Annotated in this window: 55 protein-coding genes (2 of these 55 cut by a window edge); 22 read left to right on the forward strand and 33 right to left on the reverse strand. The window is 74.1% G+C overall.

Annotation, left to right across the window (positions count from 1 at the left end; genetic code table 11):
• Positions 1-136: the 5' end (the start) of a PRC-barrel domain-containing protein gene (locus tag ACIBAI_RS08380; protein ID WP_399032094.1), read on the reverse strand. The gene continues 449 nt to the left of window position 1, outside the view; the window shows 136 of its 585 coding nt (coding positions 1-136); the start codon lies at positions 134-136; its stop codon lies beyond the left edge, outside the window.
• 191 nt (positions 137-327) lie between these two features.
• Here ACIBAI_RS08380 and ACIBAI_RS08385 point away from each other — a divergent pair, with 191 nt between their 5' ends.
• Positions 328-783: an ATP-binding protein gene (locus ACIBAI_RS08385; protein ID WP_344606683.1), complete on the forward strand. Its 456-nt coding sequence runs from the start codon at positions 328-330 to the stop codon at positions 781-783.
• A 123-nt stretch (positions 784-906) separates the two neighbouring features.
• Here ACIBAI_RS08385 and ACIBAI_RS08390 read toward each other — a convergent pair whose 3' ends face one another.
• Positions 907-1,794: an RNA polymerase sigma factor SigF gene (locus tag ACIBAI_RS08390; RefSeq protein WP_344606749.1), complete on the reverse strand. Its 888-nt coding sequence runs from the start codon at positions 1,792-1,794 to the stop codon at positions 907-909.
• Positions 1,795-2,244: 450 nt separating this feature from the next.
• Here ACIBAI_RS08390 and ACIBAI_RS08395 point away from each other — a divergent pair, with 450 nt between their 5' ends.
• A complete protein-coding gene (locus ACIBAI_RS08395; RefSeq protein WP_399032097.1) occupies positions 2,245-2,649 on the forward strand; it encodes a helix-turn-helix domain-containing protein in 405 nt (134 codons plus the stop codon).
• Between the two features lie 11 nt (positions 2,650-2,660).
• On the opposite strand, the gene ACIBAI_RS08400 is transcribed toward ACIBAI_RS08395, so the two are convergent.
• Both ACIBAI_RS08400 and ACIBAI_RS08405 read right to left on the reverse strand, forming a co-directional pair.
• On the reverse strand, positions 2,661-3,263 hold the full coding sequence (locus ACIBAI_RS08400; RefSeq protein ID WP_399032098.1) for a ClpP family protease: 603 nt from the start codon (positions 3,261-3,263) through the stop codon (positions 2,661-2,663).
• 2 nt (positions 3,264-3,265) lie between these two features.
• A complete protein-coding gene (locus tag ACIBAI_RS08405) occupies positions 3,266-3,919 on the reverse strand; it encodes an ATP-dependent Clp protease proteolytic subunit (RefSeq protein ID WP_399032100.1) in 654 nt (217 codons plus the stop codon).
• A 426-nt stretch (positions 3,920-4,345) separates the two neighbouring features.
• On the opposite strand from ACIBAI_RS08405, the gene ACIBAI_RS08410 reads away from it, so the two are divergent.
• The 3 genes from ACIBAI_RS08410 (at position 4,346) to ACIBAI_RS08420 (ending at position 7,248) form a co-directional block, all read left to right on the forward strand.
• On the forward strand, positions 4,346-4,828 hold the full coding sequence (locus tag ACIBAI_RS08410) for a VOC family protein (protein WP_399032102.1): 483 nt from the start codon (positions 4,346-4,348) through the stop codon (positions 4,826-4,828).
• Between the two features lie 442 nt (positions 4,829-5,270).
• A complete protein-coding gene (locus ACIBAI_RS08415) occupies positions 5,271-6,470 on the forward strand; it encodes an esterase-like activity of phytase family protein (protein ID WP_399032104.1) in 1,200 nt (399 codons plus the stop codon).
• 79 nt (positions 6,471-6,549) lie between these two features.
• Positions 6,550-7,248 (forward strand): ribonuclease H, encoded by a 699-nt coding sequence (locus ACIBAI_RS08420; RefSeq protein WP_399032106.1) that lies wholly within the window; start codon positions 6,550-6,552, stop codon positions 7,246-7,248.
• A 74-nt stretch (positions 7,249-7,322) separates the two neighbouring features.
• On the opposite strand, the gene ACIBAI_RS08425 is transcribed toward ACIBAI_RS08420, so the two are convergent.
• Positions 7,323-7,775: an SRPBCC family protein gene (locus ACIBAI_RS08425; RefSeq protein WP_344606697.1), complete on the reverse strand. Its 453-nt coding sequence runs from the start codon at positions 7,773-7,775 to the stop codon at positions 7,323-7,325.
• A gap of 365 nt (positions 7,776-8,140) precedes the next feature.
• Here ACIBAI_RS08425 and ACIBAI_RS08430 point away from each other — a divergent pair, with 365 nt between their 5' ends.
• Positions 8,141-9,124 carry an aldo/keto reductase gene (locus tag ACIBAI_RS08430; protein WP_399032108.1) on the forward strand — a complete coding sequence of 328 codons (984 nt, stop codon included), beginning with the start codon at positions 8,141-8,143 and terminating at the stop codon, positions 9,122-9,124.
• Between the two features lie 15 nt (positions 9,125-9,139).
• Here ACIBAI_RS08430 and ACIBAI_RS08435 read toward each other — a convergent pair whose 3' ends face one another.
• Complete coding sequence (locus ACIBAI_RS08435) at positions 9,140-9,487, reverse strand: hypothetical protein (RefSeq protein WP_399032110.1); 348 nt, start codon at positions 9,485-9,487, stop codon at positions 9,140-9,142.
• A gap of 164 nt (positions 9,488-9,651) precedes the next feature.
• Between ACIBAI_RS08435 and ACIBAI_RS08440 the strand changes: the two genes are divergently transcribed.
• A complete protein-coding gene (locus ACIBAI_RS08440) occupies positions 9,652-10,125 on the forward strand; it encodes a DUF6328 family protein (RefSeq protein WP_399032111.1) in 474 nt (157 codons plus the stop codon).
• Positions 10,126-10,147: 22 nt separating this feature from the next.
• Here the strand turns inward: ACIBAI_RS08440 and ACIBAI_RS08445 are convergent, their stop codons facing one another.
• The 7 genes from ACIBAI_RS08445 to ACIBAI_RS08475 form a co-directional block, all read right to left on the reverse strand.
• On the reverse strand, positions 10,148-10,576 hold the full coding sequence (locus tag ACIBAI_RS08445; protein WP_399032113.1) for an SsgA family sporulation/cell division regulator: 429 nt from the start codon (positions 10,574-10,576) through the stop codon (positions 10,148-10,150).
• Positions 10,577-10,715: 139 nt separating this feature from the next.
• On the reverse strand, positions 10,716-11,687 hold the full coding sequence (locus tag ACIBAI_RS08450) for an LLM class F420-dependent oxidoreductase (protein ID WP_399032115.1): 972 nt from the start codon (positions 11,685-11,687) through the stop codon (positions 10,716-10,718).
• A gap of 243 nt (positions 11,688-11,930) precedes the next feature.
• Positions 11,931-12,890: a threonine/serine dehydratase gene (locus ACIBAI_RS08455; RefSeq protein WP_399032117.1), complete on the reverse strand. Its 960-nt coding sequence runs from the start codon at positions 12,888-12,890 to the stop codon at positions 11,931-11,933.
• Positions 12,891-13,208: 318 nt separating this feature from the next.
• Complete coding sequence (locus ACIBAI_RS08460; RefSeq protein ID WP_344606711.1) at positions 13,209-13,886, reverse strand: AIM24 family protein; 678 nt, start codon at positions 13,884-13,886, stop codon at positions 13,209-13,211.
• Positions 13,887-14,036: 150 nt separating this feature from the next.
• Positions 14,037-14,390: a UBP-type zinc finger domain-containing protein gene (locus ACIBAI_RS08465; RefSeq protein ID WP_399032119.1), complete on the reverse strand. Its 354-nt coding sequence runs from the start codon at positions 14,388-14,390 to the stop codon at positions 14,037-14,039.
• A complete protein-coding gene (locus ACIBAI_RS08470; protein ID WP_399032121.1) occupies positions 14,387-15,841 on the reverse strand; it encodes an ATP-binding protein in 1,455 nt (484 codons plus the stop codon). The genes ACIBAI_RS08465 and ACIBAI_RS08470 overlap by 4 nt, the downstream gene beginning before the upstream one ends.
• The gene (locus tag ACIBAI_RS08475) at positions 15,838-17,514 is read right to left on the reverse strand and encodes an FAD-dependent oxidoreductase (RefSeq protein WP_399032123.1); all 1,677 of its coding nucleotides are present in this window, start codon (positions 17,512-17,514) and stop codon (positions 15,838-15,840) included. The genes ACIBAI_RS08470 and ACIBAI_RS08475 overlap by 4 nt, the downstream gene beginning before the upstream one ends.
• A gap of 246 nt (positions 17,515-17,760) precedes the next feature.
• Here ACIBAI_RS08475 and ACIBAI_RS08480 point away from each other — a divergent pair, with 246 nt between their 5' ends.
• Complete coding sequence (locus ACIBAI_RS08480; RefSeq protein WP_399032125.1) at positions 17,761-18,633, forward strand: universal stress protein; 873 nt, start codon at positions 17,761-17,763, stop codon at positions 18,631-18,633.
• A 13-nt stretch (positions 18,634-18,646) separates the two neighbouring features.
• Here ACIBAI_RS08480 and ACIBAI_RS08485 read toward each other — a convergent pair whose 3' ends face one another.
• Entirely contained in the window at positions 18,647-19,879 is a 1,233-nt protein-coding gene (locus ACIBAI_RS08485) for a DUF4032 domain-containing protein (protein WP_399032127.1), read from the reverse strand.
• 460 nt (positions 19,880-20,339) lie between these two features.
• Between ACIBAI_RS08485 and ACIBAI_RS08490 the strand changes: the two genes are divergently transcribed.
• Positions 20,340-22,013, forward strand: coding sequence for an FAD-binding dehydrogenase (locus ACIBAI_RS08490; RefSeq protein ID WP_399032129.1), 1,674 nt, complete (start codon positions 20,340-20,342; stop codon positions 22,011-22,013).
• 22 nt (positions 22,014-22,035) lie between these two features.
• Here ACIBAI_RS08490 and ACIBAI_RS08495 read toward each other — a convergent pair whose 3' ends face one another.
• Entirely contained in the window at positions 22,036-22,386 is a 351-nt protein-coding gene (locus ACIBAI_RS08495) for a DUF488 domain-containing protein (protein WP_399032131.1), read from the reverse strand.
• A gap of 185 nt (positions 22,387-22,571) precedes the next feature.
• Between ACIBAI_RS08495 and ACIBAI_RS08500 the strand changes: the two genes are divergently transcribed.
• Entirely contained in the window at positions 22,572-23,021 is a 450-nt protein-coding gene (locus tag ACIBAI_RS08500) for a DUF6098 family protein (protein ID WP_399032132.1), read from the forward strand.
• A 67-nt stretch (positions 23,022-23,088) separates the two neighbouring features.
• Here ACIBAI_RS08500 and ACIBAI_RS08505 read toward each other — a convergent pair whose 3' ends face one another.
• A complete protein-coding gene (locus tag ACIBAI_RS08505; RefSeq protein ID WP_399032134.1) occupies positions 23,089-23,340 on the reverse strand; it encodes a WhiB family transcriptional regulator in 252 nt (83 codons plus the stop codon).
• Between the two features lie 331 nt (positions 23,341-23,671).
• Entirely contained in the window at positions 23,672-24,613 is a 942-nt protein-coding gene (locus ACIBAI_RS08510) for a LysR family transcriptional regulator ArgP (protein WP_399032136.1), read from the reverse strand.
• Positions 24,614-24,679: 66 nt separating this feature from the next.
• Here ACIBAI_RS08510 and ACIBAI_RS08515 point away from each other — a divergent pair, with 66 nt between their 5' ends.
• The gene (locus ACIBAI_RS08515; protein ID WP_399032138.1) at positions 24,680-25,297 is read left to right on the forward strand and encodes a LysE/ArgO family amino acid transporter; all 618 of its coding nucleotides are present in this window, start codon (positions 24,680-24,682) and stop codon (positions 25,295-25,297) included.
• A 99-nt stretch (positions 25,298-25,396) separates the two neighbouring features.
• Positions 25,397-26,740: an MFS transporter gene (locus tag ACIBAI_RS08520; RefSeq protein ID WP_399032140.1), complete on the forward strand. Its 1,344-nt coding sequence runs from the start codon at positions 25,397-25,399 to the stop codon at positions 26,738-26,740.
• 3 nt (positions 26,741-26,743) lie between these two features.
• Here ACIBAI_RS08520 and ACIBAI_RS08525 read toward each other — a convergent pair whose 3' ends face one another.
• From ACIBAI_RS08525 to ACIBAI_RS08535, 3 genes are all read right to left on the reverse strand, one after another.
• Positions 26,744-27,199 (reverse strand): cyclic nucleotide-binding domain-containing protein, encoded by a 456-nt coding sequence (locus ACIBAI_RS08525; protein ID WP_344606737.1) that lies wholly within the window; start codon positions 27,197-27,199, stop codon positions 26,744-26,746.
• A 314-nt stretch (positions 27,200-27,513) separates the two neighbouring features.
• The gene (locus ACIBAI_RS08530; RefSeq protein WP_399032142.1) at positions 27,514-28,989 is read right to left on the reverse strand and encodes an aminotransferase class I/II-fold pyridoxal phosphate-dependent enzyme; all 1,476 of its coding nucleotides are present in this window, start codon (positions 28,987-28,989) and stop codon (positions 27,514-27,516) included.
• 179 nt (positions 28,990-29,168) lie between these two features.
• The gene (locus ACIBAI_RS08535) at positions 29,169-29,396 is read right to left on the reverse strand and encodes a hypothetical protein (RefSeq protein WP_399032144.1); all 228 of its coding nucleotides are present in this window, start codon (positions 29,394-29,396) and stop codon (positions 29,169-29,171) included.
• Between the two features lie 215 nt (positions 29,397-29,611).
• On the opposite strand from ACIBAI_RS08535, the gene ACIBAI_RS08540 reads away from it, so the two are divergent.
• The 5 genes from ACIBAI_RS08540 to ACIBAI_RS08560 all read left to right on the forward strand — a co-directional run bounded on the left by ACIBAI_RS08540 (position 29,612) and on the right by ACIBAI_RS08560 (position 32,942).
• Positions 29,612-30,055 carry an ATP-binding protein gene (locus ACIBAI_RS08540; RefSeq protein WP_399032146.1) on the forward strand — a complete coding sequence of 148 codons (444 nt, stop codon included), beginning with the start codon at positions 29,612-29,614 and terminating at the stop codon, positions 30,053-30,055.
• A gap of 175 nt (positions 30,056-30,230) precedes the next feature.
• Positions 30,231-31,088 carry a SigB/SigF/SigG family RNA polymerase sigma factor gene (locus ACIBAI_RS08545; RefSeq protein ID WP_399032148.1) on the forward strand — a complete coding sequence of 286 codons (858 nt, stop codon included), beginning with the start codon at positions 30,231-30,233 and terminating at the stop codon, positions 31,086-31,088.
• 17 nt (positions 31,089-31,105) lie between these two features.
• Positions 31,106-31,249, forward strand: a complete 144-nt coding sequence (locus ACIBAI_RS08550) for a hypothetical protein (RefSeq protein WP_399032150.1) — start codon at positions 31,106-31,108, stop codon at positions 31,247-31,249.
• Positions 31,250-31,645: 396 nt separating this feature from the next.
• Positions 31,646-32,482 carry a DUF1206 domain-containing protein gene (locus ACIBAI_RS08555; RefSeq protein WP_399032152.1) on the forward strand — a complete coding sequence of 279 codons (837 nt, stop codon included), beginning with the start codon at positions 31,646-31,648 and terminating at the stop codon, positions 32,480-32,482.
• A 28-nt stretch (positions 32,483-32,510) separates the two neighbouring features.
• The gene (locus ACIBAI_RS08560; protein ID WP_399032154.1) at positions 32,511-32,942 is read left to right on the forward strand and encodes a hypothetical protein; all 432 of its coding nucleotides are present in this window, start codon (positions 32,511-32,513) and stop codon (positions 32,940-32,942) included.
• A 32-nt stretch (positions 32,943-32,974) separates the two neighbouring features.
• Here the strand turns inward: ACIBAI_RS08560 and ACIBAI_RS08565 are convergent, their stop codons facing one another.
• The 10 genes from ACIBAI_RS08565 to ACIBAI_RS08610 form a co-directional block, all read right to left on the reverse strand.
• Positions 32,975-35,221, reverse strand: coding sequence for an FUSC family protein (locus ACIBAI_RS08565; protein ID WP_399032156.1), 2,247 nt, complete (start codon positions 35,219-35,221; stop codon positions 32,975-32,977).
• Between the two features lie 88 nt (positions 35,222-35,309).
• Complete coding sequence (locus ACIBAI_RS08570; RefSeq protein ID WP_399032158.1) at positions 35,310-36,686, reverse strand: NAD(P)/FAD-dependent oxidoreductase; 1,377 nt, start codon at positions 36,684-36,686, stop codon at positions 35,310-35,312.
• A 425-nt stretch (positions 36,687-37,111) separates the two neighbouring features.
• A complete protein-coding gene (locus ACIBAI_RS08575; protein ID WP_399032160.1) occupies positions 37,112-38,830 on the reverse strand; it encodes a PP2C family protein-serine/threonine phosphatase in 1,719 nt (572 codons plus the stop codon).
• Positions 38,827-39,891, reverse strand: coding sequence for an ATP-binding SpoIIE family protein phosphatase (locus tag ACIBAI_RS08580; protein ID WP_399032162.1), 1,065 nt, complete (start codon positions 39,889-39,891; stop codon positions 38,827-38,829). Before ACIBAI_RS08580 ends, ACIBAI_RS08575 begins: the two co-directional genes overlap by 4 nt.
• Positions 39,891-40,331 carry an anti-sigma regulatory factor gene (locus ACIBAI_RS08585; protein WP_399032227.1) on the reverse strand — a complete coding sequence of 147 codons (441 nt, stop codon included), beginning with the start codon at positions 40,329-40,331 and terminating at the stop codon, positions 39,891-39,893. The genes ACIBAI_RS08580 and ACIBAI_RS08585 overlap by 1 nt, the downstream gene beginning before the upstream one ends.
• Positions 40,331-40,747, reverse strand: coding sequence for an STAS domain-containing protein (locus ACIBAI_RS08590; protein ID WP_399032164.1), 417 nt, complete (start codon positions 40,745-40,747; stop codon positions 40,331-40,333). The genes ACIBAI_RS08585 and ACIBAI_RS08590 overlap by 1 nt, the downstream gene beginning before the upstream one ends.
• Positions 40,744-41,643 (reverse strand): STAS domain-containing protein, encoded by a 900-nt coding sequence (locus ACIBAI_RS08595; RefSeq protein WP_399032166.1) that lies wholly within the window; start codon positions 41,641-41,643, stop codon positions 40,744-40,746. Before ACIBAI_RS08595 ends, ACIBAI_RS08590 begins: the two co-directional genes overlap by 4 nt.
• A gap of 270 nt (positions 41,644-41,913) precedes the next feature.
• Positions 41,914-42,309, reverse strand: a complete 396-nt coding sequence (locus ACIBAI_RS08600; RefSeq protein WP_344609511.1) for an STAS domain-containing protein — start codon at positions 42,307-42,309, stop codon at positions 41,914-41,916.
• A 261-nt stretch (positions 42,310-42,570) separates the two neighbouring features.
• A complete protein-coding gene (locus ACIBAI_RS08605; protein WP_399032168.1) occupies positions 42,571-45,012 on the reverse strand; it encodes a SpoIIE family protein phosphatase in 2,442 nt (813 codons plus the stop codon).
• 73 nt (positions 45,013-45,085) lie between these two features.
• On the reverse strand, positions 45,086-49,351 hold the full coding sequence (locus tag ACIBAI_RS08610; RefSeq protein WP_399032170.1) for a HAMP domain-containing protein: 4,266 nt from the start codon (positions 49,349-49,351) through the stop codon (positions 45,086-45,088).
• A 348-nt stretch (positions 49,352-49,699) separates the two neighbouring features.
• Between ACIBAI_RS08610 and ACIBAI_RS08615 the strand changes: the two genes are divergently transcribed.
• The 3 genes from ACIBAI_RS08615 (at position 49,700) to ACIBAI_RS08625 (ending at position 51,400) form a co-directional block, all read left to right on the forward strand.
• Complete coding sequence (locus tag ACIBAI_RS08615) at positions 49,700-50,203, forward strand: anti-sigma factor antagonist (RefSeq protein ID WP_399032172.1); 504 nt, start codon at positions 49,700-49,702, stop codon at positions 50,201-50,203.
• The gene (locus ACIBAI_RS08620; RefSeq protein ID WP_399032174.1) at positions 50,193-50,564 is read left to right on the forward strand and encodes a PRC-barrel domain-containing protein; all 372 of its coding nucleotides are present in this window, start codon (positions 50,193-50,195) and stop codon (positions 50,562-50,564) included. Before ACIBAI_RS08615 ends, ACIBAI_RS08620 begins: the two co-directional genes overlap by 11 nt.
• Positions 50,565-50,992: 428 nt before the next feature.
• A complete protein-coding gene (locus tag ACIBAI_RS08625) occupies positions 50,993-51,400 on the forward strand; it encodes an ATP-binding protein (protein WP_399032176.1) in 408 nt (135 codons plus the stop codon).
• 24 nt (positions 51,401-51,424) lie between these two features.
• Here the strand turns inward: ACIBAI_RS08625 and ACIBAI_RS08630 are convergent, their stop codons facing one another.
• Entirely contained in the window at positions 51,425-51,859 is a 435-nt protein-coding gene (locus tag ACIBAI_RS08630; RefSeq protein ID WP_399032178.1) for an ATP-binding protein, read from the reverse strand.
• A 315-nt stretch (positions 51,860-52,174) separates the two neighbouring features.
• Between ACIBAI_RS08630 and ACIBAI_RS08635 the strand changes: the two genes are divergently transcribed.
• On the forward strand, positions 52,175-52,462 hold the full coding sequence (locus ACIBAI_RS08635; RefSeq protein WP_399032180.1) for a DUF4190 domain-containing protein: 288 nt from the start codon (positions 52,175-52,177) through the stop codon (positions 52,460-52,462).
• Positions 52,463-52,577: 115 nt separating this feature from the next.
• On the opposite strand, the gene ACIBAI_RS08640 is transcribed toward ACIBAI_RS08635, so the two are convergent.
• Complete coding sequence (locus ACIBAI_RS08640) at positions 52,578-54,482, reverse strand: AMP-dependent synthetase/ligase (RefSeq protein ID WP_399032182.1); 1,905 nt, start codon at positions 54,480-54,482, stop codon at positions 52,578-52,580.
• A 151-nt stretch (positions 54,483-54,633) separates the two neighbouring features.
• On the opposite strand from ACIBAI_RS08640, the gene ACIBAI_RS08645 reads away from it, so the two are divergent.
• Positions 54,634-54,867, forward strand: a complete 234-nt coding sequence (locus tag ACIBAI_RS08645; RefSeq protein ID WP_399032184.1) for a DUF6480 family protein — start codon at positions 54,634-54,636, stop codon at positions 54,865-54,867.
• A 69-nt stretch (positions 54,868-54,936) separates the two neighbouring features.
• On the opposite strand, the gene ACIBAI_RS08650 is transcribed toward ACIBAI_RS08645, so the two are convergent.
• Positions 54,937-55,207, reverse strand: partial view of a glutamate--cysteine ligase gene (locus tag ACIBAI_RS08650; RefSeq protein WP_399032229.1) — the 3' portion only. It continues 818 nt past the right edge of the window; only the last 271 of its 1,089 coding nucleotides appear in the window; the start codon falls outside the window, past its right edge; it ends in the stop codon at positions 54,937-54,939.

The raw sequence follows: 55,207 nt of genomic DNA on the forward strand, positions 1-55,207 counted from the left end.
GGCCACTGAGGGTGAAACCGGTGATGCGCCCGGCCCGCGCGTCGAAGACGGTGTCCTTGACGTGGGCGACGGCGTCGCCGCCCAGCGTGACCACGGGCAGGGTCGTCAGGCTCCGCGCGGACATCGGCTCGTTCATCGCACGCCGCCCTTCCGCCGGACCGGCGGAAGCCCTGGCCGGGCCGCTCAGCCGGTCGCACACCTTCCGGGTGCCCCGCCGGGCTGCGACGATGCCCACAGTGCGGGCCCCGGGGGACTGCCGGGCCCGGCTCGGGGTACCAGGACTGGTGCGGCAGCGTCCGGCCAGTCCGGCGCCCGAGAGAGAGACGCATGATCGAGCACCTGGACGGGGCAGTGATACCGACTGGTTTCGACGTGCCCGTGGAACCGCTGCGGCGGACGGCGCACTACACCGGCGAGCCGGGATGCATCGCCGAGGCACGGTCCTTCGCCGCGCAGTTCCTGGAGCAGCTCAGGACCGAGTGGTGCGCCCCGGTCGACGACCGGGCCGACGGCGCGGTCCTGCTGGTCGTCAGCGAGCTGGTCACCAACGCCGACCGGCACAGCGACGGGCCGTACATCCTGGAGCTGGAGGGCACGGGCGCCTCCGTGAAGGTCTCCGTCTACGACAGCAGCGCCGCCCTGCCCCGGGCGTTTCCCCGCGACCCCGAGCGCATCGGCCGGCACGGCCTGGAGATCGTCAAGGCGCTGGCGCGGGAGGTCACCGTGGAACGGGTGCCGGTCGGCAAGCGGGTGTGCGCCGTGGTGCCGTTGAACGGCGGATGAGCCGCTCGCCCGGTTCTTCGGGGGGACACCGGCTTCGGGCCACCGGGACGCTGATGCCGCCCCACGTACGCGGTGGGGCGGCATCAGCGTCCCGGTGCGGGGCGGCCGGCGCCGCCGGGCCGCTCAGGCGCAGCCCAGCTCGCCCAGCATCCCCTCGCGCAGCCGAGTGATGATCTTCTTGATCAGACGGGACACGTGCATCTGCGAGCAGCCGAGCTGTTCGCCGATCTCCGCCTGGGTGGCCTCCTCCACGAACCGCATGTGGATGATCCGCCGGTCGCGTTCGCTGAGTTCGGCCATGAGCGGGGCGAGCGAGTGGAAGTCCTCGACGAGCCGCAGCCCTTCCTCCTCCACGCCGATGAAGTCGGCGAGCACGGCCTCGCCGTTCTCCGGCCCGTCACCGGTGAGCGCGGCGTCCAGCGACGAGGAGTTGTACCCGTTGGCGGCGATCTGCGCCTCGACCACCTCGCTCTCGCTGATGTTCATCAGCGTGGCGAGCTCGGCGACCGTCGGCTCCCGGTCCAGGCGGCTCGCCAGCTCCTCGCGGGCCTTGGCCAGCTCCACGCGCAGCTCCTGCAGCCGCCGCGGCACGTGCACCGCCCAGGTGGTGTCACGGAAGAAACGCTTGATCTCGCCGACGATGTACGGCAGCGCGAAGGAGGTGAACTCGACCTCGCGGGACAGCTCGAACCGGTCGATGGCCTTGATCAGGCCGATCATGCCGGTCTGGACGATGTCCTCCATGTCGTCGCCGCGGCCCCGGAACCGTCCGGCCGCGAACCGCACGAGCGACATGTTCATCTCGATCAGGGTGTTGCGCGCGTACTGGTACTCGTGGGTGCCTTCCTCGAGCTCCGTCAGGCGCTGGAAGAACTGGCGGGACAGCTCCCGTGCGTCACGCGGGGCCACGCTCCGCGGGTCCACGACTCCCGGCAGTGGCCCGTCTGCCGTCCGGGTGCCGGCGGTCTCCTCGACGACCTGTGCCTCCGACCGGATCACGGCGGTGTCCATTACCTCTCCCACGAAAGTCACGGTACTCGACGTCCTCCCTGATGTCCTTCCCAGTCGCGCCTACCCGGGGAGCGGCCGTGCATTCCTGCCGTTTTCGCGGGAGGCGGAAAATCGGCGGCGGCCCCGTCCGCGGCCGCGGCCGCTTCCCGCGGCGACCGCCGCCGAGGGACCGGGGCCCACCCGGCCCGAGCGACGTTTCCGCTGGTGGGAGACGGTACGGCGGTCCGGGGCGGCGGGCCCGCGCAGCGGCGGCGGTCCCGCAAGGCCCCGGCCGGGCCGGCGGGACCGCGGCCCGGGACGGGGTGCGCCGGACCGCCGAGGGGCCGCCGCCCCGCCGCCCCGCCGCCCCGCCGCGCCGGCCCCGCCGTCTCCGTCGTCCCCGCCCTGATTCTCCTCAGGGCAGAACACTTGTCCCTTCCCCTGGAGCCCGGGACTTCTAGGCTGAGGGCCGTGACCAACCAAGCGCCGAACGAAGCCCGCGTCATCCCCCTGCGCCCGCCGGCCACGCGTCCGCGGCCCGGTTCGGGGCCCCGGCCCGCCCCCGCCCCCAGGGAGCCCCTGTGGCGGGACCTGGTCGGCGACGTCCTGCGCCGTGAGCGTCTCGCCCAGGAACGCACGTTGAAGGACGTGGCGGAGGCGGCCCGGATCTCCATGCCGTACCTGTCGGAGGTGGAGCGCGGCCGCAAGGAGGCCTCCTCGGAGGTCCTCGCGGCCGCCGCCCACGCCCTCGGCCTGGGCCTGGGCGACCTGCTGTCGCGGGCCCAGGACGAACTCGTCCGCGTCACCGCACGGCACACGGGCCGCGGCCGGGGCGCCCCGACGCCGTCGTACGACGGACTGTGCCTGGTGGCCTGACGGCCGGCGCCTCAGACGCCGACGAGGCGCCGGGTGAGCACCTCGTCGGCCAGGCCGTACGCCACGGCCTCCCCGGCGGTGAACACCTTGTCGCGGTCCATGTCCGCGCGCAGCGTGGCGACGTCGTGGTGCGTGTGCCGCGACAGCACCTCCTCGACCTGGGAGCGGATCCGCACCATCTCCTTGGCCTGGAGCGTCAGGTCGGAGACCGTGCCCCGGGCGCCGCCGGTGGCCGGCTGCCCCAGCAGCACCCGCGCGTGCTCCAGCACGAACCGCCGCCCGGGGTCCCCGCCGGCCAGCAGCACGGCCGCCGTGGACGCCGCCTGCCCGACGCAGAACGTCGAGATCGGGGCCTGCACGAACGTCATCGTGTCGTAGATCGCCATCAGCGAGGTGAACGAGCCGCCGGGGGAGTTGATGTAGATCGCGATCTCGTTCTCCGGCGCCGCCGACTCCAGATGGAGCAGTTGCGCGATGACGACGTTGGCGACGCCGTCGTCGATCTCGGTGCCGAGAAAGATGATCCGCTCGTTCAGCAGCCGGCTGAACACGTCGAAGGACCGCTCGCCCCGCGGGGTGCGCTCGATGACGTTCGGAATCGTGTACGTGCCCATGCCTACAGTCCCATCCGTCGCCGGGTCGCGGCCGGGCGGACGTCCGCGAGGGACTCCACGACCCGGTCCACCATGCCGTACTCCCTGGCCTGTTCGGCCGTGAACCAGCGGTCGCGGTCGCCGTCGCGGGAGATGGTCTCCGGACTCTGCCCGGTGTGCTCGGCGGTGATCCGCTCGATGGTCCGCTTGGTGAACTCCAGGTTCTGCGCCTGGATCTCGATGTCCGCGGTGGTGCCGCCGATGCCCGCCGACGGCTGGTGCATCATGATCCGCGCGTGGGGCAGGGCGTAGCGCTTGCCGGGCGTGCCGACGCTGAGCAGGAACTGCCCCATGCTGGCGGCGAACCCCATGGCGAGCGTGGAGACGTCGTTGGGGATCAGCCGCATCGTGTCGTAGATGGCCAGGCCCGCGTGCACCGAGCCGCCGGGGCTGTTGATGTACAGGCCGATGTCGGTGCGGGGGTCCTCCGCGGACAGGATCAGCAGCTGGGCGCAGACCCGGTTCGCGGAGACCTCGTCGACCTGGGTGCCCAGCAGCACGATCCGCTGCGCGAGCAGCTGGGCGGCCAGGTGGTCGTCGAACCGGGTCGGAGGGGTGTCGCCCTCCTCGGCGCGGGGCAGCGGTACCGGCCCCGGACCGGCGGTGAATGGAGACATCGGCGCTCCCTGTGGTCGTGTCGTCCGTCGACGCGTGCGGCGTCGTCGGCGCGGCGCGGGCCGCCGCGGTCTCCACTGTCGGCCGGGCACCGGGGCCGTGGGGGATTTCCCGGCTCACAGCAGATTCGCCACGGGCAGAGCGGTCACCCGGTCCGCTGCTCGCGCACCCGCCGGAGGAACGCCCGTACGCCGCCGGCCGGCGGGCCCCGGCCGGCGGGTGCGGCCCGGGCGGACCGTGGAGGCCGTCGGGGCCGCGCCGCGGGAGGTCGACGCGGAAGGGCCGGACGGCGTCGGCGGGCGGGGACGTCATGACCGGACGCCGGGGACGGGAAGGGGGCCCGCGGGACGATCCGGCTCCCCGCCGATGAGTTCCGCGGCGCGGGCCGGTCGACAGGGGTGACCGCGTTCCACACCCAGGAGGCAGCCATGACCACCGACGGATTCACCACGTGTCTCTGGTTCGACGACCGGGCCGAGGAGGCCGCCCACCACTACGTCTCGATCTTCGAGAACTCCCGCATCGGACGGATCGGCCGCCGCACCGAGGCCGGTCCCGGCCCCGCGGGCTCCGTCCTGACCGTCGAGTTCACGGCCAACGGGCAGAAGTTCGTCGCGCTGAACGGCGGCCCGGAGTTCACGTTCAACGAGGCGATCTCCTTCCAGATCCTCTGCGCGGACCAGGCGGAGGTCGACCACTACTGGACCAGGCTCACCGAGGGCGGCGGCGAGGAGGGCCCCTGCGGCTGGCTCAAGGACAGGTACGGGGTGTCCTGGCAGGTCGTCCCGGAGCGGCTCATCGAGATGACCACCGACCCGGACCAGGAGAAGGCGGGGCGCGCCACCCGGGCGATGCTGTCGATGGGCAAGCTCGACATCGCCGCCCTGGAGAAGGCCTACGCGGGCGAGTGACCCCGCCCGCCCCGCGGGGCGGGCCCGCCCGGGGCGAGCGGCTCGGGCACGGCGCACGGCAGCAGCGGTCCCGGCCGGGGTGGCCGGCGCTGCCCGTGGGCCGCGCTCTCCACCGCCCCGGGACGGCGGGGGAGCCGCACCACCAGGTCCGCGCCCAGGCGGAGCCCGGCGTTCTCCGTCCCGGAGGACACCGGGCGCTCCACGGGCGGGTCCGCCCGCGCGGGAACCGTCCGGCGATCAGCCGGCGGACGAGCGGAGCGTCGACGACCGCCTCGTCCGCGTGCGTCCTCCCCGGCTCACACGTCCGTCCCGTCCCAGCCGCCCGCGCGCGGTGCGCCGAACGGTTTCCCACCGCCGGGCGCACGGTGGACGTCATCCGCCGGCGCGGGCTCGTCGACTGGTGTTCGGACGGCGGTCATCCGGCGTCCCTACGGTGCGCGCCATGAGAAGAACTTCGATCATGCTCGGCGCCGCCGCCCTCACCGTCGCGCTGGCCCTCCCCGCGGCGGCCCACGGCGGCCACGGGGGCGGCGGCTTCGGACGCGCCACCCTCACCGGGTTCGCCTCGCTCCCGGCCGAGACCTTCGTCCCGGACAGCGAGCCGTCCGGCGCGCTCATCGGCGCCGGACCGTTCAACGGCATCGCCGCGCCCTTCGCCGACCAGCCCGTGCAGGGCTTCAGCGGCATCGTCGACCGGCACGACGGCACCTTCGACGTGCTGTCCGACAACGGATACGGCAACAAGGCCAACAGCGCCGACTACCTGCTGCGCGTCCACCGGATCAAGCCGGACACGAAGACGGGGAAGATCAGGGTGCTGGGCGGCTTCCACCTCAGCGACCCCCGCCACAAGGTCCCCTTCGCGCTCACCCGCGCCGACCGGGTGCTGACCGGTGCCGACTTCGACGTCGAGTCGATCGTGCGGGCGGCCGACGGCACCTACTGGATGGGCGACGAGTTCGGCCCGTTCCTGCTGCACTTCGACACCGGGGGGCGGCTCCTCGAAGCCCCGATCGCGCTGGACGGCGTGCGGGCGCCGGAGAACCCCCACCTGGACGGCGCCCAGCCGACCATCGGCAGCAGCAAGGGCTTCGAAGGGCTGGCCCGCTCCGTCGACGGCCGCCGCCTCTACCCGCTGCTGGAGGGCACGGTCACCGGCGACACGCCCGGCGACCTGCGGTTCAGCGAGTTCGACCTGCGCAGGCGCGCCTACACCGGTAAGCGGTACGTCTACCGCCTGGAGTCGCCCTCCCACGCCATCGGCGACGCCGTCGCCGTCGACCGCCACCGCTTCCTGGTCATCGAACGCGACGGCGGGCAGGGCGACACGGCCGGGTTCAAGCGGATCTACCTCGCCGACACGCGCGACCGCGACGGCGACGGGCTGATGGACAAGACCCTGGTGGCCGACCTGCTGGACATCGCCAACCCCAAGGGCGTCGGCGGTTTCGGCGAGACCTTCCGCTTCCCGTTCCAGACGATCGAGGACGTGGTCCTCCTGGACGACCGCACCCTGGCCGTCCTGAACGACAACAACTTCCCCTTCTCGTCGGGCCGCACCCCGGGCGAGGCCGACGACAACGAGTTCATCACCATCCGGCTGGGCTCCCGCCTGCACGCGGATCCGCGCGCGTTCCGCTGACCCGTCCGACGGGGCCCCGCCGCACCCGGGCGGACGGTTCCGGCCGGGCTCCGCGACGGGCGCCCCGTCCGGCCGTGGCATGATCGGATCCATGCGTGAACGTGTTGTGGCCGCGTGCGACGGGGCTTCGAAGGGAAACCCCGGGCCGGCGGGCTGGGCCTGGGTGGTCGCCGACGGGACGGAGACGCCGGCCCGCTGGGAGGCGGGGCCGCTCGGCCGGGCCACCAACAACGTCGCCGAGCTCACCGCGCTGGAACGCCTGCTGGCGGCGACCGACCCGGACGTACCGCTGGAGATCCGCATGGACTCGCAGTACGCCATGAAGGCGGTCACCACCTGGCTGCCCGGCTGGAAGCGCAACGGCTGGAAAACGGCCGCCGGCAAGCCGGTCGCCAACCAGGACCTGGTCGTGCGCATCGACGAACTGCTCGACGGCCGCACGGTGGAGTTCCGCTACGTGCCCGCCCACCAGGTCGACGGCGACCCGCTCAACGACTTCGCCGACCGCGCCGCCAGCCAGGCGGCCACCGTCCAGCAGCCCGCGGGCAGCGACCTGGGTTCGCCGGAGCCGCCGCCCGCACCGGATACCCCGCAGGCCAGGGCCCCGCGCCGCCGGACCGGCGCGTCCCGGCCGCGGGGCGGCGGCTCCGCGCGCACCCTCAAGGCGAAGTTCCCCGGCCGCTGCCGGTGCGGACGCTCCTACGCGGCCGGGGAACCCATCGCCAGGAACGACCAGGGCTGGGGCCACCCGGAGTGCCGCACGGCGACGGCCGGCTGACCGGGGGCCGGAGCCCCGCCGGTCAGCCGGCCGTCGGAAGCGATGCGGTCACGTGACCGCCCGGGGCGAGCCGGTCACACGACCGCGCCGCGCCAGCCACCGGTCTCCTGGCCGCGCTCCTCGATGAACTCCTTGAAGCGCTTGAGGTCGCCCTTGGTCTGGCGCTTCACCACCCCCAGCTTGTCGCCGACGGTCTCGGTGATGCCCTCGGGGCTGTAGTCCATCTGCAGCATCACCTTGGTGTGCTGGTCGTCCAGCCGGTGGAAGGTGACGACACCGGCCTGCCGGGACTCGCCGCCGATGGTGGTCCAGGCGACCCGCTCGTCCGGGATCTGCTCGGTGATCTCCGCGTCGAACTCCCGGCGGACGCCGTCCACGTTCGTCACCCAGTGGGTGAGGGTGTCCGTGCGCTGCTCGATGCGCTCCACACCGCCCATGAACTCCGGGAACGTCTCGAACTGCGTCCACTGGTTGTAGGCGGTGTGCACCGGGACGCCGACCTCGATGGATTCCTCTATCTGCGACACGTGGATCTCCTTCGGTCTTCCGTCTTCGGGTTCGCCGCGCGAGTACCCCCGACGCGCCCGGTGAACCGTTATCTTCCCGGCGAACCGTCACTTTCCCGGCCGTCGCCCGGTGTCGGAGGCACGAGGCGGCGCGGCCGGCCGGAGCCTTCGGGGCCATGCCGGTCACGGCTTCACCGCCCCGCTCCGGGGGCCGCCTCCGGCCGTGCCGCCACCCGGCGGACGACCGCGGGCGGGAGGGGAACGCCCTCCCCGGGGCGGACCGTTCCCGGCGGTGCTCCCGCGGACCGGCCCGCCGGACCGGCGCGCCGCGTGCCGCGGAACCCTCCCGGAGGGAAGCCGCCGGAGCGGGATGACAGACTGACGCCATGGAAGAACGCGCATTCGACAGGTTGGGCCGGTCCGCGTCCGTGGTCGGTCTGGGCACATGGCAACTGGGTGCCGACTGGGGAGACGTCGACGACAAGGAAGCCCTGGCGGTGCTGGAGACGGCGGCCGAGTCGGGGGTGACCTTCTTCGACACGGCGGACGTCTACGGCGACGGACGCAGCGAGCAGACCATCGCCGCGTTCCTGCGCGGCCGGCCCGATCTGAGCGTGCTGGTCGCCACCAAGATGGGCCGCCGCGTCGACCAGATCCCCGAGAACTACGTCCTGGACAACTTCCGGGCCTGGAACGACCGTTCCCGCCGCAACCTCGGCGTGGACCGCATCGACCTGGTGCAGCTGCACTGCCCGCCGACGCCCGTCTACTCCGCGGACGAGGTGTTCGACGCCCTCGACACCCTGGTCGAGGAGGAGCGCATCGCCGCCTACGGCGTCAGCGTGGAGACCTGCCGGGAGGCGCTGACCGCGATCGCCCGGCCGAACGTGGCGAGCGTGCAGATCATCCTCAACCCGTTCCGCATGAAGCCGCTGCGCGAGGTCCTCCCGGCCGCCCGGGAGGCCGGCGTCGGCATCATCGCCCGGGTGCCGCTCGCCTCCGGCCTGCTGTCCGGCAAGTACACCAAGGACACGGTCTTCGCCGCGAACGACCACCGCGCCTTCAACCGGCACGGCGAGTCCTTCGACCAGGGCGAGACCTTCTCCGGCGTCGACTACGACACGGGCGTCGAGGCCGCCGCCGAGTTCGCGGCCCTCGCGCCCGAGGGGTACACGCCGGCCCAGCTGGCGCTGCGCTGGATCATCCAGCAGCCGGGTGTGACCACCGTGATCCCGGGCGCCCGCTCGCCCGAGCAGGCCCGCGCCAACGCGGCCGCCGCCCGGCTGCCCGAGCTGTCCGAGCGGACGCTCACCGCGATCCGCGACCTGTACGACCGGCGGATCAAGGACCAGGTGGAGCACCGCTGGTAGCGCCGCGCTCCACCGTCACGGCACCAGGCGCAGCTGCCGCTCCTGCTCCTGGTCGCCGGAGACGGACCCCTCGTCGCGGGTCGTGAAGGCGTGCGCCAGCGTCTCGCTCGCCGCCGCGACGGCCTGCGGGGTGCCCTGGACGGTGACCGTCACCGGTTCGGACAGCCGGTCCGCGCCCGTCCCGGGCTCCGTCGCCGCCGTCGGCTGCGACGGAGAGTTGAAGACGGCCGTGCGCACCGTGGCGTGCTCGTTGGACGGCGCCTCCTCCGGCGCGCCGAACACGCCCTCCAGGGTGCGGACGACCGTCCGCACGTCGTCGATGCCACCGCCGCTGAGGGTCACGGTGAGCTGCGTGTCGGACATCCTGGGCGACCTCCTCGTCCTCTGTGTCAACGCGGTCCGTGTAACCGGCCGCTGATCGCTCAAACAGCACCCGTCTGACAGGACGGCCCGCGAGGGGGAACCCGCCGCGCAGGGGACAGCCGCAGCCACCGGGAGGCACCGTGCCGAACACGGCGGACGGGACGATGAGGCGCAGAGGGCGCAACGAGACGGAGGAGGAGCGAGCGGACCGGATGTGGCAGGAGCTGATCCAGGAGGTCCGGGTCGCTCAGATGGGCGTGCAGATCCTGTTCGGCTTCCTGCTGACCGTGGTGTTCACACCGAAGTACGACGACCTGGCGGACACGGACCGGACGATCTACCTCGCGACGGTCGTCCTGGGCGCCGCCGCGACCGGCGCGCTGATCGGGCCGGTCTCCCTGCACCGGCTGGTCTCCGGGCGGCGGGTCAAGCCGCAGGCGGTGCGGTGGGCCTCCCGGCTGACCCTGCTCGGCCTGGTGCTGCTGCTCGCCACCACCACCGCCTCGCTGCTGCTGATCCTCCGGGTCGCGAGCGACGACGGCTTCGTGCCCTGGCTGGTCGTCGGCGTGGTCGGCTGGTACCTGCTGTGCTGGTTCGCGCTCCCGCTGTGGACCCGGCACCGGTACACCTCGCGGTGAGACACCTCCCGGGCCGCCCGGATCAGCCGCTGGCGAGGATCTCGGCCAGGAAGTCGTCGACCCTGACCTCCTCCCGGCCCGGCTCGACGACCGCGTGGGTCTCCCGCAGGAAGGCCGCGATCGCCGGAGCCCACGCGAACACCACGGCGTGGTGGCGGCCGCCGTCGGGCCGGACGTCGCCGAACAGCTCGATCCGCAGTTCCCCCCACACGCCCTGCGAGACGGGACGCAGCCGGACGTCGCCCACGCCGACCGGACGCGCGAGTCCGGCGGCGAGCATCTCCCGGTCCAGCCGCCACCGGGCGAGCACACGGCCGTCGTGGCTGAAGACGACGGTGACGGCGAACGGGTCCGCGGCGTCGTAGCTCAGGTGGGCGAGCACGGGGAAACGGTCCGTGTCGCCCGCCTGGAGCTGCACCACCAGGGTCTTGTGCACGAGGGAGGAGTTCACGAAAAAGCCTCCGGGGAGTACGGACGTAGAGCCCTCTAGTACCCCGTGCGCGCACAAGATGCCCGGTCGGCCGAGTGATCTTCGAAGAAGCCGCCGCGGGCGGGGCCCGGATCCGGGTGGGGCCCGGATCCGGGGCGGGTCAGCCCAGGGCCTCGCGCAGCGCGGGCAGCAGGGTCTTCCCCGCCCAGTCCAGGAACGCGGGCTGGGAGTCGCCGCCGATCTGCACGAGGGCGATCTCGGTGAACCCGGCCTCGGCGTACGGACGCACGGCCTCGACGAAGGCCTCCGGGTCGTCGCCGCACGGGATCGACCCGGCCACGTCGTCGGGGGTGACGAACTGCGTGGCGGCCTCGAACGAGTCCGGGTGGGGCAGCTCGGAGTTGACCTTCCAGCCGCTGCCGAACCAGCGGAACTGCGCGTGGGCGCGCTCGACCGCCGCGTCCCGGTCGGGGTCGTAGCACACCGGCAGCTGGCCCACGCGCGGCTTGCCCTCGCCGCCGTGCCGGTCGAACGCCTCCAGGAGCCCCGGCTTGGGCTCGGTGGCGATCACCAGGTCGGCGTACTTGCCCGCGAGAGTGCAGGAGCGCTCGCCGGAGACGGCGATGCCGATGGGCGGCGGGTTGTCCGGCAGGTCCCACAGCCGGGCCGACTCCACCTCGAAGTGGGTGCCGCGGTGGTTCACGTGGCCGCCCTGGAACAGCGCCCGGATGATCTCGACGGCCTCCTCCAGCATCTCGTGCCGCACGTCCACCGACGGCCAGCCGCCGCCCACCACGTGCTCGTTGAGGTTCTCGCCCGAGCCGAGCCCCAGCCGGAACCGGCCCCCGGACAGCAACTGCATCGTCGCCGCCTTCTGGGCCACGACCGCCGGGTGGTAGCGGAACGTGGGGCACGTCACGTACGTCATCAGCGGGATCCGCGACGTGGCCTGGGCCGCGGCGCCCAGCACACTCCACGCGTACGGCGCGTGCCCCTGCGAGCGCAGCCACGGGAAGTAGTGGTCCGAGGTCACCGAGAAGTCGAAGCCCGCCTCCTCGGCCCGCACCAGATGGTCCACGAGGTCACGGGGACCGGCCTGCTCGGTCATCATCGTGTATCCGATCTGCACCATGACCGCCGGGTCCCCGGCTCGCGGCAGCCGAAAACGGTGCGGGCCCGGATACCCGCCGAAGGGACGACGAGCCGGTCCCGAAGCCCTGGCCGGCGCCCGGGCTCACTCGGCGCCGTCGGCGCCCTCGGCGAGGACGCGGCGGCCGGTGCGGCGAGCGTGCAGCCCCTCGGAACCGCTCACCTCGGCGACAGGAGCTCATCGGACAAGCCGAGGCGGCGGGGCCGTTCCCGCCGCCTCGGCTTGTCAGCGCAGACCGAAGCGGGCCGACCAGGCCATGACGTCGGCCGTGGTCGCGTTGCCCCCGCACACCACCAGCCCGAGCCGGGCCCCGTCACCCACCCGCTCCAGCACCTGCCGGGCCGCGGGCAGCAGACAGCCGGCGGCGGGCTCGGCCCACACCTTCGCGTGGTCGGCGAGGTCGAGCGTGCCGCGCACCGCCTCCCGGTCCGGCACCACGATCACCTCGTGGACCAGGGCGGACACATGGTCGTACGTCAGCTGCGACACGGCCGGGGCGCTGAGCGTGGACACGATCGACGACAGCGCGACCGGCACCGGGCCGCCCGCCGCCAGCGCCTCGGACATGGCCTGGGCGCCCTCGGTCTCCACGCCCCAGATCCGCACGCCCGGGCGGCGGGCCCGCAGCGCCGCCGCGACGCCGGCGATCAGCCCGCCGCCCCCGACGCTGACGAGGACGTCGGTGAGGTCGCCGGCGTCCTCGGCGAACTCCAGCCCCACGGTGCCCTGCCCGGCGATCACCACCGGGTCGTCGAAGGGATGGACCAGGGTCAGCCCTTCCTCCCGCAGCCGCGTCGCCAGTGAGAACGCGCTGCTCATGTCGTCGGTGAGCTGCACCGACGCGCCGGCTTCCCGGGCGGTCTCCACGGCACGGGCGGGCGCCGAGCGCGGCATGACCACCGTGGCCTTCACCTCGAGGGCGGCGGCCATCACCGCGACGGAGATGCCGTGGTTGCCGCCGCTGACCGCCGCGACCCCGGCGGCCCGCTCGGCCTCGCTCAACGACAGCAGCTTCAGCGCCGCCCCGCGCGCCTTGAACGAGCCGGTGCGCTGCAACAGCTCCAGCTTCGTGGTGACCGGGGCCCCGAGCAGCGCGGACAGGCCGGGGCTCGGCACGGTCGGGGTGCGCACGACGTAGGAGGAGATCCGCTCGGCCGCGGCTTCGATCTCCGTGATCTCGATCAAGGCAGTCATCCTTCCGGCGTGGGGCGGGATCCACGCGCCCTGGAACCCTGACGTCCCGGAGCGGTACGGGTCAACCCGGTTGCGCGGAGCCCGCGGAAGGCCCGCGGCGGGCCCGCGGGAGGGGCCTCGCGACCGGGCCGCGCGGCCCGGTCGCGAGCCGCGTGCCGAAGGGCTCGGGCGTGGGCGGCGTGCCGGACGGCTCCGGGGCGTGCCGTGCGGTGGACGGCCCGGCCGTGGCCAGGGCGTCGACTGCCGCTGGTCAAGGGGTCGGGGGAGTGGGCCGGGCCGCCTGTGCGACGCGGATCACATGACGGGACGTCAGTGCTGCTGCCCCTTCTGCGGCGTCACCTCGCTCGGCCGCACGACGACGTACCCCTCGCCCTGGAGCATCAGCTGCACGGCCTCCCCGGAGCCGCCGCGCAGCATCGAGCCGAGCGACTGGGAGCGGTGCAGCGAGGTCTGCAGGTGCGCGGTCCAGCCGACGACCGCGTCCGTGTCGACGTACACCGGGTACTGCGGGGAGACCGGGATGACCAGCGGACTGCCGTCGCACACCAGACCCAGCCGGCCGTGCCCGCTGAAGACGCTGTTGAACAGGCCGCCGCCGGTGATCCCGGCGCCCTTCACGGTGGCGATGCGGTACGACAGCGTGGCGTCGAAGCACAGGACGTTGCGGCCGTTGACGGTGAACTCGTCACCCGGGTCGACCTCGACGACGAAGACGTTCTGCGCCTCGTGCGCGAACCAGGCCTCGCCCTGCCCGCGCACCGCCATCAGCGGCAGCCCCTCACCGGTGACCGCGCGCTTGAGCATGCCGCCCACGCCCTGGCCCTTGCGCTCGAACTGGAGATTGCCGCGGTAGGCGACCATCGCGCCCTGCCGGGCGAGCATCTCGCCGTCGACGGCGTACCGGATGCACTTGGCGTTCTCGACCGTCATGCCCGGCGCCTGGGCCGGCTGCACGACGTGCTGGCTGGAAAAGAGGTCACCCTTCATGCGGGCATCCTCACCCGGAGAGGCGTGTTCCGCCAAGATCGCGTGCGGGCGGCGCGCGGCCGGGCGGAGCGCGGCGCGGTCAGCCGCCGAGGAGCCGCGCCCGGCCCGGTGCGTGCCCGCCCGGCCGCCGCCGGGGGCCGGGCGGGGCGCTCAACGGTGCAGCGCCCGGGTCCAGTCCGCCGGCACCCGCCCCGCCGGTCCCGGGACCGGCTGGTCCGCGGGATGGGCGGCCGGGGGCGCCAGTTCGGGCCCCGACTCGTACAGCTCGTCGGTGTCGTAGTTCCAGAACCACTCCTCGCCCGGCTCGAAACTGCGCACCAGGGGATGGCCGGTGGCCCGGTAGTGGGCGGTGGCGTGCTGCGAGGGCGAGCTGTCGCAGCACCCCACGTGCCCGCACAGCGCGCACCTGCGCAGGTGGAACCACCATCCGCCCGCCTCGGCGCACTCGACGCACCCGGCGCCGCTCGGCGGCACGCTCGGATCGATCACGGTGTCGTTGCTCATGCCGGCTCCTCGAAGACGTCGGGGTCCGCGGTCAGCGGAAGGAAGACCTGGAAGCGGGTGTCGCCCGGCTCGGACTCGACCTGGATGCCGCCGTGGTGCTTGTTCACCACGATCCGCCAGGAGATGTCCAGACCGAGGCCGGTGCCCTCGCCCACCGGCTTGGTGGTGAAGAACGGGTCGAAGATGCGCCCCCGGATCTCCGGCGGGACGCCGGCACCCGTGTCGCGGAACTCCACCAGCAGCCGGTCGTGGTGGAGGGCCGTGCGCACGGTCAGCGTGCCCTCCCCGCCCGCGCCGTCGATGGCGGCGACCGCGTTGTCGATCAGGTTGGTCCACACCTGGTTGAGCTCCGCCGGGTACGCCGGGATCCGCGGCACCGCGGGGTCGTACTCCTTGACGACCTTGATCCGCGGGCCGATCTTGCCCGACAGCATCAGCAGGGTGCTGTCGAGGAGTTCGTGGACGTCGGCCACCCGGTAGGGGGCGCGGTCGAGCTGCGCGTACTGCTTGGCCGCGTCGACGAGGTGGGAGATGCGGGCGGTGGAGTCCTCGATCTCGTCCATCAGCAGCTCGGTCTCGACCGTGTAGTTGAGCCACCCGATCGCCCCGGGCAGGATCTCCTCGTCCACGGCCGCGGCGACCTGGTCCAGCCAGTCGGTGTCCAGTCCCGCCTGCACGAACGTCGGGGCGAGGCTCCAGCCCTCCGCGACGCCGTGGTCGTCGAGCCAGTCGGCGAGGGCGTCCTCCCGGTCCGCCGCCTCCAGCGGACTGAGCGAGGGCGCCTTCGCGACGCGCTCGGCGGTGCGTTCCTGGATCTCGATCAGGTTCGCCAGCGCCTCCCGCGAGTAGGGGCCCGACGAGATCACGCGCAGCTTGTGCCGCATCTTCCCGACCCGCTCCCGCAGCGTCGCCGTGGCCCGCACGGCCGCCGCCGCGGGGTTGTTCAGCTCGTGCGTGAGACCGGCGGACAGCGAGCCGAGCGCGAGGAGCCGTTCGCGCTGCCCGATGGCCCGCTGGGTGTTCTTGGACCCGAAGAACAGCCCCTCCAGCAGGTGGACCGCCATGGGGAACCATTCCTGCATGATGTCCGCGAAGGTGTCCGCGGGCAGCACGAAGAACCGCGTCGGCTCCGTCACGCGCAGGGAGTTGGTGTAGACCTGCGGCACCCGGTCCCCGAGGTAGGCCTGCATGGCGCCGGCGTACACCCCGCGCTGGGAGGTCCGGCTCACCTCCACGTCGTCCCCGCCGACCCGGCGGGACAGCACGACCGTGCCGTCGAGCATCACGTAGAAGCAGGTGGCGGGCTCGCCCTCGGCGTACACCGGACCGGGGTCGAACCGCTCCACCCGGCCCTCGCGGCACAGCCGGTCCCGCTGTTCGGGCGTCAGCTTCTCGAACAGGAACAGCGATCCGATCTCCGCCGGGCTGCACGGCATCGGCCGGCCGCTCACGACTGCTCCAGATACCGGTGGACGAGCATCACGGCCATGGCTCCCTCTCCGACGGCGGACGCGACCCGCTTGGCGGACTCGGCGCGCGCGTCGCCCGCCACGAACACGCCCGGCACGCTGGTCTCCAGGTGGTACGGCGGCCGGTCCAGCTCCCAGCCCGCCGGCGGCCGCCCGTCGGGGGTGAGGTCGGGGCCGGCGAGGATGAAGCCGCCCCGGTCGCGCAGCACCGTGCCGTCCAGCCAGTCGGTGCGCGGGGCCGCGCCGATGAACACGAACAGCCACTGCGCGTCGACGCGTTCGGTGTGCCCGCTTTGGGTGTCGCGCAGCGTCAGCTGCTCCAGGTGGCCGTCGCCGTGCGCGGCCTCGACGACCGTGCCGCAGCGCACCGAGATGTTGGGGGCCTCCTCGACCTGCTGGATCAGGTAGTGCGACATCGACGCCGTGAGGGACGGCCCGCGCACCAGCAGCGTGACCGACTTCGCGCCCCGCGCGAGGTGCATCGCCGCCTGCCCGGCGGAGTTGGCGCCGCCGACGATGTACACGTTGTGGTCCTGGCAGGCGGGCGCCTCCGTCAGCGCCGAGCCGTAGAACACCCCGCAGCCGGTCAGCCCGTCCGCGCCCGGCGCGTCGAGCTGCCGGTAGGACACGCCGGTCGCGAGGATCACGCTGTGCGCGGAGACCGCGGAGCCGTCGGAGAACCGCACGGTCCGCGCGGCGCCGCTGACCTCCAGGCCGGTCACCTCGCGCGCGGTGAGGATCTCGGCGCCGAACTTCGCCGCCTGCCGCCGGGCCCGGTCGGTCAGCTGCGCGCCCGAGACGCCGTCGGGGAAGCCGAGGTAGTTCTCGATCCGGGAGCTCTGTCCGGCCTGCCCGCCGGTCGCCGACCGCTCCACGAGCACCGTGCGCAGCCCCTCGGAGGCCCCGTACACGGCCGCGCCGAGCCCGGCCGGGCCGCCGCCGACCACCACCAGGTCGTAGAAGTCGGCCGCCGGTGTGGTCGCCAGTCCCACGCGGGCGGCCAGCTCGGGCGCCTCCGGCTCGACCAGCGGCGTGCCGTCCGGGGCGATCACCAGCGGCAGCCGCCGCCCGTCCGCGCCCGCCGCGGCCAGCAGCCGCCGCCCCTCGGGCTCGTCGGAGGAGTACCAGCGGTACGGCACCTGGTTGCGGGCCAGGAACTCCCGTACCTCCGACGAGCGCGCCGACCAGCGGTGCCCGACGACCTTGGTGCTGGGGACCGGCCGGTGGTCACTGCTCCGCCACGCCTGCAGCAGGTCGTCCAGGACGGGGTAGAGCTTCTCCTCCGGCGGGTCCCAGGGCTTGAGCAGGTAGTGGTCCAGGTCGACCACGTTGATCGCGTCGATCGCCGCGTTGGTGTCCGCGTACGCCGTCAGCAGCACCCGCCGCGCACCCGGGTACACGTCCAGGGCCTGCTCGAGGAACTCGATGCCGTTCATCCGCGGCATCCGGTAGTCGGCCAGGATCACGGCCACGAGGTCGCCGCGCAGCTTCAGCTCGCGCAGCGCCTGGAGCGCCGACTCGCCGGACTCCGCGCGCACGATCCGGTACGACGCGCCATAGCGCCGTCTGAGGTCCCGGGCGACCGCCCGGGAGACCCCGGGGTCGTCGTCGACGGTCATGATGACGGTGCGCGCCGCCTCGTCGGCCTGTGCCATGCGTCCCCCACTCGGGCGGTCGGATCCACGGCACGGCGTCGTTCGTCGTCACCGCACCGACCTCCGCCCATCGTAGGGTGGATCACCCCGGTGCGCTCGTCCGTCCGGGTGAACCGCCGTGCCCGGCCCGGCGCGCGGCGCCCGTCGCCCGCGGGGCCGCCGGCGCGCCCCGCGCCCGCGGCCGGGGAAGGGGAGTGGTGAAGACTGACCTCGACGGACATGGCCGCGACACTAGGAGGCACCCGCATGACGCGCCCGATCACGGCAGGGGTGGACGGTTCGCAGGAGAGCCTGGCCGGGCTGGCCTGGGCGGCGCGGGAGGCGGTCCGCCGCGGGCTCGCGCTGCGCGTGGTGCAGGCGTGGCGGTACGAGCCGCAGGAGGGCGTCGACGCGGGCGACCGGGACACCCAGGCGCGCTGGGTGCACGACGCCGTCACCGAGGCCGCCCGCACCGTCACCGGCCTCCATCCCGGGCTGGAGGTGTCCACCGGGACGCCGGAGGGCGACACCGTCGGCACGCTGGTCGACGCGGCGGCCGGCTCCGAGATGCTGGTCCTCGGTTCCCGCGGCCACGGGGCGGTCGTCGGCTTCCTGCTCGGCTCCGTCGGCCAGCAGGTGATCGCCGAGGCGGCGCGGCCCGTCGTCCTGGTGCGCGCCGGGGACGAGCCCGCCGCCGAGGCCGCCGGCCGGGAGATCGTCGTCGGCCAGCACGGCGGGCCGGAGGACAGCGCCGGCGCGCTGCGGTTCGCGTTCGAGACGGCCGCGGCCCGGGGCGCCACCGTGCGGGCCGTGCGGGCCTGGACCCTGCCGCCGGTGTTCGCCTACAGCCCGGGCTCCCTCAGGCTCCTCGACGAGGCCGGGGGCCTGGAGCCCTACGAGAAGAAGGCGCTGGCGGAGGCGCTGCGGCCGTGGCGGGAGCGCTTCCCGGACGTCCCGGTGGTCGAACACGTGGAGATCGGCAGCGCGGGGCAGGTGCTGCTGTCGGTGGCCGGCCGGGCCCAGCTGATGGTCGTCGGCCGCCGTGCCCGCCGTACGGCCGTCGGCGCGCGCATCGGCTCGGTCGCGCACGGCGTGCTGCACCACGCGAGGTGCCCGGTGGCGGTGATCCCCCCGAAGTGAGGGGCGCGGCGGCTCACTCCGCCGGGGGCCGAGGCGTCCGGCGGACCCCGGGCAGGATGTTCGCGACGTAGTCCTCGATCGCCGTGTCCAGCCCGATGTCGTGCTGGGCCCGCTCGGACAGGTACCAGCGGTGCTCCAGCACCTGGTGGTACAGCTCGGCCGGGTCCATGTCGCCGCGCAGCTCGGGCGGCACCGCGCGCACGGTCGGCCGGAACACCTCCCGCACCCAGCGGTGGGCGAGCACCTCGGGGCGGGCGCCGCGGGGGTCGCCGGGGGCGTGGTCCTCCTGGGTGGCCATCCAGCTCTCCAGGTCGTTCAGCAGCCGCCTGGCCTGGTTCTCCTCGGTGTCCAGCCCGGTCAGGCGCAGCAGCTGGCGCTGGTGGTGGCCCGCGTCGACGACCTTGGGCACGAAGGTGACCGTGTCGCCGTTGGAGGCGCGCTCGATCTGCATCTCGGCCACGTCGAAGCCGAGGTCGTTCAGGCGGCGTATCCGGCGCTCTATGTAGTGGTACTTGCCCGCCGGGTAGACGGAGGTGCGGGTCAGCTCCTCCCACAGGCCGCGGTAGCGGGCGCAGATCTCCCTGCCGAAGTCGACCGGGTCCACCGACGGGTGCAGCGCCCCGGACGCCTCCAGGTCCAGCAACTCGCCGCTGATGTTGACGCGGGCGAGGTCGAGGTCGTACTCGCGCTGTCCGGTGCTCAGCCGCGGGTGCAGCTCGCCGGTCTCGGCGTCCACCAGGTACGCGGCGTACGCGCCCGCGTCGCGCCGGAAGAGCGTGTTGGACAGCGAGCAGTCGCCCCACGCGAACCCGGCCAGGTGCAGGCGCACCAGCAGCACCGCCAGCGCGTCCATCAGACGGTGCATGGTCGCGGGACGCATCGTCGTCTCGAACATCGAGCGGTACGGCATCGAGCCGCGCAGGTGCCGGGTGACCAGGACGCTCTCCAGCGGCGCGCCGTGCGCGTCGGTGCGTCCGGTGACCACGGCGAGCGGGTCCACCGCGGGGATGCCGAGCCGGTCGAGGTCGCGCAGCAGCTCGTACTCGCGCAGGGCGGGCCGCTCGGCGAGCTCCTTGACGGCGATCACCTCGGTGCCGGCGCGGGCGTAGCGCACGACGTGCCGGGAGATGCCGCGCGGCAGCGGCACCAGGTACTCCTCGGGCCACTCCTCCAGGGGCGACTGCCACGGCAGTTCGAGCAGGAGCGCCGGATGCTCCGGGTTGGTCGCGCTGATCTGCAGAGCCATGGGCCAGGTGTCCTCGGGTCGCCGATGATCGGGACCACCTTAAAGGGCGCCCGCCCCGGCCGGGGAGGGCACTGCGCGGGGCACGCCCCCGGGTTCCGGCAGGCCGCGCCCCGGAGCCCGGGGCGCCCGGCGCCGGGCCGGTGCCCGCGCGGTCCGGGCACCGGTTCCCGGTCCCGTGCGGACCCGTCGTGCCCGGGGCCTTCGGATGCGCCGGTGCACCGGATACATTCGCCTGGCGAACGAAGGGGGCACAGGGGGGCGCGGGGCACGGCCGGACGTGCGGCCGGGCGCCGGCTCCGCCCGCCTCCTGCCGGGGGCCGCGTGCAGGGCGCCCGCGGCCAGGGGGGGCCGGCCCCGTGCCGGCGGAGGAGGCCCGCGCGGCGGCCGGTCCGGGCGGGTCGCGCACCGCGCCGCTCGCCGACGGCAGCGGCACCCCGCACGAGAGAAGGGAACGGTCGTCATGGACGCCGACGTCATCGTCGTCGGAGCGGGCCTCGCCGGCCTGGTCGCGGCGCACGAACTGACCAGCCGGGGCCGCCGGGTCGCCCTCGTCGACCAGGAGAACGCCGCCAACCTCGGCGGCCAGGCCTTCTGGTCCTTCGGCGGGCTGTTCCTGGCGGGCACCCCGGAGCAGCGGCGGCTGGGCGTCAAGGACTCCTTCGACCTGGCCTGGAGCGACTGGCAGGGCAGCGCGCAGTTCGACCGGCTCGACGACGAGGACTCCTGGGCCGTGCGCTGGGCGCGCGCCTACGTGGAGTTCGCGGCGGGGGAGAAGCGGTCCTGGCTGGGCGGCCACGGCATCGAGCTGCTGCCGACCGTCGGCTGGGCCGAGCGCGGCGACCTCACCGCCCACGGGCACGGCAACTCCGTGCCCCGCTTCCACATCGCCTGGGGGGCGGGCACGGGGGTGGTGGAGCCGTTCGCCCGCTACGCCGGGCAGGCCGCCCGGGACGGGCTGCTCGCCTTCCACCACCGGCACCGGGTCGACGAGCTGGTCGTCGAGCGGGGGGCCGCACGGGGCGTGCGCGGCACGGTCCTCGCCGAGGACCACGCGCCGCGCGGCGTCGCCTCCGGCCGCGACCGCGTCGGCGACTTCGAACTCACCGCGCAGGCCGTCGTCCTCACCACCGGCGGCATCGGGGGCGACCACGACCTGGTGCGCCGCCACTGGCCCGAACGCCTCGGCACGCCGCCGGCCCGGATGGTGACGGGCGTGCCCGCCTACGTCGACGGGCGGATGCTCGACATCAGCGCCGAGGCGGGCGTACGGCTGGTCAACCGCGACCGCATGTGGCACTACACCGAGGGCCTGCACAACTGGGACCCGGTCTGGCCCGGCCACGGCATCCGCGTCCTGCCCGGCCCGTCCTCCCTGTGGCTCGACGCCCTCGGCCGCCGCCTGCCCGAGCCCTGCCTGCCCGGCTACGACACCCTCGCCACCCTGCGGCACCTGCGCACCACCGAGGACATCGCCGGGTACGACCACTCGTGGTTCGTCCTCACCCGGAAGATCGTCGAGAAGGAGTTCGCGCTGTCCGGCTCCGAGCAGAACCCCGACATCACCGCCGGGGACCGGGCCGCGTTCCTGCGCGAGCGGGTGCTCGGCAAGGGGGCGCCGGGGCCCGTGAACGCCTTCCTGCGCAAGGGCGCGGACTTCGTGACCGCCCCCGACCTGGAACGGCTCGTCGACAGGATGAACCGGCTGACGGACGAGCCGCTGCTGGACGCCGCCGTGATCCGCCGCCAGGTGGAGGCCCGCGACCTGCAGATCGCCCACGCGTACAGCAAGGACGCCCAGGTGCAGGGCATCCGCAACGCCCGCCGCTACCTCGGCGACCGCCTCGGCCGCGTCGCCGCCCCGCACCGCCTCCTGGACCCGGACGCCGGGCCGCTGATCGGCGTCAAGCTGCACATCCTCACCCGCAAGACCCTCGGCGGCATCCAGACCGACCTGGACTCCCGCGCCCTGGGCGTCGACGGCAGGCCCGTCGACGGCCTGTACGCGGCCGGGGAGGTCGCCGGGTTCGGCGGCGGCGGTGTCCACGGCTACAACGCGCTGGAGGGCACCTTCCTCGGCGGCTGCCTCTTCTCGGGCCGGGCGGCGGGGCGGGCGGCGGCCCGGCAGACCGCCTGAGCGCGCGCAGCGGCCCGTCCCCTCACGGCTGGAGGAGGCGGGCCAGCACCGCGGCGTGGCTCCGCCCGGGCTCCTTGGCGGCGGTCAGCAGCGTCACCGGACCCCGGCCCGCCGACTCCCGCACGCGGTCGAGAAGGCCGGCCGTCTCGGGAGCGGTGAGCTCCGCCTCGTACCGGGCGCGGAACTCCTCGTGCGAGCCCCCGCCCGCGTGGTACCAGCGGCGCAGTCCGGTCGACGGGGCGAGCGCCCTGGGCCACTCGTCGACGTGCGCCGCGTCCTTGGCGAGGCCGCGCGGCCACAGCCGGTCCACCAGGACACGCACGCCGTCGTCCGGTTCGGGCGGTTCGTACACACGGCGGACGCGTACGCTCACGGCCGGGCCTCCCGGGGCGGTGGACGATGCCGCGAGCGTACCGCCGGGCCGGCGCCGCCGCCCGCGGAGCCCGCGCCACCGGCGTCACGGCCGGGGAGGCGACGGAAGGGGAAGCCCGGCGTCCGGTTCTCTCCCCGTCCGTGCGGGTACTCCGTCCGCCTGACGGCGACGAGGGAGGCCACGACATGAGCGCATCGGACGACCTGCCGGTCGTGCGGACACTCGCGGAACTCACCGCCCTGGTCGAGAAGCACCGGGGGCTGTACGTCCGCTGGTCGCGCGGCCCCGGGACCGACCTCGCCGACGTGTCCAGCACCGACGACCTCACGGGCGCGCCGATGCCGGGACTGTCCGCCAACCCGCTCGACGTGGAGGACTGGTGGCGGGACCGGCCCGTGCAGGTGTGGGTGGCCCGTCGGCTGCACGACTACGCGCATCTGCCGCACGAGAAGGGCCCCGGCGTACGGCCCTGGGTCCTGTCCGGCCGGGAGACGGGCCGCGGCCCCGACAACGAGCCGCTGGTCGCCGACGCCCGGCCGCTGTGCTGGATCGACTCCGGGGTCATCGAGGAGGCGCGGACCGAGGTGGAACGGCAGGAGCGCCCCTGGGGCCCGCTGCGCCGCACCGGCCGCTGAGCCCCCGGTGTCCGCACGGCGGAGCCCCGGACCCCCTCGCGGGGTCCGGGGCTCCGCCGTGCGGGCCTCATCCGGCCCGCCTGCGCGCGGCCGCGCGCCGCTTGATCGCCCGGCGCTCGGTCTCGCTCGTCCCTCCCCAGACACCGATGGACTGGTCCGTGTCGAGCGCCCACTGCAGGCACGGTTCCCGGACGGGACAGCGCCGGCAGACCGCCTTCGCCTGCTCGGTCTGCAACAGGGCCGGGCCGGAGGTGCCGATCGGGAAGAAGAGTTCGGGATCCTCGTGGCGGCACGCGGCATGGTTTCGCCAGTTGTCCATCAAAGTCACCTGCGATCGAAGTCGTTCGTGCCCTCGTCGATGCGTTGCTCGTCTCCGGGTCACCGGCCGGTGCGGGGTGAAACAGCGGTGATGCGAGGATTCCGTGACGGACCGGGACAGCGCGTCCCGGCGTGCGGGATCCGCCCGCCGGGGGCGTGGCGTCCGGTGCGTGCTCCCGGCGCGCCGGCCGGAAGCCCCGTGTCGCGCGTGCTGCTCGCACGCGGGTGCGGAGCGTGCTCGGGCCCCCGGCCGGCGCGGCGCGCGGGGCGGGGGCCCGCCCGGGGCGAGTGCGCCGGGCGGGGAGGCGCCGCGGGGATCCGCCGGAAGGGCCTCAGCTCCGCAGCGCCCCGGCGGCAGCCGTCAGCACGGCCTCGGTCACCGTCGCCAGCGCGGGGAAGTCCAGCCGCCACTGCTGCCAGTACAGCGGTACGTCGACCGCGCGCCCCGGGGCGAGGTGCACGAGCCGGCCGGCCCGCAGCAGGGGACCGGCCTGCGCCTCGGGCACCAGGCCCCATCCCAGGCCGGCGGCCACGGCCTCGGCGAACGCCTCCGACGACGGCACGAAGTGCCGCCCGGTCCGCGAGGCGCCGGCCTCGTTCCCGAGACCGCGGACGAACCCGTCCTGGAGGTCGTCCCGCCGGTCGAAGGTCACCACGGGCGCCACAGCGAGCGCGTCCCGCAGGTCGCCGGTCAGATGCCGTGCGGCGAACTCCCCGCTCGCCACCGGCAGGTACCGCATCCGGCCGAGGGCCCGCACGGAGCAGCCCGGCACGGGATCGGACGACGAGGTCACCGCGGCCGTCACCAGGCCGCCCCGCAGCAGCGCCGCCGTGTGGTCCTCGTCCTCGCAGCGCAGTTCGAAGAAGAGCCGCAGCTCCTCGGGCACCCGGGTGAGCGCGGCGAGGAACCAGGTCGCCAGCGAGTCCGCGTTCACCGCCACCGGCACCCGGGTCGCCTCCCCGGCCGCGGTCAGTCCCAGCTCGGCGTACGCGTCCCGCTCCAGCTGCGCCACCTGGCGGGCGAGCCGCACCAGCACCTCGCCCGACTCCGTCGCCCGCACCGGTTTGGTGCGCAGCAGCAGCACCCGGCCCGTGCGCTGCTCCAGCGCCTTCACCCGCTGGCTGACCGCCGACGGCGTCAGATGCAGCGCGGCGGCGGCCGCGTCGAACGTGCCCTCGTCCACCACGGCCAGCAGGGTCCGCACCTGGTCCAGGGGGAGGTCCGCCGGCCCGTCCGCGGGGCCGCTCGCCCGGCCCGTCGTCCTGTTCTTCACGAACGCTGAGGATACGTAAGAATCTTTAGCTGTACGCACGGTGATCGGCCGCCTAGCGTCGAGGGCATGACCAGCGCCCTGTCCGCCGCGGCCGCCGGGTTCGGCACCGGCCTCTCGCTCATCGTCGCCATCGGCGCCCAGAACGCCTTCGTCCTGCGCCAGGGGATCCGCCGCGACGCGGTTCTCGCCGTCGTCGGCATCTGCGCCCTGTCCGACGCCGTCCTCATCGCCCTCGGCGTCGCCGGGGTCGGCGCCGTGGTGGTCGCCTGGCCGGACGCGCTGACGGTGGTCGGCTGGATCGGCGGCGCGTTCCTGCTCGGCTACGGAGCCCTCGCCGCCCGGCGGGTGGTGCGGCCGGACGGCGGCGCCCTGCGGACGGACGGCGAGGCCGTGGGCTCGCGCCGGCGGGCGGTGCTCACCTGCCTGGCGCTGACGTGGCTCAACCCGCACGTCTACCTCGACACCGTGTTCCTGCTGGGCTCCGTCGCCGCCGACCGCGGCCCGCTGCGCTGGACGTTCGGCCTGGGCGCCACGCTCGCCAGTCTGTGCTGGTTCGCCGCGCTCGGCTTCGGCGCCCGCTTCCTCGGCCGTTTCCTGGCCAGGCCCGCGGCCTGGCGGGTCCTGGACGGCCTGGTCGCCGCCACCATGGTCGTCCTCGGCGTCACGCTCATCGCCGGGAGCTGAGCGGGGCCCGCCGGGCCCCGCCCGCCGGCTCCCGCGTGACGGCGCCCGCGGATCCGGGACGCTCGGCCGGTGCTGCGATAGTGAACCCCGGCCCGAAGGATGTACCGACCAACCAGGAAACCCGTGAACGCCAGAGAGAGCAGCACCGAACCGCACGCGTCGGCCCCGGAACCGGGGCCGACGCGTGCGGACGAGCCCGGACCGGCCCGCCGCGGATGGCGCCGGTGGGCGATGGACACCCGCCCCCTGCGCCGCCCGGCCTACCGGCGGCTGTGGGCGTCGACCGTCGTCACGGCCGTCGGCAGCCAGCTGACCGCCGTCGCCGTGCCCAAGCAGATCTACGACATCACGGGCTCCTCCGCGTGGGTCGGCGCCGCCGGCCTCGCCGGCCTGCTGCCCCTGATCGTGTTCGCGCTGTGGGGCGGGGCGGTCGCCGACAGCATGGACCGCCGCAAGCTGCTGCTGATCACCAACAGCGGCATCGCCGTCACCTCGCTGCTGTTCTGGCTGCAGGCCGTGACCGGGCTGGAGTCGGTGGCCGCGCTGATGGTCCTGCTCGCGCTGCAGCAGGCCTTCTGGGGGCTGAACGCGCCCGCCCGCAACGCCTCCATCGCCCGGCTGGTGCCCGAGGACGAGCTGCCCGCCGCGAACGCCCTCGGCTCCACCGTCATGCAGACCGGCCAGGTCGCCGGCCCGCTGCTCGCGGGCGCCCTCATCCCGGTCGTCGGCCTGCCCGAGCTGTACCTCATCGACGCCCTCGCCCTGTGCGTCACCGTCTGGGCGGTCCACCGGCTGCCCGCCCTGCCGCCCCTGGCCGGCCCGGCGGCGCGCCGCGCCGGGATACGCGAGATCGTGGCCGGGTTCCGCTACATCGCCGGGCACACGGTGCTGCTGCTGTCCTTCCTCGCCGACATCGTCGCCATGGTCCTCGGCATGCCCCGGGCCCTGTTCCCGCAGCTCGCCGCGGAGACCTACGGGTCGTACGGCGAGGGGCTCGCGCTCGGCCTGCTGTTCGCGGCGATCCCCCTCGGAGCGGTGGCCGGCGGCCTGTTCTCCGGCACGTTCTCCCGGGCCCGCCGGCACGGCTGGATGGTCATCGGCGCGGTCGTCGTCTGGGGCGCCGCCATCACCGGCTTCGGGCTGAGCGGCAGCCTGTGGCTCGCGGTGGCGTTCCTGGCCGTCGCCGGGGTCGCCGACATGGTCTCGATGGTCTTCCGCGGGGCGATCCTGCTGTCCGCCGCGACCGACGAGATGCGCGGCCGTATGCAGGGCGTCTTCACGGTCGTCGTCGCGGGCGGCCCGCGCCTGGCCGACGTGCTGCACGGCACCGCGGGCTCCGCCTTCGGCGCCCGGACGGCCACCGCGGGCGGCGGCCTGCTCGTCGTCGCCGTGATGCTGGTCCTGGCCCTCGCGGTGCCGGCGCTGCGCCGCTACCGCGTCTGACGTCTACAGCGCGCCCCGCCGGGGGAGCGTGTACTGCTCCAGCAGCTGGCCCCGGGTCGTCTCCAGCCGGTGCGCGAGGATCTCGGCGACCGAGCGCACCAGTGTCAGGCCCAGCCGCGGGTCCTCCTCGCACAGCGCGAGCACCGCCGCCGCGTCGAACTCGTAGGCACGCACCGGGCTGAACGCCTCGGCGCCGAAGTCCCACCGGTACGGCGGGAACAGCCAGGACCAGCCGAGCAGATCGCCCGCGCCGAGGCCGGCGACCGTGATCCGCTGCAGCGAGGACACCCGCTGGTCGAGGGAGACCGCGCCGGAGCGGATGACCCAGAAGCGGTCGGCCGTGCCTCCCGTCTCGAAGATCCGGGTGTCCTCGGGGAAGGAGACCTCCCGGGCGAGCTCCATCAGGCGTGCGCGCTGCGGCGGCGGAAGGGCGGTCAGCAGCTTGATCGCTTTGGTCATGGCGCGGCTCCTCGCCGGCGACTGGCTTCCGGGTGCTTTCCCTACGCCCATTTCAGCCGCTGCCGACGCCGCGAGCACCTCGGCGGACGGCACATCCGCACCCGGCCGGGCACCGGTGGCGCGGCCGGGTGCACGCGGCACACCGCCGGACAGGAGAAAGCCCTGGCTGGACGGGGGAAACCAGCCAGGGCGGCAAAGGGGGCGTACGGGGGCCGGATCGGTCGACCCCGTCACCACGTGGATGAACGGTAAACCACCCGGGGGAGTTCCGCGAACCGGAAAGCAGGTTAAGTGACCTGTTTCACGTTTCGCCGTCAGGCGCCCTCGGCCAGGACCCGGATCGTGTTCAGCTCCGGGTCGCTGGGATCGGGCAGGTACATGCCGGCGGCGAGCCCGGTGCGCAGGTACTCCACGACGGGCCGGGTGAGCAGCTCCCCGGGCAGGACGGCCGGGATGCCGGGCGGGTACGGCGTGATCATCTCGGCCGCGATCCGGCCGGCCGCCCGGCTCACCGGCACGTTCTCGGTCGGCCCGAAGAACGCGTCCCGCGGCAGCCGCACCTGCTCCGTCCTCAGCTCGTCCGGGGACGGCACCGCCACGCGCGGAGCCGGTCCCAGGTCTGCGGCGGCCCCCGCGAGGTCCTTGAGGGCGGCGAGCAGCTCGCCGGTGGTCTCCTCGTCGTCGCCGTAGGTGATCTGCGCGCCGATGCGGCGGTGGTCGGTCAGGTGGGCGTCGATGCCCCGGTGCTCGCGCAGCCAGTCCGAGGCCTGGAAGCCGGTGATGCCGAGCCCGGTGATGTCGATCACGACGGGCAGCGGGTCGAAGTCGTCGGCCAGGCGCGGCCCGCAGAAGTCGGAGCGGTCGTTGACGTGCATGCCGTCGATCTGCTCGACGGCCGCGCGCACGCCGGCCGCGAGCTCCAGCGTGGCGCCGAGGAGTTCCTCGCCCCGCAGGGCCATCTGCCGGCGCCAGCCGTCGAGGCCGGCGTAGATCAGCACCGACGGGCTGGTGGTGCTCAGCAGGTCCGCGCGCATGCCCAGCAGCTCCGGCGGGACCAGATCGCCCTGGAGGTGGAAGACGGAGCCCTGCTCCAGTCCGCTGCCCATCTTGTGGATGCTGGTGACGCAGATGTCGGCGCCCGCGTCCATCGCCCAGGACGGCAGATCGGGGTGGAAGGGCAGGTGGGCGCCCCACGCCTCGTCCACGATCAGCGGTACCGAGCGCCGGTGGCAGACCTCGGCGACGGCCCGCAGGTCCGCGCAGGTGCCGTACGGGGTGGGGCTGGTGATCAGGGCGCCCCTGGCGTCGGGGTGCGCGGCGAACGCCGCCTCGTACTCCGCGGCGGACGGGGGGTGGGCGAGGTGCCGCTCGGCGTCCCACCGCGGCTCGACCCAGACGGGTTCGATGCCGGACAGGATCAGGCCGGACACGACGGACTTGTGGGCGTCCCGGCCGACCAGCAATTTCTCGTGCGGCCCGGCGACGGCCAGCATCGCCGCCTTCACGGACAGGGAGCTGCCGCACGTGGAGAAGAAGGTGTGGTCGGCGTGCACGGCGTCGGCCATCAGCTCCTGGGCGCGTTCCAGCACCCGGCCGCGCTTGAGCCGGTCGTCGAGCCCGCCCGAGGCCAGTACGTCGCCCAGGAACACGGCGTCGCCGAGTACCTCCCGCACCGCCGGGTCGGCGCCGCGGGCCTGCTTGTGCCCGGGCGGCGTGAAGGACAATCGCCCCTTGCCGCGGTACTCGGCCAGAGCTTGGAGAACCGGTGCTTGCGTGTGATCGGCTGCCATGAGGCTCCGGATGCCCGGCCCCGGCTCCGCCAATCAACGCGTACCGGCCACCCGGCCGATCGGCACGGCCCCGGCCGTCCGGCCGTCGGCGCCCCTTCGGCGGCCCGGGTCACGGCGTCTTCCCGGCGGTTCCCGCTCGTCACCGCCCCGCAGGCTCCTTCCGCCCGCGGCCCGGCCCGTCAGGTGCCGTCGGCGTCCGGGTGCCGTCCCGGGGTCAGGATCTCGTCCAGCACCCGCAGGACCACCTCGTACGCCGTCGTGCGCACCGCGGCCTCGCGGGCCGCGTCCGGATCCGTCCGCCTCAGTTCCTCGCCGCGTGCCCGCCACGCCCGCTCCTCCCGCATCGCACGGTCCCTGGCGCGCCGCATCCGCCGCAGCAGTTCGTCGGAGTCCACCACATCGGTCATGCACTGCGCATACCCGCACCACCGCGCCCGACGACCCGCGCCGCGGGAAGAGCGGGAGGTTTGGCCCCCCGGGGAGAGGTGAGCCGGAAGAAGGGACCCGCGAAATCCGCTTTGCGACGGCGGCCCCCACCGTGCCCCGGCGGACCAGGGCGAGTACGCGACCGCCGCGGATGCGGCACGGATCCGGATCACTTCTGCACCCAGGGAGCTGACGGATGTGCGACAAGCACACGACGGACTTCGCCACCGGGCGGACCAGCGCCGACCGGGCCCGGCAGCCGCGACCGTGCAAGCCCGCCGAGGCGCGCCAGGCGGTGGAACGCGCGGTCGCCGAACGCTGCCGGACCACCCACACCCCCTGTGACGCCGACGCACTGTCGGACGCCCTGCTCGTCGCCTCGGAGCTGACCACCAACGCGATGCTGCACGGCGGCGGCGTCACGGACTTCCAGGTCGACCTCGTCGGCCCGGGCCTGCGCGTCTCGGTGAGCGACCGCAGCGACGAACTGCCCGTGGTGGTGCCGCCGACCGATCCGCAGGGGCGCCGGCGGGTCGGCGGGCGCGGCTGGCCCATCGTGTGCCGGCTCGCGCGTGACGTCAGGGTGTCGGACTTGCCGTCGGGCGGCAAGTGCATCACGGTCGTAGTGCCCCTGTCCTGACGGATTTCGCGAAAGCGGAGTTTGTTCCCCAAGGGCCAGGGCAGACGCAGTTTCGTGCTTCGGACCGGAGGCGCGCCCAGCGGGAGCGGTACGGCTGCTCCGGGCCCCTTTCGGCGCACCGGACAGCGACCTTCCCGCGGCAGTCCCTGAAACGACCGTTCAGGAGCGATTCCGCATGCTGATCGAAACGCCGACAGATTCCGGCACGTCCGAGACGCCCACCCCGTCCGCCCGCCGACGCCACGAGGACGCCCCCGACACCGCGGCCCTCTTCGCCAAGCTGGCGACCCTGGAGGAGGGGCCCGAGCGTGACGCCGTGCGCGACGAGCTCGTCACGGCCTGGCTGCCCATGGCCCATCGGATCGCCGGCCGGTTCCGCGACCGCGGAGAGTCCGTCGAGGACCTGCGCCAGGTGGCGGCCCTCGGCCTGGTGAAGGCCATCGACCGCTTCGACCCGGAGCGGGGCGCCTTCGAGAGCTACGCCGTGCCGACCATCACCGGCGAGATCAAGCGGCACTTCCGCGACCGCATGTGGGCCCTGCGGGTGCCGCGCCGGGTGCAGGAGCTGCGCAACAAGGTACGGGTGGCGCGGCGCGAACTCACCCAGAACCCGGGCAGTCCCGAACCGTCCGTGGCCGACATCGCCGCGCACACCGGGCTGACCGAGGAGGAGGTCAGCGCCGGGATGGAGGCCCTGGAGAGCTTCAGCACCCTGTCGCTGGACGCCGAGCTGTCGGCCGGCGACGACGGCTACAGCCTCGCGGACACCCTCGGCGCGGCGGACTCCTCGTACGACGTCGTGATCGACCGGGAGTCCGCCAAGGAAGGCCTGCGCCGCCTGCCCGAGCGCGAGCGCGCCATTCTCTACATGCGTTTCTTCGAGGACATGACGCAGAGCCGTATCGCCGACCGGCTGGGCATCTCCCAGATGCACGTCTCCCGGCTCATCAGCCGCAGCTGCGCCCGCGTGCGCGACGAGGTGCTGGGCCAGCGGGCGACCCGCCGGGGCCCGGGCGGATCCGCGGCGAGCTGAGGGAGGACGGCCGGCAGATGCCGAAGCCCCGTCCCGCCGTGCTGCGCAGGCTCGTCGACGAGTACGGGACGGTGTCCGCCGCCGACGCGCCGGACGCCCCCGCCGGGCCGGTCCCGCGCCCGGGAGGCACGGCGGCCGGACCGGTCCCCGTGCCCGAGTGACGTGCCGGCCGGGCCGCCGGCCGCCCCGGACGACACACGGGAGTGACACATGTCCACGATCCGGGGGCGGCCGGCAGCGCCCGGGGCGGGCCCCGGACCACGCCGCCCGCCCGGTCCACGGGCCCGCCCGCACGGCGGGCGGGCGACGGCTGAAGGCCCTCGGGAGGCCCGCCGCGAGTCCGCCGCCGCGCGGCCGGCGGTGCCCCGGCGTACCCGTAGCCATGCCGCGCCCCGGTGCGCCCGTACGCCCGGACGGCGCGGCGCACCGCCGTGCCGCGCCCCGGCGCGCCGCGCGTTCCCGGCCGTACCGGCCGGCCGGAGTCGCCCCGGATGACCGGCGACGCGCCGTGCGTGTGCGCCGGGGAAGCCGGGGCATCCGCACTCCGGGAGGTCGACATGAACACGGATGTCCTGGTACGGAGCGGCCGGGCGCGGGCGCGCCGGGCGGCGAGGGGATCGGCGGTCGAGGGCGCCGCACGGGCCGGCTTCACCGCGCGCGGCGTGATCTATCTGCTGGTGGGGATGCTGGCGCTGCAGATCGCCTTCGGCGACGGACGCCGGCAGGCGGACCGCGGCGGCGCCCTGGCCGAACTGTCGGACCGGCCGTTCGGCTCCGTCCTGCTGTGGGCGCTGGGCGTCGGACTCGTCGGCATGGCCCTGTGGCGGCTGTCGGAGGCGCTCTTCGGCTCCGTGGGACGCAACGGCCGTACGGCGAGGAAGCGGCTGCTGGCGGCCGCCCGGTGCGTGTTCTACTCGTTCGTCGCCTATTCGGTGCTGGCCTTCGCGGCGAGCCCGGGCGGCGGGAGCGGGTCGAGCGACCAGCAGTCCCGGGACGTCACCGCCCGGGTGATGGAGGTGCCCGCGGGGCGCTGGCTGGTGGGCGCCGCCGGGGTGGCGATCGTCGCCGTCGGGGTGGGGATCGGCGTCCAGGCCCTACGCCGCAAGTACCACGACAAGCTGAAGCTCGGACAGCTGCGGCCCTGGGTCCGGCGGCTGGTGGACGTGACGGGCGTGGCCGGCGGCGTGGCGCGCGGCCTGGTGTTCGTGGCGGCCGGAGTCTTCGCCGTACGGGCCGCGGTCGCCTACCGGCCCGACGAGGCCAAGGGGCTCGACGACACGCTGCGCTCCTTCGCCGGCACCCCGCTCGGCCCGTGGCTGCTGGTGTGCGTCGCGGCCGGGCTGGTGCTGTTCGGCGTGTTCTCCTTCGCGATGGCCCGCTGGCGGCGGGTCTGACGAGCGCCGCACAGGGAACACGGACGGGATGAACGAATCCGAGATTCCGCCGGACGGACGTCCCGTGGACGTCTATCTCGACCTGCTGCGCCTCCGGATGGACACGGAGGACTTCCACCGCCTGCTCAGCGTGGTGGAACCGGTTCTGCGGGCGATCGACGAGGAGCGGCTGCCCACCCTCGACTTCGCGCTGGACGGCGAGGACGCCGCGGAGCTGCCCCAGGAGATCCGGGACGAGGCCGCCCTGGTCATCGCCACCGCCGTCACCGGCCGGCTGGACAACGAGGTCATCGAGATCCACATCGACGACAGCGGGCCGGTCCGGGTGGTCACCGACGCGGCCACCGCGAGCGACCCGGCCCGTCTCGGCGAGATCGCCGACTACCTGAGGGAACGGCACCGCCAGAACGAGGAGCTGCGCGGCATAGCCGAGGCCAGCGGACTGCCCACCGACTTCTGACCCGGGCCCGGGCCGCCGTGGTGGGGGACCCCTCACCGCTTCGGCGCGGCGAGGGGCACGCCCAGCGGGCGGCCGAGGCCGGTCACCGCCTCGTCCAGGCGCTCCAGATGCCGCAGCACACGGCCGGTGATCCGGCCGTAGCGCGGGCCGCCCGCGGTGCCGGGCTCCAGGAGCGAGGCGATGCTCGGCCCGGTCTCGATCGCGGCGTCGGGCCGCTCGCCCGCGACGCGCCCGGCGATCGCCTCGATGTTGCGCACGGTGCGCCGCATCGCGCCGCGCAGCCGCGGGTCCGCCGCGATCGAGGGATGGGTGGGCAGCAGCTCCGCGGTCGCGGCCAGGGAGCGCGCGTGATAGGCGCAGGTCTCCAGCAGCGCGACCACGTACCGGGCGGTGTCCCGCCGGGCCCGCAGCGGCGTGATCGGGTGGGTGAGCGGCTGGGTGGCCGCCCGCAGGTCGCCCAGGGCCTGGTCCAGGTCGCGGGCCTGGTCGAGGAGGTCCGCCGCGGGCCCGCCGCTGAGCTGGCCGACGGCGCTCTCGGTGACGTCGCAGAGCCGCTGGAGCACCGTGACCAGGAGCTCGTCGGTGCGCCGGTCGGTCCGCACCGGCAGCACCAGCGCGGCGGCCACGATCCCGCAGAGCGCGCCGAGCGCCGTCTCCTCCACCCGCAGCACCAGCACCGACGGGCTGTAGGTGTGCAGCAGCATGTACAGCAGCCCCAGCGCCGCGGTGACGAAGAAGGACATCAGGGTGTAGGACAGCGGCGCGGTGTAGAACATCGCGAAGACGAACAGCAGCACCAGCGCGAACGCCGTCCACGTGTGGTGCCCGACCAGCCCGGCCAGCACCAGGCCCGCCGCGACCCCGAGCACCGTGCCCAGCAGCCGCCGGTAGCCCTTGACGAGGATCTCGCCGGTGGAGGCGGTGTTGATGAACACGATCCAGCAGGTGAGCACCGCCCAGTACCAGCGCTGGCTGGACAGGAACTCACCGCCGACGATGGCGAGCGACGAGCCCACCGTGACCTGGATCGCGGCGCGCGTGGTGGGCCGGCGCAGCCCGGTCGGCCGCTCCTCGTCCCCGTCCTGCTCGCCGGCGTCGATGGCCGCGTCCTCGGCGTCCAGCTCCTCCCGGGACCGGGCGGTGGCGGGGGTGTCGTCCGACTCGTCCTGCGGCCCGCCCAGGGCGAGCCGCAGCCCCAGGACGGCGCGGGCGGCCTCGCCGACGCCCCGGAAGACGTCCTGCACGGCCGGGGACGCGGCCGGCAGGCGCTCCTCGTCCCGGTACCCGAGGAGCCGGTTGCGCACATGGGCCACCGCGGTCCCCGTCACCTCGTCCCCGGTCCGCTCGACGAGCGTGCGCAGCGCCTGGAGATCACGGCGCAGGGTGGCGACGGCCTCGTCCGGCCCGGGCAGCCGGCCCATCGAGGGGACGGGCGCGCCCGGCAGGTGCAGGGTGAGGGTGTCCGCCCGCTCGGCGCTGCGCGCGGACAGCAGGAGCAGCCCCAGCCGTTCGGCGGCGATCTCGGCGTCCGCGACACGGCGCTGCACCAGCCGCGCCGCGGCCTCGTCCGGGGTGCCCTCCTCCAGCCGGGCCTGGATCATCAGAGCCGTCTCGTGCAGCCGCGCGGTGCCCTCCCGGACGGCCTCCAGGGCCTTGTCGACGTCCTCGGGCCCGGCGTCGAGCAGCTCGATCTGCGCCGAGACCAGCTGGGCCAGACGGGCGCGGAAGGCCTCCCGCAGCCGCTGGAGGACGCCGGCGGGCGTCGCCGGCACCACCGCGAACCGCACCACGGCACTGCACAGGAACGCCACGGCGATCACACCGCACAGCTCGGGCAGCTCGGGCACGGTCGCGCCGACGAACAGCGACAGGAAGTAGACCTGGAAGGCGATGAGCCCCAGCGCGGTGCCGCGGTCGCCGAACCGGCGGCCGTAGACGGCGCAGAAGATGAGGACGACGAAGAAGACGTCGCCGAGCACGATCCGGGTGTGCAGCAGCGCGGCCAGCGCCACCATGGCCAGCGCCACCGGCAGGCCGACGGCCAGCGTGACGGCCTGCCGGCGGCGCTGCTTCTCCCGGATGGCGAAGGTGGCCGCCATCGCCGCCATCGCCCCCGTCACCAGATGGGTGACGTCCGCCCCCAGCAGGCCGAGCACGGCCAGCGCCAGGGCGATGGCGCCCACCGTGCGCAGCCCGGCCGTCAGCCGCATCAGCCCGGGGTCGGACGCCGCCACGCGGTCCCGCAGTCGCGTCCGCACCGAGCGTCCCGCTGCCCTCACGCCGCTGTACTCTCTCCCGTTCCACGTCACGACAGGCCGAGGTCCGTGTCCCGGCGGATCATGCCGGGACCCGGCTCCTCCGGACGGGTCACCGGTCCAGCCGCGCGGTCCCCGCGACGTGCGCCCGCACCTGTTCCGGCGCCAGGTACGCGTCGGTGTACTCGAAGTCCTTCAGCTTGGCGGGCTTGCGGGCCTGGAAGCCGGTGCGCACGAAGTCGTCGCCGGCGACCGCGTTGAGCAGCCAGTTCGTCATCACGCGCGTCTTGGCGACGTTGGTGCGCAGCGCCGACCAGTGGTAGCCGCGGGCGACGGCCTGGGCGGGCAGGCCCCGCAGCTCCACGCCCAGCGGCTTGGAGACCGCGTCCCTGCCGCCGAGGTCGACGACGAGCCCGAGGTCCTTGTGGACGTACGGCCGCATCGCCTGGCCGCGCAGCGTCGCGATGACGTTGTCGGCGACGTGCCGGCCCTGCCGCATGGCGTGCTGGGCGGTGGGCGGGCAGACGGCACCCTCCTGGCCCTTGGCCAGGTCGGGCACCGCGGCCGAGTCGCCGAGCGCGAACACCCCGTCGTGGCCGGGCAGGCACATCTCGGCGGTGACCGCGAGCCGCCCCTTGACGGTCTCCGCGTCGAGGGTGGCGATCAGCGGGCTCGCCACCACGCCCGCGGTCCAGATCAGCGTGCGGGTGGGGATCACCCGCCCGTCGGTGAAGGTGACCTCCTCCGGACCGGCCTTGGCGATGGAGACGCCCAGGGAGACCTCGATGCCGCGCCGGCGCAGGATCTCCTGCGCGCTGCGCCCGAGCTTCTCGCCCAGCTCGGGCATCAGCTTGGGCGCGATGTCGATCAGGTGCCACTTGATCAGGCCCGGGTCCAGGCGGGGGTAGCGCTTGACGGCGGCGTGCGTCAGGCGCTGCAGGCACGCGGCGGTCTCGGTGCCCGCGTACCCGCCGCCGACCACCACGAACTGCAGCCGCGAGGCCCGCTCGGCCGGGTCCTGGCTGGCGTCGGCGAGGTCGAGCTGGGCGATGACGTGGTCGCGGATGTAGGCGGCCTCGGCGAGCGTCTTCATACCGAACGCGTGGTCCGTGAGCCCGGGGATGTCGAAGGTCCGGGTGATGCTGCCGGGGGCCAGCACGATGTAGTCGTACGGTTCGTCGAGGATCCGGTCGGTGATGGTACGGATGACGCAGACCTTCGACTTCAGGTCCACGCCGATCGCTCCGCCCGGGATGATCCGGGTGCGGTACCTCCTGCTGCGGCGCAGGGACACGGCGATGGACTGGGGCGTCAGCACCCCGGAGGCGACCTGGGGCAGCAGCGGCAGATAGAGCTGGTAGGCGAACGGCGTCACCAGCGTGACGTCGGCCTCGTCGGGGGAGAGCTTCCGTTCCAGGCGGCGGACGCACTCCACCCCGGCGAAACCTGCGCCAACCACCAGGATCCTGGGTCGTGTCACGGTGTTCATCCCTTTCTGCGGCTCCAGGCGGTCCGACTCGAACGCCTTTCGCCTGCCCCTGGATCGCGGCTTCGCACCTCATCGATCCCATCGTGTCGCCGGCCGTCGCGCCAGCCGGGAGCGGCGGGGAGACGAACGCGTCGACAACCACCATGCCCGCGCCGGGGCAGCGGCGCACCGGCGGAGGGGGCGGCGGGCGCCGTGCCGCGCCGTCCTGACGGCCGAAAGGCCTGGTCCCGGAGGCCGAGGCGCCTGCCCGGCGCGGGGACCGGAGCGCATTCAGGTGAACGGCCCCGCGCCGTCCCCGGCCCGTACGCCGGCGACGGGCCGGTCGCCCCGTCCGGGGGAGGAGCACGCGCCCGGCCGGATCCGCGTCCTCCGCCCCGGCGCACCGGACGCCGTCCTTCCGGCGACGGGGGAGCAGCGGCGGGCGGTCACCCCGCGCCGTCGAGGTGGCACAGCAGCAGACACACGTCGTCGTCGCGCTCGGAGTCGCTCAGCAGCGGATCGAGGAGCCGGTCCGCCGAACCCTCCAGATCCGCGTCCAGCTCCGCGGAGCGGAACGCCCCGAGCGCCGCCGCCAGGCGCTCGATGCCCGGGTCTATCCCCCGGGCACGCCGCTCGACCAGCCCGTCCGTGTACAGCGCCAGCGTCGAACCGGGCGTCAGGCGCACGGTGTGGTCGTCGATCTCCTGCCGCAGCGGGATGCCGAGCATCGCGCCCGGCTTGGCGTCCAGGGTGGTCACCCGCCCGTCGGCGGTGCGCAGCACCGGCGGCGGATGGCCGGCGGCGGCCCAGGTCAGTGTCGGGTCGTCGGGGTGGAAGCGGGCGATGACCGCGGTGGCGTACAGGTCGGGCTGCAGGTGGTGCAGGAACATGTGCAGCCGGGTCAGCAGCCGGCCGGGGCTGCCGCCGTCGACCGCGTAGGCGCGCAGCGCGGTGCGCAGCTGGCTCATCATGACGGCCGCGTGCAGCCCGTGCCCGGTGACGTCGCCGACCACGGCGATCAGGCTCCCGTCGGGCTGGCGGAAGGCGTCGTACCAGTCACCGCCGATGTTCAGCCCGTGGGTGGCCGGCAGGTAGCGCGCCGCGAGACTCAGACCGGGGGGCGCGGGCAGGTCCGTCAGCAGGGCGCGCTGCAGCGTCTCGGCGATGTCGCGGTTGTGCTCGAAGCGCCGGGCGTTGTCGATCGCGATGCTGGCCCGCCGGGTCAGCTCGATCAGCATCACGGCGTCGTCCGGGTCCCAGCGCTCACCGGGCGGCGACAGGGTCAGCACGCCCAGCGGCGCCCGCCGGGTCGGCAGCGGGATGCACAGCAGCGGCCGGCCGGGCTCCAGCGCCGAGGGCGGCTGGTCGTCGACGCCGGGTAGGCCGCCGGGGTGGTCGGCGGCGTACTGCGGCCGGCCGGTGCGCGCGGCGACCACGGCGGCGGCCGGATGCGGCGTCTGCCGCTGCTGGTCGTCGTGGTCGAACAGCCACACGTCGACGCTGCGGGCGTATTCCGGCACCAGCAGATCGGGGAGCCGGCGCACGATCTCGTCGTGGTTGAGCGACGCCGTCAGCACCGCGCTCGCGTCCGCGAGGAAGGTCAGCCTGCGGCGGGCGTTCTCCGCCTCGGTGCGCGCCTTGCGCTCGGCGGCGAACGCCTCCCGCTGGGCCCGCCCGGCGGCGTCCAGCTCGGCGTGCAGCGCGAGCACGCCCTGGTTGGTCTGGTGCAGCTCCTCCCGGTGGAAGGCGACCAGCTGCTCCTGCTCGGTGAGCTTCTCCAGCACCAGCGCCGTGTCCTCGTCGGCGCCCAGCAGGGCCTCCGCGAGCACGGCGGGGTCCTCGGGCACGCCGTCGCCGCCGTCCGCCCGGGCGGACTCGGGACAGGCGACCGCCGTCCGCCACGGCGGCTCCCCGGCCGCGGCCGCGTCGTGCGACGGGGTCACCACGGTGTGCAGCAGCGTCCCCTCGCCCGGCGCCCTGGTCACCGCCAGGCTGAGCCGCCACACGCCGCCCTTGGTGAGGCACTGGCGCAGGTGCGCGCTGAGCGCGGCGGCCAGGCGGGTGCGGTCCAGGGGCGGCACACCGTACGCGGCGGCCAGGCGCGCGGTGGCGATGCGGGCCCGTGCCGCATCGGTGACGGTGGAGATCTGCCACGTGCGCTTCATGGGCGGTCCGGCGGGGTCGGAGTCAACACGGCGACGGCGGTGTCGTCCCGCACCGGGCGGGCGGGACTGCTGGCGTCGCGTATCGTCACGGCGGCCGTCACGGCCGGGTCGTCCGCCACCGGACCGGCGCCGGACGGCGGCGTCCAGCGGCTGGGCAGCCCGTCGCTGTGCAGGATCAGCAGCCGGTCGTCCGCCCAGACCGCCTCCTCCTCGCGCAGCGACGCGTGCCGGTGCACGCCGACGATGCCGGGCCGTGACACCAGCGCACGCCACCGGTCGCCCTCGCGCAGCCGCGCCCCCACGTTGCCCACGCCGGCGAAGCGCAGCCGTCCGGCGCGGACGTCGACCTGGGCCACGGCCACGGCCGCCCCCCGGGTGCCGCCCAGCGCCGTGTCCAGCCGCCGCAGCGCCTCGGCGGGCGGCAGATGGGCCGAGCCGCGCAGCGCCTCCACCGCGGCCGTCGAGGCACGGGCCGCCTCGGGGCCGTGGCCCAGGCCGTCGGCCAGCATCAGCGTCAGCCGGTCGCCGGAGCGGACCCAGGCCCAGGCGTCACCGGAGTACTCCGCCCCGCCGTACGGGATGTTCACCCCGCCGGCCCGCACCCCGCCCGCCGGCCGCGCGGGTCCGGCCCCGCCGCCCGGCGGGTTGCCGATCCGGGCCAGCGCCACCGTGCCCCGGCCGGGGAGGCTGTGCAGGCCGAAGTCGTCGGCGAGGCGCCGGCAGGTACCGAGGCCGGCGCCGAGCGAGCGGGTCGTGGAGAACCCGTCGCGCAGCGCCGCCGGCACGTCCGCGATGCCCGGGCCGTGGTCGATCGCGGCGATCTGCACGACCGGGGCCCCGCCCGGACCCTCGGCGGGCACGGGCGGGGCCACGTTCTCTATGAGGACCTGACCGCCCCCCGCGTGCTTGAGGAGGTTGGTGGCGAGCTCGGTCGCCACCAGCGCGGCACTCGCCGTGCGTCTCTCGTCCAGCCCGGCCAGGGCCGCCGCGCGCTCCGCCGCCACCCGTGCGTCGCGCACCCGGGTCGAGTCGTGCACCGGGACGTCCCACACCCGCGGCATCAGCTCTCCTCGCGCGGACGCGGCGGCACGGCCGTCCACGACGTCACGCACACGGTGGTGCCGGCCCCCGGAGTGGAATCGATCGTGAAGTCGTGCACCAGGCGCCGCGCGCCCCCCAGCCCCATCCCCAGGCCGTCGCCGGAGGTGTAGCCGTCGCTGAGCGCGCGGTCCAGGTCCGTGATGCCCGGCCCCTCGTCGGTGAACGTCAGCCGCAGGCCGTGCGCCCCGCCCCGGGTGACGTGCGCCGCCTCCATGTGCCCGCCGCCGCCGTGCACGAGGGTGTTGCGGGCCAGCTCACTGGCCGCGGTGACCAGCTTCGTCTGGTCCACGAGGCCGAAGCCGAGCTGTGCGGCCGCCTGCCGCACATGCTGTCGCACCCACACCAGATCCATGTCCGAGCGGATCGGCAGGCGGGCCTCGACGCCCGCGCTGGTGTACATCACGGACGCTCCTGGCGCCTGCCGCCGAAGCGGGACGACCGGTCCGGCCGGGTGAGCAGGTCCATGGCCGCCTCGGTGCTCAGCGCGGTGCGCAGCCCCGGCAGCGTCAGGCCCAGTTCCACCAGGGTGATGGCGACCGCGGGCCGCATGCCGGCCACCACCGTCTCCGCGGCCAGCAGCTTGGCCTGCGCCGCGATCTCGGCCAGGACGCGGCCGAGGAAGGAGTCGACGATCTCCACGCCGGAGAGGTCGATCAGCACGCCGGTGACCCTGCTGCGCGAGATCGCCTCGGCGATGTCCTGCTGCAGCTGCTGTGCCGCGCTGTCGTACAGGTCGCCCTGGAGGGTGATCAGGAGGACGTCGCCGAGCCGCAGGACCGGTACGTGCCCCGTGGGCCGGGGGAAGGCGTCGTTCACCGCTGCCCCGCATCGCCCGGCGCCGAGTTGACGATGTCCGCGCCGAGCTCGTGCAGGGCGTACGCCAGCGCGTCGGCCAGGCCCGCGCGGGTGATCACCGTGCCCAGGTCCAGGCCGAGGTGGACGATGGTCTGCGCGATCGCGGGACGGATGCCGGAGACGATGCACTCCGCGCCCATCAGCCGGGCGGCGGCGACCGTCTTCATCAGGTGCTGGGCGACCAGCGAGTCGACCGTCGGCACGCCGGTGATGTCGAGGATCGCGAACCGCGCGTGCTGCTCGACGATCGACTCCAGCAGGGTCTCCATCACCACCTGGCTGCGGGCGCTGTCCAGCGTCCCGATCAGCGGCACGGCGACGATGCCGTCCCACAGCTTGATGACGGGCGTGGCCACCTCCATCAGCTGCAGCCGCTGCCGGTCGATGAGGGCCTGCCCCTCGCTCAGCGCCGTCTGCATGACGACCACCCGCAGCGTCCCCAGCAGGACGGTCAGCGTGGTCGTGCAGGCCCGCAGGTGCTCGGCCGGCGCGCCCGCGAGGTCGTCGACGAGGAGGTTCTCGACGGGGGGCCGCAAGGTGTCCAGCTCGGTGGACACCTGAGCCGCCGTCAGGCCGGCGCGGGAGCGGGCCACCTGCATCCGGGCCAGCTGCTCGCGCACCACGCTGAACCCGGCCGCGTCCGGATCCTCCACCCGGCCCCCGTCGGCCACCTGGGCCAGCGCGTCGACCACGGCCTTGCCCGCCTCCACCGCCTCGTCCCGCGAGACGGTGAACACGGTGCGGAACAGGGGCTCGTCCGCCCACCTCTGGGCGACCTGTTCCCGGCGACGCCGCAGGAAATCCCTGACCTCGGTCGTCGGTGATGCGAGCTGTCCGTCCGCTACGTGCTCCGGCACCTGTTTCTCTCCTCATCCGCGTTGCGTCGAACCGCACCGTTGGAGGCAACGAAACGGCGACGTGACTCCTGCCGGGCGACCACTGTAACCACCGCCCGATCTCGTACGACACCTCGCTCCGGGCAAGTGATCCGGTCGAGGGGCGGGGCGGTCGGCGGCCGTCGTGACGCACGTCCGGCGGGGGAACAACAGTTCGGTATGAGGGGTGTGGGACGCCCGCCCGGTGCGGAACCGCGGCCGGGAGCGGGGCGGACGGCCGACGGGGGCTGCTCAGACGTCCTCCTGCTCCGGGACGGCCGCGGGCTGCCCGTCGACGCGTCCGAGGGCCTCCTCGGCGCTCCGCGAGACGGGGACGGTGATGCTGACGCCCGTCAGGTCCAGGATCCGCTGCACGGCCGGGGTGGGCGAGATGATGTGCACGCTCCCCGGCAGTTCCCGGACCTCCTGGTAGACGCGCAGGATGATGTTCATGCCGGACGAGTCCATGAAGGGGACCGCCGACAGGTCGAGCAGGAAGTGCCGTCGCCCGTGGTGGAGCTGGTTCGCCAGATGGTGCTGGAACTCCGTGGCGGTGTCGACGTCCAGGTACCCCTCCACCTTGAACAGCGCGACATCCTCCCGGGGCAGCGTCACCTCGACGGACAGAGGGTTCTGGGCAATGGGCACGAGTACCTCCAACAGTGCTGACGGCCAGGGCTGGCTACCCCTGAAAGCGGATTCGACACCTGCCGGTCCCGCGGGGCGCGCGGTGATCAAAATCTCACCCGCGCCCGCACGGAACCGTGCACCCGCGCCGTGAGGAGGCCGGGTCCGTCCCGGACCCCGAGGCCCGTCCCGTACCCCCTCACCCGCGGGTCGTGTCTCACCGCGCACCCGCGCCTACCCCGTAATCCGCGGGTCATGCCCGCGGCGCGCCGGCCGCCGTCCTCACCCGACCCGGATGCCCACGATGCAGGTGTCGTCGTCGGTGTCCGACCTGCTGTACGTGAGCAGCCGGTCCAGCTGCTGGTCCAGCGTGGTGGGCGCCGTGCGCGCGGTGGTCACCAGATGGGTCAGGGACTCCTCCACCGACCGGTCGCGACGCTCGATCAGGCCGTCGGTGTACATCAACAGGGTGTCGTCGGCGGCCAGTTGGACCTGGGTCTCCTCGTACCCGGCCTCGGGCACCGCGCCCAGCAGCATCCCCCTGGCCAGCGGCAGGGGAGCCGCGTCCGCGTCCCGCACGAGGACGGGCGGCAGGTGGCCCGCCCGCGCCCAGCGGAACGTGCGCGTGTCCGGGTCGTACAGGCCGCACACCGCCGTGGCGGTGACCGCGCCCGTCAGATGGTGCGCCACGATGTTCAGCCACGACAGCAGCTGGCCTGGGCCCGCGCCGGTCACCGCCAGCCCGCGCAGCGCGTTGCGCAGCACCACCATGCTCGTCGCCGCCTCGATGCCGTGGCCCGCCACGTCCCCCACGCACAGCAGCACCAGCCCGGACGGCAGGACGACGGCGTCGTACCAGTCGCCGCCGACCAACTGCTCGGTCTCCGCGGGCCGGTAGCGCACGGCCACCTGGAGGCCGGGAACCCGCAGCGGGTCCTGCGTGGGCGGCATGATGGCGTGCTGCAACTGCAGGGCCAGCCGGTTGCGTTCGCTGGCCTGCTGCTCGGTGTGCGCCAGCTGGTCGCGGGTGGCGGCGAGCGCCACCTCCGTCCAGTGCTGCGCCGAGATGTCCTGGTAGGCCCCGCGGACCACGAGCAGCCGGCCGTCGGTGTCGAGGACCGGTTCGGCGACGACCCGGATGTGCCGGGTCACCCCGTCGGGCCGCTGCAGCCGGAAGGCCGCCGACGCGGGCCGCCGGTGGTGCAGGAGGGTGCGCAGGAAGCGGCGGATGGTGACGCCGTCGTCCGGATGGGCGTGGGCCGGCAGCTCCTCCAGCGGCACCGGGGTACTCGACTGCGGACGCCCGTACAGGTCGAACAGCTGCCCGTTCCAGGTGATCTCCCCGGTCAGCACGTTCTCCTCGAAGCCGCCGATGCGGCCGAGGCGCTGGGCGTGCTGGAGCAGACTCGCCAGCCGCGCCGTCTCGTCCTCGATGCGCCAGATGAGCAGGACGGCCGAGCCGTGCCGGCTGATGCTGATGTCCGCGACCGCCGACAGCGGGACCTGGTCGACGAGGGCGGTCAGGTTCATCCGGCGGGCCCGGAAGGGCTCACCGGTGGCGTACACGCGCTCCACCTGCTGGAACAGCTCGCTCTGCCCGGCCGCCATCGGGTAGGCCTCCAGCAGCAGCGAGCCGCCCACCATCGCGCGCGGCCGGCCGGCCGGGTCCAGGAAGCGGCTGTTGACGTGCTGGATGCGGAAGTCCACCAGGTGCCCGGCGGCGTCGAGGTGCGGCACCAGGACCAGCGCGGGATCGTGCAGCCCGTCGGCCAGGTCCATCAGCTCCGCGGCGTCCGGCAGCACCCGCGGCTCCTGGGCCGGGCCGTGCGCCGGCGTGTACGCCTCCAGCGTGTGGGCGCACAGCTCGGCCAGGGCCTCCACCTGGCGGACGATCTGGGGCCGCAGCTCGGGCAGCGGCTCCGGCCAGGCGATCTCCAGCACGCCGTGGATGCGGCCCCCGGTGCCCGCGGGCAGGGCGGCCCGGCCGCCGTCCGGGTGGTGGTGCCGGCCGATGCTGGGCAGCCCGGTCTCCGCGAGGGACCCGATCCACTGTCCCGCGCGTTCGGTCAGACCGCGCCGCGCCACCGTCGCCACGTCCGGCGGCACGTACCGCCAGCGCGCGGCCTCGGCCGGGGAGAACCCGGCGCTGCCGGCCAGCGTCAGCGACCCGTCGGAGCCCGCGGCCCAGATGGCCACGGCCACCGCGCCGAGCGGGCGCAGCGCCTGCTCCAGCAGGGCGTCGGCGACGGCCTGGGTGTCGTCCGCGGCCAGCGCTCCGCTCTCGGCCGCGCGCAGCCGTACGGCGGCCGACTCGTCGACCGGTTCGTCGCCGGCTCCGGTGGTGGCGGCCAGGAACGCGTCCGTCACCTCGGACATCCGGTCCCGCGCGGCCTGGTTGATGACGTCGACCGCGAATTCGAGCGGCGTCACCTGGGCCTGCTCGGCCAGCTCGGACAGCTGCCGGGCGGCCTGCGCCGGACCGCACTTGAGGCGTTCGACGAGGATGCCCTTGGCGAGTTCGATCAGGGCGCGTCCCTCGGCCTCCGCCTGGGCCGCCCGCACCTCGCGGCTGAGCCGCTCCACGGTGGCCGCCAGCCTGCCGACGGGCGAGGCGGGCGACTCGGCGGCGGACGGCTCCACGGCGGCGGAGGCCGCCGGGGCCACGGCTGGGGCGAACCGCGGCTCACCGTCCAGTGGTTCGCGCGGATGCTCGGAGATGCTCACGATGCGGATGCTCCTCGACTGCAGCGCACTCGCGTGCGGGACGCGGGACGCTGTGGGGCGGTCGCCGGCGCGGTCATGCGGGCAGCCAGCGGCGGACACAGGCGATCAGGTCGCGAGTGTCCACCGGCTTGGTGACGTAATCACTGGCGCCCGAGGCGAGGCTCTTCTCGCGGTCGCCGGGCATCGCCTTCGCGGTGACGGCGATGATGGGCAGGTCGGCGTACTGCGGCATGCTGCGGATCTCCGCGGTCGCCGCGTAACCGTCCATCTCCGGCATCATCACGTCCATCAGCACGAGCGCCACCTCCGGGTTGTTCACCAGCGTCTCGATGCCCTTGCGTCCGTTCTCCGCGTGCAGCACCCGGAAGCCGTGCAGCTCCAGGATCCCGCTGAGCGCGAAGAGGTTGCGCGCGTCGTCGTCCACGACGAGCACCGTGCGCCCGGCCGCGGACTCGTCGACGGGCAGCGCCGCGTGCCGCTGCGGGTCCTCCGGGCGCACCAGGGCGAGCACCTCGCCCGGCTCCTCGGCGGACAGGTGCAGCGCGATGCGCTCGCGCAGTTCGTCGAGGCTGGACAGGAACTCCAGCGCCCCGCCCTCCGCCCGGGAGCGCAGCGTCTCCTCCAGGGCCGCGTCGGCGCGGTGACCGCTGTGCACGAGCACCGGAACGCTCGCCAGCGCCGAGTCTCCCTGGGTGGCCTCCAGGAACCGGGACGCCTCGCCGTCCGGCATGCCGAGCTCCAGGACCACGCAGTGGCACGGCTCGGCGGCCAGGGCGCCCGCCGCCTCCTGCGCGCCGACGGCGGTGATGATGTCGATCGCCGGCCGCTGCCCGCCGTCGCTCCGGCCGTGCGTCAGATCCGCGACGACGCTCTCCGCGACGAGGGTCAGCAGGCCGCGCGGCCGCTCCTCCACGACGAGCAGCCGCCGGGGACGCGGCCCGGGCCCGGTCTCGGGCACCACCGCGGCCGGTTCCTCGGCCGGGGCCTCCGCCGAAGCCGGCTCCAGGGTCCGGCCGGAGGTCATCAGCTGCTCGAAGTCGGGCCGGGCCACGGGCAGGTAGAGGGTGAACGTGCTGCCCTGGCCGGGCGTGCTGTCCACGGTGACGGCTCCGCCGAGCAGCTGGGCGATCTCCCGCGTGATGGACAGGCCCAGGCCGGTGCCGCCGTACTTGCGGCTCGTCGTGCCGTCCGCCTGCTGGAACGCGCCGAAGATCGTCTCCAGGTGCTGCTCGGGGATGCCGATGCCGGTGTCCTTCACCCGGAACGCCACCACGGCGCCGCCTCTCATCACGCTCTGCGGCACCTCGTCGTCCGTCGCGGGTTCGATGCGCAGCTCCACGCTGCCCCGCTCGGTGAACTTCACCGCGTTCGACAGCAGGTTGCGCAGGACCTGACGCAGCCGCGAGTCGTCCGTGAGGAGGTCCGCGGGCGCGCCGGGCGCGGTCGCCACCGTGAACTCCAGGCCCTTCTGCGTCGTCATGGGCCGGAAGGTGGCCTCGACGTACTCGATGAGCTGACGGAGCGTCACCCGCTCGGGCGTGACGTCCATCTTCCCGGCCTCGACCTTCGACAGGTCGAGGATGTCGTTGATCAGCTGCAGCAGGTCCGAACCGGCGGAGTGGATGATCTGCGCGTACTCGACCTGCTTCGGGGTGAGGTTGCGCGACGGGTTCTGGGCGAGCAACTGGGCGAGGATGAGCAGGCTGTTGAGCGGGGTGCGCAGCTCGTGGCTCATGTTCGCCAGGAACTCCGACTTGTACTTCGAGGCCAGCGACAGCTGCTGGGCGCGGGCCTCCAGCTCCTGCCGCGCCTGCTCGATCTGCAGGTTCTTCGCCTCGATGTCCCGGTTCTGCGCCACCAGCAGGGAGGCCTTCTCCTCCAGCTCGGCGTTGGAGCGCTGCAGTTCCTCCTGCTGCACCTGCAGCTCGGCCGAGCGGGCCTGGAGCTCGGCGGTCAGCCGCTGCGACTCGACCAGCAGCTCGTCGGTGCGGGCGTTGGCCACGATGGTGTTGACGTTGACGCCGATGGTCTCCATCAGCTGGGCCAGGAAGTCGTGATGGATCTGGGTGAAGCGCGTCACCGACGCCAGCTCGATCACGGCGAGCACCTGGTCCTCGAACACGATGGGCAGCAGCACCAGCGCGGTCGGCGTCACCTGCCCGAGCCCGGAGGAGATGGTCACGTAGTCGGGCGGCAGCTCGTCCACCGTGATGGTGCGCCGGCTGCGCGCGGCCTGGCCGACCAGGGTGCGGCCGAAGGGGATGCGGGTGGGCCGGGCGTCGTCGTCGGGGTAGCCGTAGGAGCCGACGAGCCGCAGCTCGGGGCCGCTCTCGCCGTCCTCGGCCAGGTAGAAGGCGCCGTACTGGGCGGACACCAGGGGCACGAGCTCGTCCATGATCAGCTCGGCGACGACGGGCAGGTCGCGGTGGCCCTGCATCAGGCTGGAGATCCGGGCGAGGTTCGTCTTGAGCCAGTCCTGCTCCTGGTTGGCCCGGGTGGTCTCGCGCAGGGACTCCACCATGGAGTTGATGTTGTCCTTGAGTTCGGCGACCTCGCCGGACGCCTCCACGGTGATCGAGCGCGTCAGGTCGCCCTCGGCGACGGCGCTGGCGACCTCGGCGATCGCGCGGACCTGCCGGGTGAGGTTTCCGGCCAGCTCGTTGACGTTCTCCGTCAGGCGCTTCCAGGTGCCCGAGACGCCCTCCACCTCGGCCTGGCCGCCGAGGCGGCCCTCGGTGCCGACCTCGCGGGCGACGCGGGTGACCTCGTCGGCGAAGGCGGAGAGCTGGTCGACCATCGTGTTGATCGTCGTCTTGAGTTCGAGGATCTCGCCGCGGGCGTCGACGTCGATCTTCTTCGATAGATCGCCCTTGGCCACCGCGGTCGTCACCAGCGCGATGTTGCGCACCTGGCCGGTGAGGTTGTTGGCCATCGAGTTGACGTTGTCGGTGAGGTCCTTCCAGGTGCCCGCCACGTTCGGCACGTGCGCCTGGCCGCCGAGGCGGCCCTCGGTGCCGACCTCGCGGGCGACGCGGGTGACCTCGTCGGCGAACGCCGACAGCGTGTCGACCATCGTGTTGATGACCTCGGCCAGCGCCGCGACCTCGCCCTTGGCCTCGACCGTGATCCGCTGCGACAGATCGCCCCGGGCCACGGCGGTGGCGACCTGGGCGATGGAGCGGACCTGGCTGGTGAGGTTGGACGCCATCACGTTGACGTTGTCGGTGAGGTCCTTCCAGGTGCCCGACACACCCCGCACCTGGGCCTGGCCGCCGAGGCGGCCCTCGGTGCCGACCTCGCGGGCGACGCGGGTGACCTCGTCGGCGAAGGCGGAGAGCTGGTCGACCATCGTGTTGATGGTGTTCTTGAGTTCGAGGATCTCGCCGCGGGCGTCGACGGTGATCTTCTGGGAGAGGTCGCCCTTGGCCACCGCGGTCGCCACCAGCGCGATGTTGCGGACCTGGCCGGTGAGGTTGCCCGCCATGAAGTTCACGGAGTCGGTCAGATCGCGCCAGGTGCCCTTGACGCCCTTGACGTCCGCCTGGCCGCCGAGGCGGCCCTCGGTGCCGACCTCGCGGGCGACGCGGGTGACCTCGTCGGCGAAGGCGGAGAGCTGGTCGACCATCGTGTTGATGGTGCTCTTGAGCTCGAGGATCTCGCCGCGGGCGTCGACGGTGATCTTCTGGGAGAGGTCGCCCTGGGCCACCGCCGTGGTGACCTGGGCGATGGAGCGGACCTGGCTGGTGAGGTTGCCCGCCATGTGGTTCACCGAGTCGGTCAGGTCCCGCCACACACCGGCCACGCCCGGCACCTGGGCCTGGCCGCCGAGGCGGCCCTCGCTGCCGACCTCGCGGGCGACGCGGGTGACCTCGTCGGCGAAGGCGGAGAGCTGGTCGACCATCGTGTTGACGGTCTCCTTCAGCTGCAGGATCTCCCCGCGGGCGGGCACGTCGATCTTCTGGGAGAGGTCGCCCTTGGCGACCGCCGTGGCCACCTGGGCGATGTCGCGGACCTGGGTGGTGAGGTTGCCCGCCATGGCGTTCACCGAGTCCGTCAGGTCGGCCCAGGTGCCCGAGACGCCCGGCACCTCGGCCTGCCCGCCGAGCGTCCCCTCGGTGCCCACCTCGCGGGCCACCCGGGTGACCTCGGAGGTGAACAGGGACAACTGGTCCACCATGCCGTTGAAGACCTTGGCGATGTCGCCCATGAGGCCGTCGGCGTCGTCCGGCAGACGCGTGCCGAAGTCACCGTCCCGGACGGCCGTCAGGCCCGCCAGGAGGCGCCGCAACTCCTGATCGCCCGGCACCGTGTCGACGGCCCCGGCGCTGTCGCTGGTCATGCGAACCCTCGTTCCGCTCCCCAGGAGTCCTCGGCTGCGAGGACTCGGAACCCCCGCCGGACCGATCGGCGATCCGGCTGTCGTGTGCGCATTTCCGCAGTTCACGGATCTGCGCGATGAGAAAATACGTCGCAGGCTAACCCACGTCCCAGGTGCGGAACAAAGCGCGGGGCGTAGTTCGGCCCCGACGGATCCGGACGGCACGGATCATGCATGAACGAGCGCAACGGGGGTACTTGGAAAGGTTTCCCCGCGGGTCGCCGGTACCGTCGCGGCCGACGCTCCTCCCGTGCCGGTCGCGGCCCGCCGCCCCACGCGGGCGTCGGACGGTCAGGACCGGGAGAGCCCGTGACCGCGTCGCAGCCGCAGTCCTTCGGCCGCACCGTCGGCACCGCCCCCGGTGCGGCCGTCGTGCGCGTCGCCGGCGATCCCGGCCACGAGACGCACGGCGCCCTCCTGGCCGCCGTGACGTCGCCGCTCACGCCGGGCGCGACGGCGCCGACCGAGGTGCGCCCGGACTCCGCGCGCCTGCGCGGCACCGACTCGGGCCTGTCGGCGCTGCTGCGGATCCGGCGCCGTACCGGCCGGGCGGGCCTGCGCCCGGACCGGCGCCCCGCCCCGCTGGACCGCTTCCTCGAGCTGACGGGCACCCTCGAGTACCTCGCCGCGCCGGGGGAGGCCGGCGGCCGCGGGCAGGAGCGCCGGGGACCCGGCCGGATCCGGGGCGCGCTTCGAATGGCGCCGCCGCAGGGGGGTATTTGGCTGCTGTGGAAGCGAGCGTGCCCGGATCGCCGGCCGACCGGGCCGGGACCCGGCGGCGCCCCGGAAGGGAAGGAGCAGCGTGCCCATTGACAGAATCTGGTCGTACGCACCCGGCAGCGGTCACGTCGAAGGGCGGGACCTGACGGGTTACACCGTCGTCGCGAGCGACGGGACCATCGGGCATGTGGACCGGCAGGCCGACCACTTCGGCATGCGGCACCTGGTCGTTGACACCGGCGTGTGGGTCTTCGGCCGGAGCGTCCTCGTGCCGGTCGGCGTCGTCACCGCCGTCGACGCCGGCAACCGGCGGATCACGGTGGCCTGCACCAGAGGAGAGGTCAAGGCCGCCCCCCGGTTCCGGACCGACAGCGAGACGATGGACCCGCAGTACCTGACCTCCGTCGGTGAGTATTATCACAGCCTGCCGCCGCGCGAGACCTCCGCCACCTGACCGCTTCGAGCCGCGGCGACTCGAGGGAGACGAGAAGCCGGCCGGCCGTCCGCACCGGAGGCCGCCGGGAGGACCCACAGGAAGAGAGACCACTCCGTTTCCGCGCGCCCGCCGGAGGCCCGGGCGACGGCGGTGACGGCGATGGAGGTGCCGCGAGCAGTGACGGACCATTGACACAGGCAGAGCGCCCGGGCGCACCGGCCGCCACCGGGCGGGCGGATGCCGTGGGCAGACGGGAGACCAGCGCCGGCGGAGGGGCGGCCACCGGGTGGGCGGGCCCGGGGGCCGTCCGGGGCACGGCCCCCGCCGCGGGGCGGACGGGCTTCGGGCCCGCCCGGGAGACGGACACCGCCGTCCGGACCGGTGCCGGCCGGACGGAGCGCGCGGCCGGCACCGGCGCCCCGTCGCCCGGTTCCGCGCCGGGCGGCGTGACCAGCGCCGCGGCGGCCCGCGCGTACGCGGAGTCCGTGGTGCGCCAGGAGTGGGCCGCGGCGGGCCGTACCCCGCGTGACGAGGACGTCATCGACCTGCTGCTCGTGGTCTCGGAACTGGTCACCAACGCGATCCGGCACGGCGACGGACTGGCCGGCTTCGAGGCCCGGACCACCGCGGAGGGCGTACGGATCGCGGTGCACGACAACAGCGAGATCGTCCCCGAGGTCGCCTACGGGCCCGGTCCGCTGCCCGTCGGGCACCACGGCAACGGCTACGGCTGGCCGCTCATCATCCGCCTGGCCCGGGACATCGTCATCACCCGCCGCCCCGAGGGCGGCAAGACGGTCAGCGTGCTGGTGCCGATGCGCGAGGCGCCGCCGCACCGGGCCGGCCGGCCGTGACGGGGGAGCGCGCGCGGAACCCGCTCACCAGGGCAGGAAGACGTGGATGTCCTTGCCGTGCTCGTCGGTGACGACACTGACCTGATCGCACAGCGTGTGGATCAGGTGCCAGCCGATGCCGCCGCCGCCGCGACTCGGATGGAAGGGACGCGGCGCGGGCGGCGTGGTGCTGGTGTCGTGCATCACCACGTGCACCCCGTCGAAGGTGCGGCGCAGGCGCAGCTCGAACGGACCCGGGGCGTACTGCACGGCGTTGGCGGCCAGTTCGGTCACCACGAGCAGGATGTCGTCCCAGTGCTCGGGTGCCGACGGCGGTGACACACGCGCGAGGTCGTACAGGAACTCCTCCGCGACCAAGCGCGCGCTTGTCACGTTGTGCAGTTCACCGGCGAAGCCGGCCGTGCGGCTCATGATCTCCTCGGAAGACAGTTTCTTGTCCCAACGTGGCTCGGTTGCCATCGCGCCTTCCCGACCCGCCTCAGCAGGGCTGTCGTCCTTCTCCTACGTGCCTCCGTGTGCTAGTTCCCGTGCTGGCGGAGCCTACGCGCCTTCTCCTCCGACGCCGGGTCCGCGATCCCCGGCGCCCGGTCCCGGCGACGTTGCGTGGCGGTCCCCGCACAGCCGGTTTCCCCGGGCGCGGACATTCCCGCCCGGCCCCCGGCCGTAAACGGAATACGGCATTTCGGTATTGCCGGAATTCCTCGGAATGCATGGCGCATTGGGCGGGCACCCGGTTGTGCGACAGTCCAAATTCCCCGACACCGGGAGATCCTGATGACGAGTTACGGCAGTTCCTCTGCCGCGTCCCCCAGCTCGCGCACGAACGGCCTGGCCATCGCCAGCCTGATCTGCGGAATCATCGGAGTGTTCCTCTTCAATGTGATTCTCGGGCCGCTCGCGATCGTGCTGGGCGTCGTCGCCATGCGCCAGGCACCGGCCAAGGGCGGGGCGGGAATGGCCAAGGCGGGTGTGGTGCTCGGCATCATCGACCTGGTCATCTTCGGGGTGCTGCTCGCGATCAGCGCGGCCAACGGCGGCTTCACCTGGTACGTGGGCGGCTGACCCGCCGCCGCGCACAGCGCGCACCGGCCTCTCGCACGGTTCGAGGGCGTACGCCGAAGCGGCGTACGCCCTCGGCGTGCGAGAGGCCGGTGCGCGCCTTCGGCCGCGCGGAGCCTCACCGGAACACGTCGTCCGGGTCGTCCCAGAGCGCCTGCTCGTCCGGGGCGGGCGGCCGGCGCGCACGCGAGCGCGCCTCGTACATGGCGTCGATCTCCGCCGCACAGTGCCGCACGATCTCGTCCCGGCGCAGTTTCATCGACGGCGTCAGCAGGCCGTTGGCCACATCGAACGGCTCCGGCAGGATCCGGAACACCCGGATGGACTCCGAGCGGGAGACGGCGCTGTTCGCCGCGGCCACGGCCCGGCCGATCTCCTCCCGCAGCGCGTTCTCCTCACGGGCCCGGCGCACCGGCTCGTCGCCCTGCAGCGACAGGGCCGCCCGCCAGTGCGCCAGGAACTCCGGGTCCAGTGTGATCAGGGCGCCCACGCAGGGCCGGTTGTCGCCCACCACCACCGCCTGGTGGATCAGGGGGTGCATCCGCAGCCGCTGCTCCAGCGCGGCCGGGGCGACGCTCTTGCCGCCGCTGGTGATGATGACGTCCTTCTTGCGGCCGGTGATCGTCAGATACCCCTCGTCGTCCAGCCGGCCGAGGTCCCCGGTGGCCAGCCAGCCGTCGCGCAGCGCGGCCCGGGTGGCGGCCTCGTCGCCCACGTAGCCCTGGAACACCGACGGCCCGCGCACCAGGATCTCGCCGTCCTCCGCCAGCCGGACCCGCGTGCCCGGCAGGGGTTTGCCGACGGTCCCCGACTTCTCCCGGCCCAGCGGCTGCATGGTCACCCCGCCGCTGGTCTCCGTCAGCCCGTAGCCGTCGTTCACGTAGACGCCGATGCCCTCGTAGAAGAGGGACAGGTCCCGGCTGAGCGGCGAGCCGCCGGAGGTCGCGCGGCGCACCCGGCCGCCCAGCGCGGCCCGCAGCCCGCGGTAGACCGTCCGCTCGTACAGGGCGTGCTGCAGCCGCAGCTCGAAGCCGGGACCCGGGCCCCGGCCCAGCCGCCGCCGCTCCGCGGCCGCGGCGAACTCCCGCGCCGTGTCGGCCGCCCGTTCGAACAGCACGCCGCGGCCCGCCGCCTGCGCCGTGCGCAGGAAGTTCTTGTAGATCTTCTCGAGGACCGAGGGGACGGCGTAGAGGTACGTGGGCCGGAAGGAGCGCAGCGCCGACGACAGGGCCGCCTCGCTCATGTCGGGCTCGTGCCCCAGCAGCAGGCCGCCGCGTACGCACAGGCCCTGGATCATCAGCCCGTACACGTGGGAGAGGGGCAGGAAGGCCAGGACACGGCCCTGCTCCCCCGGCGGCGCCGCCGTGTGTCCCCAGCCCGCGAGCAGCGTGTCGCAGGGGGCGGCCAGGCCGCGGTGGCTCAGGGCGCATCCCAGGGCGCGGCCCGAGGTGCCGGAGGTGTAGGCGATCACCGCGGTGGAGTCCGGGAGCACGATGCGGCGCATCGAGTCGACCGCGGCGAGCGGAACGGACCTTCCGCGCCGCACCAGCTCCTCCAGCGCCCCCGCGTCCAGCTGCCATACGTGGCGCAGCCCCGGCAGCGAGGTGCACACCGAGCCGACGGTCATCACGCCCTGCTCGTCCTCCACCGCCGCGGCCACGCAGCCGGCGTCCCGGAGGATCCACTCCACCTGCTCGCGCGACGACGTCGGGTAGACCGGCACCACCTCGGCGCCCACCGTCCACAGCGCGTAGCCGAGCACCGTCCACTCGTACCGGGTGCGCGCCATGACGGCCACGCGGTGGCCCGGCGAGATCCCGGAGGCGACCAGTCCCTTGGCGAGGCCGACCACCTCGTCGCGGAACTCCGCGGCCGTCACCTCCTCCCAGACGGTGGCGGCGGCGTCCGCGCGGCGGGCGAGCACCGGCAGGGCGGGGGTGCGGGCCGCCGTCTCGAAGACGCTGTCGGCGAGACCGCCGGTCAGGGGGGAGGCAGTCGGGGGAGCGAGGGCGAGGTCGCGCATGCGCTGCTCCTGACGGGTACGGGGTGGCGCCGCCGGCGAGCGCCGTCGTCGGCGGTGCTCGAATGTAGCCGAGGCAGGAGCGGCCGGGGGCCCGTACCGCAGAAGTGGAACCGGCTTGATGATCCCGGCCTGTTCGGGGGACCCGGACGGCATGAGTTACGTGAATCCCGATCCCGAACCCGAACGCGCCTCCGGCCTCGAACCGGGAGGCGGCGTACCGCCGGGCGAGACCCCGCCGGCGGAGAGCAGCATGCCCGAGGCGGGCCCGCGCGAGACGCACAACCCGCCCAAGGGCTGGGCCAAGGCGCCCCTGACCCTGATCATCGTCCTCACCGTGCTCGTCGCGGCGTTCTTCCTGGCCTACGCCATCGTCCTGATGGTGTGAGCGCGGGGGGGAGGCGGCGTGCGCACGGGCCCGTACGGCGGTGCGCACGCCGGTGGCCGGCGGGAGGTCTCAGGTCTGCGTGAGGCGCACGCACTCCGTGACGACGTCCCGCAGGCTGCCGGTGCGCTCCAGCAGCCCGCGCTGCACCTGCGCGCCGGTGCCGTGCCGCAGCAGCTCGGCGCAGGCCTCGCGGACCCGGTCGAGGTCACCGGTGTCGGCCAGCGCCTCCTCGACATGCTCCAGCAGGGCCCGCAGCACGGTCCGGGCGGGCATGCGCCGCATGGTCGCCGGATGGAGCAGCTCCTCGGCCAGGCCGGACCGGGCGGCCCGCCAGCCGGCC

Source organism: Streptomyces sp. NPDC051041, assembly GCF_044456065.1.
In the GTDB taxonomy this organism is placed as follows: domain Bacteria; phylum Actinomycetota; class Actinomycetes; order Streptomycetales; family Streptomycetaceae; genus Streptomyces; species Streptomyces glaucus.

Coding starts and splice junctions, on each gene's coding strand:
- ACIBAI_RS08385 (WP_344606683.1), top strand. CDS start 328: ATGATCGAGCACCTGGACGGGGCAGTGATACCGACTGGTTTCGACGTG.
- ACIBAI_RS08390 (WP_344606749.1), bottom strand. CDS start 1,794: ATGGACACCGCCGTGATCCGGTCGGAGGCACAGGTCGTCGAGGAGACC.
- ACIBAI_RS08400 (WP_399032098.1), bottom strand. CDS start 3,263: ATGGGCACGTACACGATTCCGAACGTCATCGAGCGCACCCCGCGGGGC.
- ACIBAI_RS08405 (WP_399032100.1), bottom strand. CDS start 3,919: ATGTCTCCATTCACCGCCGGTCCGGGGCCGGTACCGCTGCCCCGCGCC.
- ACIBAI_RS08410 (WP_399032102.1), top strand. CDS start 4,346: ATGACCACCGACGGATTCACCACGTGTCTCTGGTTCGACGACCGGGCC.
- ACIBAI_RS08415 (WP_399032104.1), top strand. CDS start 5,271: ATGAGAAGAACTTCGATCATGCTCGGCGCCGCCGCCCTCACCGTCGCG.
- ACIBAI_RS08420 (WP_399032106.1), top strand. CDS start 6,550: ATGATCGGATCCATGCGTGAACGTGTTGTGGCCGCGTGCGACGGGGCT.
- ACIBAI_RS08430 (WP_399032108.1), top strand. CDS start 8,141: ATGGAAGAACGCGCATTCGACAGGTTGGGCCGGTCCGCGTCCGTGGTC.
- ACIBAI_RS08435 (WP_399032110.1), bottom strand. CDS start 9,487: ATGTCCGACACGCAGCTCACCGTGACCCTCAGCGGCGGTGGCATCGAC.
- ACIBAI_RS08440 (WP_399032111.1), top strand. CDS start 9,652: ATGAGGCGCAGAGGGCGCAACGAGACGGAGGAGGAGCGAGCGGACCGG.
- ACIBAI_RS08450 (WP_399032115.1), bottom strand. CDS start 11,687: ATGGTGCAGATCGGATACACGATGATGACCGAGCAGGCCGGTCCCCGT.
- ACIBAI_RS08460 (WP_344606711.1), bottom strand. CDS start 13,886: ATGAAGGGTGACCTCTTTTCCAGCCAGCACGTCGTGCAGCCGGCCCAG.
- ACIBAI_RS08465 (WP_399032119.1), bottom strand. CDS start 14,390: ATGAGCAACGACACCGTGATCGATCCGAGCGTGCCGCCGAGCGGCGCC.
- ACIBAI_RS08475 (WP_399032123.1), bottom strand. CDS start 17,514: ATGGCACAGGCCGACGAGGCGGCGCGCACCGTCATCATGACCGTCGAC.
- ACIBAI_RS08480 (WP_399032125.1), top strand. CDS start 17,761: ATGACGCGCCCGATCACGGCAGGGGTGGACGGTTCGCAGGAGAGCCTG.
- ACIBAI_RS08485 (WP_399032127.1), bottom strand. CDS start 19,879: ATGGCTCTGCAGATCAGCGCGACCAACCCGGAGCATCCGGCGCTCCTG.
- ACIBAI_RS08490 (WP_399032129.1), top strand. CDS start 20,340: ATGGACGCCGACGTCATCGTCGTCGGAGCGGGCCTCGCCGGCCTGGTC.
- ACIBAI_RS08500 (WP_399032132.1), top strand. CDS start 22,572: ATGAGCGCATCGGACGACCTGCCGGTCGTGCGGACACTCGCGGAACTC.
- ACIBAI_RS08505 (WP_399032134.1), bottom strand. CDS start 23,340: ATGGACAACTGGCGAAACCATGCCGCGTGCCGCCACGAGGATCCCGAA.
- ACIBAI_RS08515 (WP_399032138.1), top strand. CDS start 24,680: ATGACCAGCGCCCTGTCCGCCGCGGCCGCCGGGTTCGGCACCGGCCTC.
- ACIBAI_RS08520 (WP_399032140.1), top strand. CDS start 25,397: ATGTACCGACCAACCAGGAAACCCGTGAACGCCAGAGAGAGCAGCACC.
- ACIBAI_RS08525 (WP_344606737.1), bottom strand. CDS start 27,199: ATGACCAAAGCGATCAAGCTGCTGACCGCCCTTCCGCCGCCGCAGCGC.
- ACIBAI_RS08530 (WP_399032142.1), bottom strand. CDS start 28,989: ATGGCAGCCGATCACACGCAAGCACCGGTTCTCCAAGCTCTGGCCGAG.
- ACIBAI_RS08535 (WP_399032144.1), bottom strand. CDS start 29,396: ATGACCGATGTGGTGGACTCCGACGAACTGCTGCGGCGGATGCGGCGC.
- ACIBAI_RS08540 (WP_399032146.1), top strand. CDS start 29,612: ATGTGCGACAAGCACACGACGGACTTCGCCACCGGGCGGACCAGCGCC.
- ACIBAI_RS08545 (WP_399032148.1), top strand. CDS start 30,231: ATGCTGATCGAAACGCCGACAGATTCCGGCACGTCCGAGACGCCCACC.
- ACIBAI_RS08550 (WP_399032150.1), top strand. CDS start 31,106: ATGCCGAAGCCCCGTCCCGCCGTGCTGCGCAGGCTCGTCGACGAGTAC.
- ACIBAI_RS08555 (WP_399032152.1), top strand. CDS start 31,646: ATGAACACGGATGTCCTGGTACGGAGCGGCCGGGCGCGGGCGCGCCGG.
- ACIBAI_RS08560 (WP_399032154.1), top strand. CDS start 32,511: ATGAACGAATCCGAGATTCCGCCGGACGGACGTCCCGTGGACGTCTAT.
- ACIBAI_RS08570 (WP_399032158.1), bottom strand. CDS start 36,686: ATGAACACCGTGACACGACCCAGGATCCTGGTGGTTGGCGCAGGTTTC.
- ACIBAI_RS08575 (WP_399032160.1), bottom strand. CDS start 38,830: ATGAAGCGCACGTGGCAGATCTCCACCGTCACCGATGCGGCACGGGCC.
- ACIBAI_RS08580 (WP_399032162.1), bottom strand. CDS start 39,891: ATGCCGCGGGTGTGGGACGTCCCGGTGCACGACTCGACCCGGGTGCGC.
- ACIBAI_RS08585 (WP_399032227.1), bottom strand. CDS start 40,331: ATGTACACCAGCGCGGGCGTCGAGGCCCGCCTGCCGATCCGCTCGGAC.
- ACIBAI_RS08610 (WP_399032170.1), bottom strand. CDS start 49,351: ATGACCAGCGACAGCGCCGGGGCCGTCGACACGGTGCCGGGCGATCAG.
- ACIBAI_RS08630 (WP_399032178.1), bottom strand. CDS start 51,859: ATGGCAACCGAGCCACGTTGGGACAAGAAACTGTCTTCCGAGGAGATC.
- ACIBAI_RS08635 (WP_399032180.1), top strand. CDS start 52,175: ATGACGAGTTACGGCAGTTCCTCTGCCGCGTCCCCCAGCTCGCGCACG.
- ACIBAI_RS08640 (WP_399032182.1), bottom strand. CDS start 54,482: ATGCGCGACCTCGCCCTCGCTCCCCCGACTGCCTCCCCCCTGACCGGC.
- ACIBAI_RS08645 (WP_399032184.1), top strand. CDS start 54,634: ATGAGTTACGTGAATCCCGATCCCGAACCCGAACGCGCCTCCGGCCTC.